General features: G+C 57.1%; 50 protein-coding genes, 1 tRNA gene and 2 pseudogenes (1 of these 53 running past the window's edge). 32 read left to right on the forward strand and 21 right to left on the reverse strand.

The window, feature by feature from the left end; all coding sequences use genetic code 11:
- Positions 1-178 precede the first annotated feature (178 nt).
- From trpC to AOA61_RS09035, 13 genes are all read right to left on the reverse strand, one after another.
- Entirely contained in the window at positions 179-1,015 is an 837-nt protein-coding gene (gene trpC / locus AOA61_RS08975; RefSeq protein ID WP_095185035.1) for an indole-3-glycerol phosphate synthase TrpC, read from the reverse strand.
- Positions 1,012-2,061, reverse strand: a complete 1,050-nt coding sequence (trpD, locus tag AOA61_RS08980) for an anthranilate phosphoribosyltransferase (RefSeq protein ID WP_032883837.1) — start codon at positions 2,059-2,061, stop codon at positions 1,012-1,014. Before trpD ends, trpC begins: the two co-directional genes overlap by 4 nt.
- A 9-nt stretch (positions 2,062-2,070) precedes the next feature.
- Positions 2,071-2,664 (reverse strand): aminodeoxychorismate/anthranilate synthase component II, encoded by a 594-nt coding sequence (locus AOA61_RS08985; protein ID WP_024077700.1) that lies wholly within the window; start codon positions 2,662-2,664, stop codon positions 2,071-2,073.
- A gap of 9 nt (positions 2,665-2,673) precedes the next feature.
- A complete protein-coding gene (gene trpE / locus AOA61_RS08990) occupies positions 2,674-4,155 on the reverse strand; it encodes an anthranilate synthase component I (RefSeq protein WP_099601620.1) in 1,482 nt (493 codons plus the stop codon).
- Positions 4,156-4,225: 70 nt separating this feature from the next.
- Positions 4,226-5,044 carry a phosphoglycolate phosphatase gene (locus tag AOA61_RS08995; RefSeq protein ID WP_099601621.1) on the reverse strand — a complete coding sequence of 273 codons (819 nt, stop codon included), beginning with the start codon at positions 5,042-5,044 and terminating at the stop codon, positions 4,226-4,228.
- Positions 5,041-5,715 carry a ribulose-phosphate 3-epimerase gene (rpe, locus tag AOA61_RS09000; RefSeq protein ID WP_032883842.1) on the reverse strand — a complete coding sequence of 225 codons (675 nt, stop codon included), beginning with the start codon at positions 5,713-5,715 and terminating at the stop codon, positions 5,041-5,043. The genes AOA61_RS08995 and rpe overlap by 4 nt, the downstream gene beginning before the upstream one ends.
- An 84-nt stretch (positions 5,716-5,799) precedes the next feature.
- Positions 5,800-6,948, reverse strand: coding sequence for an iron-containing alcohol dehydrogenase (locus AOA61_RS09005; RefSeq protein WP_032883843.1), 1,149 nt, complete (start codon positions 6,946-6,948; stop codon positions 5,800-5,802).
- Positions 6,949-7,088: 140 nt separating this feature from the next.
- Positions 7,089-7,913: an ABC transporter permease gene (locus AOA61_RS09010; protein ID WP_017739612.1), complete on the reverse strand. Its 825-nt coding sequence runs from the start codon at positions 7,911-7,913 to the stop codon at positions 7,089-7,091.
- Positions 7,914-7,925: 12 nt separating this feature from the next.
- Positions 7,926-9,173 carry an ABC transporter permease gene (locus AOA61_RS09015; protein WP_032883844.1) on the reverse strand — a complete coding sequence of 416 codons (1,248 nt, stop codon included), beginning with the start codon at positions 9,171-9,173 and terminating at the stop codon, positions 7,926-7,928.
- A gap of 214 nt (positions 9,174-9,387) precedes the next feature.
- Positions 9,388-10,428, reverse strand: a complete 1,041-nt coding sequence (locus AOA61_RS09020) for an ABC transporter substrate-binding protein (protein ID WP_032883845.1) — start codon at positions 10,426-10,428, stop codon at positions 9,388-9,390.
- A 43-nt stretch (positions 10,429-10,471) separates the two neighbouring features.
- Positions 10,472-11,584, reverse strand: coding sequence for an ABC transporter ATP-binding protein (locus AOA61_RS09025; RefSeq protein ID WP_032883846.1), 1,113 nt, complete (start codon positions 11,582-11,584; stop codon positions 10,472-10,474).
- Between the two features lie 214 nt (positions 11,585-11,798).
- Positions 11,799-12,428: a response regulator transcription factor gene (locus tag AOA61_RS09030; protein ID WP_032883847.1), complete on the reverse strand. Its 630-nt coding sequence runs from the start codon at positions 12,426-12,428 to the stop codon at positions 11,799-11,801.
- Positions 12,429-12,446: 18 nt separating this feature from the next.
- Positions 12,447-14,441 (reverse strand): transporter substrate-binding domain-containing protein, encoded by a 1,995-nt coding sequence (locus AOA61_RS09035; RefSeq protein WP_099601622.1) that lies wholly within the window; start codon positions 14,439-14,441, stop codon positions 12,447-12,449.
- Positions 14,442-14,518: 77 nt separating this feature from the next.
- On the opposite strand from AOA61_RS09035, the gene AOA61_RS09040 reads away from it, so the two are divergent.
- Positions 14,519-15,493, forward strand: coding sequence for an alpha/beta hydrolase family protein (locus AOA61_RS09040; protein WP_032883849.1), 975 nt, complete (start codon positions 14,519-14,521; stop codon positions 15,491-15,493).
- A 78-nt stretch (positions 15,494-15,571) separates the two neighbouring features.
- On the opposite strand, the gene AOA61_RS09045 is transcribed toward AOA61_RS09040, so the two are convergent.
- The 3 genes from AOA61_RS09045 to AOA61_RS09055 are packed head-to-tail and all read right to left on the reverse strand — an operon-like array spanning position 15,572 to position 18,037.
- Entirely contained in the window at positions 15,572-16,339 is a 768-nt protein-coding gene (locus tag AOA61_RS09045) for a TerB family tellurite resistance protein (RefSeq protein WP_032883850.1), read from the reverse strand.
- Position 16,340: 1 nt separating this feature from the next.
- A complete protein-coding gene (gene murU, locus AOA61_RS09050) occupies positions 16,341-17,015 on the reverse strand; it encodes an N-acetylmuramate alpha-1-phosphate uridylyltransferase MurU (RefSeq protein WP_099601623.1) in 675 nt (224 codons plus the stop codon).
- Positions 17,012-18,037, reverse strand: coding sequence for an aminoglycoside phosphotransferase family protein (locus AOA61_RS09055; RefSeq protein ID WP_032883852.1), 1,026 nt, complete (start codon positions 18,035-18,037; stop codon positions 17,012-17,014). The genes murU and AOA61_RS09055 overlap by 4 nt, the downstream gene beginning before the upstream one ends.
- A gap of 130 nt (positions 18,038-18,167) precedes the next feature.
- Between AOA61_RS09055 and AOA61_RS09060 the strand changes: the two genes are divergently transcribed.
- The 11 genes from AOA61_RS09060 to AOA61_RS09110 all read left to right on the forward strand — a co-directional run bounded on the left by AOA61_RS09060 (position 18,168) and on the right by AOA61_RS09110 (position 32,241).
- Positions 18,168-20,981 carry an LPS-assembly protein LptD gene (locus AOA61_RS09060; protein ID WP_099601624.1) on the forward strand — a complete coding sequence of 938 codons (2,814 nt, stop codon included), beginning with the start codon at positions 18,168-18,170 and terminating at the stop codon, positions 20,979-20,981.
- Positions 20,956-22,296 (forward strand): peptidylprolyl isomerase, encoded by a 1,341-nt coding sequence (locus AOA61_RS09065; protein ID WP_032883854.1) that lies wholly within the window; start codon positions 20,956-20,958, stop codon positions 22,294-22,296. Before AOA61_RS09060 ends, AOA61_RS09065 begins: the two co-directional genes overlap by 26 nt.
- Positions 22,293-23,282 (forward strand): 4-hydroxythreonine-4-phosphate dehydrogenase PdxA, encoded by a 990-nt coding sequence (pdxA, locus tag AOA61_RS09070; protein ID WP_099601625.1) that lies wholly within the window; start codon positions 22,293-22,295, stop codon positions 23,280-23,282. The genes AOA61_RS09065 and pdxA overlap by 4 nt, the downstream gene beginning before the upstream one ends.
- Entirely contained in the window at positions 23,279-24,091 is an 813-nt protein-coding gene (gene rsmA / locus AOA61_RS09075; RefSeq protein ID WP_095185041.1) for a 16S rRNA (adenine(1518)-N(6)/adenine(1519)-N(6))-dimethyltransferase RsmA, read from the forward strand. Before pdxA ends, rsmA begins: the two co-directional genes overlap by 4 nt.
- A 103-nt stretch (positions 24,092-24,194) precedes the next feature.
- Positions 24,195-24,575, forward strand: coding sequence for a Co2+/Mg2+ efflux protein ApaG (apaG, locus tag AOA61_RS09080; RefSeq protein WP_032883857.1), 381 nt, complete (start codon positions 24,195-24,197; stop codon positions 24,573-24,575).
- The gene (locus AOA61_RS09085) at positions 24,575-25,426 is read left to right on the forward strand and encodes a symmetrical bis(5'-nucleosyl)-tetraphosphatase (RefSeq protein ID WP_099601626.1); all 852 of its coding nucleotides are present in this window, start codon (positions 24,575-24,577) and stop codon (positions 25,424-25,426) included. The genes apaG and AOA61_RS09085 overlap by 1 nt, the downstream gene beginning before the upstream one ends.
- A 32-nt stretch (positions 25,427-25,458) precedes the next feature.
- Positions 25,459-25,788, forward strand: coding sequence for a thiosulfate sulfurtransferase GlpE (gene glpE, locus AOA61_RS09090; RefSeq protein WP_032883859.1), 330 nt, complete (start codon positions 25,459-25,461; stop codon positions 25,786-25,788).
- 284 nt (positions 25,789-26,072) lie between these two features.
- The gene (locus AOA61_RS09095; protein ID WP_003194732.1) at positions 26,073-27,995 is read left to right on the forward strand and encodes a PrkA family serine protein kinase; all 1,923 of its coding nucleotides are present in this window, start codon (positions 26,073-26,075) and stop codon (positions 27,993-27,995) included.
- Between the two features lie 113 nt (positions 27,996-28,108).
- Positions 28,109-29,380 carry a YeaH/YhbH family protein gene (locus tag AOA61_RS09100; RefSeq protein ID WP_016977872.1) on the forward strand — a complete coding sequence of 424 codons (1,272 nt, stop codon included), beginning with the start codon at positions 28,109-28,111 and terminating at the stop codon, positions 29,378-29,380.
- Positions 29,377-30,942 (forward strand): SpoVR family protein, encoded by a 1,566-nt coding sequence (locus AOA61_RS09105; protein WP_032883861.1) that lies wholly within the window; start codon positions 29,377-29,379, stop codon positions 30,940-30,942. The genes AOA61_RS09100 and AOA61_RS09105 overlap by 4 nt, the downstream gene beginning before the upstream one ends.
- Before the next feature lie 63 nt (positions 30,943-31,005).
- Positions 31,006-32,241 carry a multifunctional CCA addition/repair protein gene (locus AOA61_RS09110; protein WP_099601627.1) on the forward strand — a complete coding sequence of 412 codons (1,236 nt, stop codon included), beginning with the start codon at positions 31,006-31,008 and terminating at the stop codon, positions 32,239-32,241.
- Here the strand turns inward: AOA61_RS09110 and folK are convergent.
- Together folK and folB are read right to left on the reverse strand one after the other, a co-directional pair.
- Positions 32,230-32,754 (reverse strand): 2-amino-4-hydroxy-6-hydroxymethyldihydropteridine diphosphokinase, encoded by a 525-nt coding sequence (gene folK, locus AOA61_RS09115; protein WP_095185045.1) that lies wholly within the window; start codon positions 32,752-32,754, stop codon positions 32,230-32,232. The two genes, AOA61_RS09110 and folK, sit on opposite strands and share 12 nt — an antisense overlap.
- Positions 32,745-33,098: a dihydroneopterin aldolase gene (gene folB / locus AOA61_RS09120; RefSeq protein WP_099601628.1), complete on the reverse strand. Its 354-nt coding sequence runs from the start codon at positions 33,096-33,098 to the stop codon at positions 32,745-32,747. The genes folK and folB overlap by 10 nt, the downstream gene beginning before the upstream one ends.
- Before the next feature lie 72 nt (positions 33,099-33,170).
- Between folB and plsY the strand changes: the two genes are divergently transcribed.
- The gene (gene plsY / locus AOA61_RS09125; RefSeq protein ID WP_032883869.1) at positions 33,171-33,740 is read left to right on the forward strand and encodes a glycerol-3-phosphate 1-O-acyltransferase PlsY; all 570 of its coding nucleotides are present in this window, start codon (positions 33,171-33,173) and stop codon (positions 33,738-33,740) included.
- Positions 33,741-33,783: 43 nt separating this feature from the next.
- Here plsY and tsaD read toward each other — a convergent pair whose 3' ends face one another.
- Positions 33,784-34,809, reverse strand: coding sequence for a tRNA (adenosine(37)-N6)-threonylcarbamoyltransferase complex transferase subunit TsaD (gene tsaD, locus AOA61_RS09130; RefSeq protein WP_032883871.1), 1,026 nt, complete (start codon positions 34,807-34,809; stop codon positions 33,784-33,786).
- Between the two features lie 202 nt (positions 34,810-35,011).
- Here tsaD and rpsU point away from each other — a divergent pair, with 202 nt between their 5' ends.
- The 16 genes from rpsU to AOA61_RS30875 all read left to right on the forward strand — a co-directional run bounded on the left by rpsU (position 35,012) and on the right by AOA61_RS30875 (position 54,745).
- Positions 35,012-35,227: a 30S ribosomal protein S21 gene (gene rpsU / locus AOA61_RS09135; protein ID WP_002551877.1), complete on the forward strand. Its 216-nt coding sequence runs from the start codon at positions 35,012-35,014 to the stop codon at positions 35,225-35,227.
- Positions 35,228-35,670: 443 nt separating this feature from the next.
- Positions 35,671-37,638 (forward strand): DNA primase, encoded by a 1,968-nt coding sequence (dnaG, locus tag AOA61_RS09140; protein WP_032883872.1) that lies wholly within the window; start codon positions 35,671-35,673, stop codon positions 37,636-37,638.
- 67 nt (positions 37,639-37,705) lie between these two features.
- Entirely contained in the window at positions 37,706-39,556 is a 1,851-nt protein-coding gene (gene rpoD, locus AOA61_RS09145) for an RNA polymerase sigma factor RpoD (RefSeq protein ID WP_032883873.1), read from the forward strand.
- Between the two features lie 123 nt (positions 39,557-39,679).
- Positions 39,680-43,423 carry a bifunctional diguanylate cyclase/phosphodiesterase gene (locus AOA61_RS09150; protein WP_099601629.1) on the forward strand — a complete coding sequence of 1,248 codons (3,744 nt, stop codon included), beginning with the start codon at positions 39,680-39,682 and terminating at the stop codon, positions 43,421-43,423.
- 15 nt (positions 43,424-43,438) lie between these two features.
- A tRNA-Ile gene (locus tag AOA61_RS09155) sits at positions 43,439-43,515 on the forward strand.
- A gap of 125 nt (positions 43,516-43,640) precedes the next feature.
- Complete coding sequence (locus AOA61_RS09160; protein WP_099601630.1) at positions 43,641-44,696, forward strand: site-specific integrase; 1,056 nt, start codon at positions 43,641-43,643, stop codon at positions 44,694-44,696.
- Between the two features lie 267 nt (positions 44,697-44,963).
- Positions 44,964-45,206, forward strand: a complete 243-nt coding sequence (locus AOA61_RS32185; RefSeq protein ID WP_032883876.1) for a hypothetical protein — start codon at positions 44,964-44,966, stop codon at positions 45,204-45,206.
- Positions 45,203-45,976, forward strand: a complete 774-nt coding sequence (locus AOA61_RS09170; protein WP_099601631.1) for a helix-turn-helix domain-containing protein — start codon at positions 45,203-45,205, stop codon at positions 45,974-45,976. Before AOA61_RS32185 ends, AOA61_RS09170 begins: the two co-directional genes overlap by 4 nt.
- A gap of 45 nt (positions 45,977-46,021) precedes the next feature.
- The gene (locus tag AOA61_RS09175; RefSeq protein ID WP_032883877.1) at positions 46,022-46,276 is read left to right on the forward strand and encodes a hypothetical protein; all 255 of its coding nucleotides are present in this window, start codon (positions 46,022-46,024) and stop codon (positions 46,274-46,276) included.
- A gap of 152 nt (positions 46,277-46,428) precedes the next feature.
- Positions 46,429-46,911 carry a hypothetical protein gene (locus AOA61_RS09180; RefSeq protein ID WP_178075192.1) on the forward strand — a complete coding sequence of 161 codons (483 nt, stop codon included), beginning with the start codon at positions 46,429-46,431 and terminating at the stop codon, positions 46,909-46,911.
- The gene (locus tag AOA61_RS09185; RefSeq protein ID WP_099601632.1) at positions 46,908-47,180 is read left to right on the forward strand and encodes an EexN family lipoprotein; all 273 of its coding nucleotides are present in this window, start codon (positions 46,908-46,910) and stop codon (positions 47,178-47,180) included. The genes AOA61_RS09180 and AOA61_RS09185 overlap by 4 nt, the downstream gene beginning before the upstream one ends.
- 2 nt (positions 47,181-47,182) lie before the next feature.
- Positions 47,183-48,259 carry a type IV secretion system protein gene (locus AOA61_RS09190; RefSeq protein ID WP_099601633.1) on the forward strand — a complete coding sequence of 359 codons (1,077 nt, stop codon included), beginning with the start codon at positions 47,183-47,185 and terminating at the stop codon, positions 48,257-48,259.
- Positions 48,260-48,981: 722 nt separating this feature from the next.
- Positions 48,982-49,272: an antitoxin VbhA family protein gene (locus AOA61_RS09195; RefSeq protein ID WP_099601634.1), complete on the forward strand. Its 291-nt coding sequence runs from the start codon at positions 48,982-48,984 to the stop codon at positions 49,270-49,272.
- Between the two features lie 501 nt (positions 49,273-49,773).
- On the forward strand, positions 49,774-52,416 hold the full coding sequence (locus AOA61_RS09200) for a protein kinase family protein (RefSeq protein WP_099601635.1): 2,643 nt from the start codon (positions 49,774-49,776) through the stop codon (positions 52,414-52,416).
- A complete protein-coding gene (locus AOA61_RS30870; RefSeq protein ID WP_143521201.1) occupies positions 52,413-53,561 on the forward strand; it encodes a hypothetical protein in 1,149 nt (382 codons plus the stop codon). The genes AOA61_RS09200 and AOA61_RS30870 overlap by 4 nt, the downstream gene beginning before the upstream one ends.
- Entirely contained in the window at positions 53,558-54,745 is a 1,188-nt protein-coding gene (locus tag AOA61_RS30875) for a hypothetical protein (RefSeq protein ID WP_143521202.1), read from the forward strand. The genes AOA61_RS30870 and AOA61_RS30875 overlap by 4 nt, the downstream gene beginning before the upstream one ends.
- A gap of 2 nt (positions 54,746-54,747) precedes the next feature.
- On the opposite strand, the gene AOA61_RS09205 is transcribed toward AOA61_RS30875, so the two are convergent.
- Complete coding sequence (locus AOA61_RS09205) at positions 54,748-55,980, reverse strand: Druantia anti-phage system protein DruA (RefSeq protein ID WP_256583365.1); 1,233 nt, start codon at positions 55,978-55,980, stop codon at positions 54,748-54,750.
- 328 nt (positions 55,981-56,308) lie between these two features.
- A pseudogene (locus tag AOA61_RS32190) lies at positions 56,309-56,608 on the reverse strand (VOC family protein); the annotation flags it as partial.
- A gap of 8 nt (positions 56,609-56,616) precedes the next feature.
- Here AOA61_RS32190 and AOA61_RS32195 point away from each other — a divergent pair.
- From AOA61_RS32195 to AOA61_RS09225, 3 genes and pseudogenes are all read left to right on the forward strand, one after another.
- Positions 56,617-56,769: pseudogene (locus AOA61_RS32195) on the forward strand (LysR family transcriptional regulator); the annotation flags it as partial.
- 36 nt (positions 56,770-56,805) lie between these two features.
- The gene (locus AOA61_RS09220) at positions 56,806-57,252 is read left to right on the forward strand and encodes an Lrp/AsnC family transcriptional regulator (RefSeq protein ID WP_032883895.1); all 447 of its coding nucleotides are present in this window, start codon (positions 56,806-56,808) and stop codon (positions 57,250-57,252) included.
- Between the two features lie 146 nt (positions 57,253-57,398).
- Positions 57,399-57,671 carry the 5' portion of an NAD(P)/FAD-dependent oxidoreductase gene (locus AOA61_RS09225; RefSeq protein WP_032883896.1) on the forward strand. 1,419 nt of this gene lie beyond the right edge of the window, so only the first 273 of its 1,692 coding nucleotides appear in the window; the start codon lies at positions 57,399-57,401; its stop codon lies beyond the right edge, outside the window.

The following is a 57,671-nucleotide window of genomic DNA, read 5'->3' on the forward strand; positions in this document are numbered from 1 at the left end:
TTTACTGGCTGAGTCATCTAACACCTACCTATCGGCATAACCACAGGACCCAATGTGGGAGGGGGCTTGCTCCCGATGGCATTCTGTCAGTTGATGAACAAGTCAACTGACACTCCGCTATCGGGAGCAAGCCCCCTCCCACATTTGACTGCATTTCAAATATTGACCGAGGGTCAAATCAATCGAGAGTTGAACCGCTGACCGCCACGCCACGCTCCGGGAAGAACAGACGCTGCAGTTCCGCCCCCGGGTTCTCGGCGCGCATGAAGGTCTCGCCCACCAGGAACGAGTACACATTGCTGATTTCCATCAGCTCCACGTCGGCGCGGTTAACAATGCCGCTCTCAGTGATCACCAGGCGGTCGCGTGGAATACGCGGCAGCAGGTCGAGAGTGTTTTCCAGGCTGACTTCAAAGGTGTGCAGGTTACGGTTGTTGACCCCCACCAGCGGTGTGTCGAGGGTTTTGAGTGCGCGCTCCAGCTCATCGCCGTCGTGCACTTCCACCAGCACGTCCAGGCCGACGCTTTTGGCCACGGCCGCCAACTCGGCCATCTTCACGTCATCCAGAGCGGAGACGATCAGCAGAACGCAGTCGGCGCCCAAGGCACGGGCTTCTACGATCTGGTACGGATCGACCATGAAATCCTTGCGGATCACCGGTAACTTGCACGCCGCACGGGCCTGCTGCAGGAACAGGTCGGAACCCTGGAAATAATCGATATCAGTCAATACGGACAGGCATGTCGCCCCGCCCTTTTCGTAGCTGACCGCGATTTCCGCTGGCACAAAGTGCTCGCGGATAACACCCTTGCTCGGCGAAGCCTTCTTGATCTCCGCGATCACCGCCGGATGCTTGAGCTTGGCCTGGGCGATCAGCGCATTGGCAAATCCACGAGGTGCGTCAGCGGCTTTCGCTTGGGCTTCCAGCTCGGCCAGGCTCACACGGGCACGGCGTTCGGCGACTTCTTCAGCCTTGCGGGCCAGGATCTTTTCCAGAACGGTCGGAACACTCATCCTTCATTCTCCATCTTGAATACAGCGGTGAATGCTCCCAGCTCTTCGAGCTTTTCACGAGCCAGACCGGTGTGCAGCGCATCGTGGGCCAATTCGACACCTTCCTTAAGACTATAGGCATGGTCGGCAGCGTAAAGTGCCGCGCCAGCATTCAGAACAATCATTTCCGCAGCTTTTTGACCGTTCTCAGTCTTACGCCGCCCCAGAGCATCGCGAATCAACTCCAGGGACGCCGCCGGGCTTTCTACCGCCAAGCCATGCAGGCTCTGGCTCTTCATGCCCAGGTCTTCTGGCTCGACCCAATACTCGGTGATCTGGTCATTCTTCAGCTCCGCCACAAAGGTCGGCGCGGCCAGGCTGAATTCATCCAGGCCATCTTTGGAATGCACCACCAGCACATGCTTGCTGCCCAGGCGTTGCAGCACTTCAGCCAACGGTTTGCACAACGCCTGACTGAATACGCCCACCACCTGGTGCTTTACACCGGCCGGATTCGTAAGCGGGCCGAGCATGTTGAACAGCGTACGCAGGCCAAGGTCTTTGCGCGGACCGGCGGCGTGCTTCATTGCACCATGATGGGACTGGGCAAACATAAAGCCGATGCCGACGTTGTCGATGCAGCGCGCCACTTGTACCGGTGTCAGGTTCAAGTAGATACCGGCCGCTTCCAGCAGGTCGGCACTGCCGCTCTTACCGGACACCGCACGGTTACCGTGCTTGGCCACGGTGCAGCCCGCCGCCGCGACCACAAAGGATGAAGCCGTCGACACGTTGAAAATATTCGCACCGTCGCCGCCGGTGCCAACCACATCGACCACACCGTCGAGGGTTTTAAGCTCGACCTTGTCGGCCAACTCACGCATCACCGAAACCGCGCCGACGATCTCGTCGATGCTCTCGCTCTTCATGCGCATTGCCATCATAAACGCGCCGATCTGCGCGTCAGTGCATTGGCCGGTCATGATCTCGCGCATCACATCGCTCATTTCAGCGGTGCTCAGGTCCAGATGGCCGACGATACGGCTCAGGGCAGTCTTGATATCCATGGAAAGTCCTTAGCGCGTGCCGCCGCTCTGCTTGAGAAAGTTGGCGAACAGCTCGTAGCCCTGCTCGGTCAGGATCGACTCGGGGTGAAATTGCACCCCTTCGATGTTCAGTGTCTTGTGACGCAGGCCCATGATCTCGTCGACCGAGCCGTCTTCCAGCTGTGTCCAGGCAGTCAGCTCCAGACATTCCGGCAGGGTTTCGCGCTTGACCACCAGCGAGTGGTAGCGAGTCACAGTCACCGGGTTGTTGAGTGCCTGGAATACGCCCAAGTCCTTATGGAACACCGGACTGGTCTTGCCGTGCATCACTTGGCGCGCACGCACCACGTCACCACCAAAGGCCTGGCCAATGGATTGGTGGCCCAGGCATACACCCAGGATTGGCAGCTTGCCGGCGAAGTACTTGATGGCTTCGAGAGAAATACCCGCCTCGGTCGGCGTGCACGGGCCCGGCGAAACCACGATGCGCTCGGGATTCAGCGCGGCGATCTCGGCCACGGTCAGCTCGTCGTTGCGCACCACCTTGACCTCGGCACCGAGTTCGCCCAGGTACTGCACAACGTTGTAGGTAAAGGAATCGTAGTTATCAATCATCAGCAACATGGGGAAACCTCAGGAATTGGGGGTCTGTTCAGCCAGCGCAACAGCGCGGAACATCGCGCGGCGCTTGTTCAGGGTTTCTTCCCATTCGAGGGCCGGTACCGAGTCGGCGACGATCCCGCCACCGGCCTGCACATGCAGCTCCCCGTCCTTGATCACTGCCGTGCGGATCGCAATAGCGGTGTCCATGTTGCCGTTCCAGGCGAAATACCCCACGGCGCCGCCGTAGACACCACGCTTGACCGGTTCCAACTCGTCGATGATTTCCATCGCGCGAATCTTCGGCGCGCCCGACAACGTGCCCGCCGGCAGAATCGCCCGCAGTGCGTCCATCGCCGTCAACCCGGCTTTCAGTTCACCGGTGACGTTGGACACGATGTGCATCACGTTGGAATAACGCTCGATGACCATCTTCTCGGTCAGCTTCACCGAGCCAATTTCCGAAACACGCCCGGTGTCGTTACGGCCCAGATCGATCAGCATCAAGTGCTCGGCGATTTCCTTATCGTCGCTGAGCAGGTCTTCTTCCAGCGCCAGATCCGCTTCTTCAGTCGCGCCACGCGGACGAGTGCCGGCGATCGGGCGCACGGTGATCAGGTTATCCTCGACACGCACCAGCACTTCCGGCGAGCTACCCACTACGTGGAAGTCACCAAAGTTGAAGAAGTACATGTACGGCGTCGGGTTGAAGCAGCGCAGCGCCCGGTACAGGTCGATAGGCGCGGCCTTGAAGTCGATGGACATACGTTGCGACGGCACCACCTGCATGCAGTCACCGGCGAGGATGTATTCCTTGATCGTATCGACGGCGCGCTCGTAGTCATCCTGGGTAAAGCTGGAGCGGAACACCGGATCGCTCGCCGGTGGACGGCTGAGGTCCAGGCCGCGACGCGGGGTGATCGGCTGGCGCAGTTTTTCCAGAAGGGCTTCCAGGCTGGCCAGCCCCTGTTCGAAGGCGTCAGCTTGGGATGGGTCAGCGAGCACAATCGCGTGCATCTTGCCGGCGAGGTTGTCGAAAACCACCACCGCGTCAGACACCATCAGCAGAATATCCGGCACGCCCAGCGGGTCCGGGTTCGAGCATTTGCCCAGGCGTTTTTCCACGTAACGCACGCAGTCGTAGCCGAAGTAACCCACCAGCCCGCCGTTAAAACGCGGCAGACCCGCAATGGTCGGCACGTTGTAGCGCGCCTTGAAGGCTTCGACGAAGGCAAGCGGGTCTTCAACGTCATGGCTTTCGATCTCGACGCCATCATGGGTAATGCTCACATGATGGTCGTGTACCCGCAGCACCGTGCGGCATGGCAGACCGATGATCGAGTAACGGCCCCACTTCTCGCCGCCCTGTACCGACTCCAGCAGATAGGAGTTGGGCTCGTCGGCCAGTTTCAGGTAGATCGACAGTGGCGTGTCGAAGTCGGCCAGTGTTTCGCAGGCCAGGGGGATACGGTTATAGCCGGCAGCGGCCAAACGCAGGAATTCTTCGCGGATCATGATGTGCCTCGTGGCGTGAGGGTCTAACAGTCAGGTATGCAAACGTGCCGCAGGGCGCGGCCAGGATCAGTCAGGCGCGCCAACGCCAGCGGGCCAGGGCCTTGATGACTTTCATCCAGAGTTTGCGAGTGACCACCACGATGGAATTTCCAGAAGGGGACTTATCGATGTCGGGCAACGTTATCTCAGCGCCCGCTCCCAAGCAACCGGGGATTAGCAGTCGCAGGTCATCAATGACCAGCGCCGGCGACTCTTCGGCAATCGGCCGGCCATGGTTATAACCGTAGCTTAGGGCTACACACTGAACACCCGCGGCTTTTGCCGCCTGCACATCACTGCGCGAGTCGCCGACAAACAGCGACTGGGACGCCGGGATATTGGCCATTTTCATCACGAAAAACAGCGCCGCCGGGTCGGGTTTCTTCTGTGGCAAGGTATCGCCACCGATGATCCAGCGGAAATACCGGCCGATTTTCATCTGGTCCAACAGCGGCGCTACGAAGCGCTCCGGCTTGTTGGTGATCAGGGCCATTTCCACGCCCTGTTTGTGCAGCCATTTGAGGGTGTCGCGCACGCCGGGGTAAACCACGGTCAGTTCGTGGCCGTCCTCATAAGCAGCATTGAATAACTCCAGCGCGTGCTCGGCTTCCACGTCATCGACGCCTTCAGCGTCGATATGGTTAGCCAGGGCCCGGCGCACCAGCATCTGCACACCATTGCCAACCCATTCGCGTACAGACTCGATCCCCGCCGGCTTGCGTCCCAGCTTGAGCAGCATTTGGTCCACCGCCGCCGCCAGGTCTGGCACCGAGTCGATCAGCGTACCGTCCAGATCGAACATCACCAACCGTGGCAGTTTGCCGGGAAACAGCTGCTCAAAGCCGCTCATGGACGTGCCAGCGCCAGTTCGGCACGCATCTTGTCGATGACTTCCTGGTAGTTCGGCGCGTTGAAGATCGCCGAACCGGCCACGAACGTATCGGCGCCGGCCGCTGCGATTTCACGGATATTGTTGACGTTGACCCCACCGTCGATTTCCAGGCGGATATCACGACCGGACGCATCGATCAGCGCGCGGGCTTCGCGCAGCTTGTCGAGGGTGCCGGGGATGAACTTCTGCCCGCCGAAACCTGGGTTGACGCTCATCAGCAACACCATGTCGACCTTGTCCATCACGTACTTGAGCACGTCCAACGGGGTAGCCGGGTTGAACACCAGGCCCGCCTTGCAGCCGCCTTCGCGGATCAGTTGCAAGGTACGGTCAACGTGCAGCGAGGCTTCCGGGTGGAAGGTGATGTAGGTTGCACCGGCTTCGATGAAGTCGCCGATGATGCGGTCTACCGGGCTCACCATCAGGTGCGCATCGATCGGCGCGGTAACGCCGTATTTGCGCAACGCTGCGCAGACCATCGGACCGATGGTCAGGTTGGGCACGTAGTGGTTGTCCATGACATCGAAGTGCACGAAGTCGGCACCAGCGGCCAACACGTTGTCCACTTCCTCACCCAGGCGGGCAAAATCGGCGGAGAGAATCGATGGAGCAATGACGAAGGGCTGCATGACGCACCTTTTTTGAGCTAAATCACGATGGCGCGCATTGTATACCTCATGCTTTGCTGCGCGCACCGTGACCTGGCTCAATGGCTAGTAAGCGGCCCGGTAGATTTTCTCGATATCCGCCACGCTGAGCTTGCGCGGGTTGTTACGCATCAACCGTTCGATACCTGCCGCTTCGGCGGCCATGGTGGGAATTGCGCCTTCGGGAATCCCGAAACTGTGAAGCCCTTCCGGGATCTCCACTGCGGCGCAGAGTCGCGTCATCGCCTCGACCGCCTGGTCGGCCGCGTCATTGGCACTTAACCCAGTGATATTCACGCCCATGGCCTGGGCAATGTCCTGCATCCGCTCGACACACGCCAGCTTGTTCCAGTGCATCACATAGGGCAGTAACAGCGCATTACTCACGCCATGGGCGATATTGAAACGCCCGCCCAGTGGATAAGCCAACGCGTGCACCGCACCCACCCCGGCATTCCCGAACGCCATGCCGGCCATCAGGCTGGCGGTGGCCATGTCGTCGCGGGCCTGGAGGTTGGCGGGGTTGGCGTAGGCCTTGGGCAGCGCCTTGGCGATCAGCTTGATTGCGCCGATGGCCAAGGCGTCCGTGATCGGAGAGGCATTCAGCGACAGGTAGGACTCAATGGCATGCACCAGTGCATCGACACCACTGGCGGCGGTGACACTGCGTGGGCAGGTCAGGGTCATTTGCGGGCTGATCAGCGCCACATCCGGCAAAAGGTAGTCGCTGACGATGCCTTTTTTCAGCTGTGCGGCCTTGTCGGAGAGGATCGCCACATTGGTCACCTCCGAGCCGGTGCCGGCCGTAGTCGGGATGGCGATCAGCGGCGGGCCCTTGCGCGGTACCTGGTCGACACCAAACAAGTCGGCCAGGGCGCCATGGTAACCGGCGTAGGCGGCCACACTTTTAGCGATGTCGATGGCACTGCCGCCGCCCAGCCCAATCAGGCCGTCGTGCCCGCCGTCGCGGTAGGCCTGCATGCAGTCTTCGACGATGGCGATTTCCGGGTCGGGCAGCACGCGATCAAAAATTTCGTAGGGGCGTTCACCCAGGTGTTCAAGCGCCAGCGCCACGGTGCCGGATTTGACCAGCACGGCGTCGGTCACGATCAGCGGGTTATCCACATCCAGGCGCGTGAGTTCAAAGGCCAGTTGTTCGATGGCGCCAGCGCCGGTCAGCAATTTGTGGGCGATCTTGAATGAGGAAGTACTCATGTGCGCGGCCTCTTATTAGTCGATGGGCTGGCACAAGAGTAGCTGACCGAAACAGGTTGTCTTTCATTCAGCAGCTGAATGGTCACAGAACCCATATGGGAGGAGGCTTGCCCCCTCCCACATGGGTTCTGTGCTGGGCTTTAGACTTGGGCAGTACGCAGTTTCTCGCTACGGCCGCGCAGCCATTCCAGGGTCAGCAACAGCAACACCGAGAAGGCAATCAGCAACGTCGCCGCCGCCGCAATAGTGGGGCTGAGGTTTTCGCGGATGCCGCTGAACATCTGCCGTGGCAGGGTCGCTTGTTCAGGGCCGGCGAGGAACAGCGTCACCACCACCTCGTCGAACGAGGTCGCGAACGCAAACAGCGCCCCGGAGATCACCCCCGGCGCAATCAACGGCAAGGTCACCCGACGAAACGCAGTCAGTGGCGAAGCCCCCAGGCTGGCCGCTGCACGCACCAGATTGTGGTTAAAACCCTGCAACGTCGCCGACACCGTGATGATCACAAAAGGGACACCCAACACCGCGTGCACCACGATCAGCGAGAAAAAGCTGTTACCCAAACCCAGCGGCGCAAAAAACAGGTAGCTGGCCACGCCGATGATCACCACCGGTACCACCATCGGCGAAATCACCAGCGCCATGACCAGTGCTTTGCCGGGGAAATTGCCACGGGTCAGGCCAATCGCCGCCAGCGTACCAAACACCATGGCCAGCACCGTGGCCGCCGGGGCGACGATGATGCTGTTCTTCAGCGCTCGCATCCATTCGGCCGAAGCGAAGAAGTCCTGGTACCAGTGCAGCGAGAAGCCCTGCAACGGGTACACCAGAAAACTGCCGCTGTTGAACGACAGCGGGATGATCACCAGCACGGGCAAGATCAGGAACAGCAGAATCAAGCCGCAGAGGATCCGCAAGCTGTAGAACCAAACCCGCTCAACGGGCGACATATAAGGGCTCAGCATCGCAAGGTCTCCTCAGCTCAGGCGCAGGCGGCTGGCGCCGACCAAACGGTTGTAGATCAGGTACAGCACCACGGTCGCCAGCAGCAGTAAGCCGCCCAACGCCGTCGCCATGCCCCAGTTGATGCTGGTGTTGGTGTAGAAGGCCACGAAGTAGCTGACCATCTGGTCGTTCGGGCTGCCCAACAGTGCCGGGGTGATGTAGTAACCAATCGCCAGGATGAACACCAACAGGCAACCAGCGCCAACGCCGGCGTAGGTCTGCGGGAAGTACACGCGCCAAAAACTGGCGAACGGGTGGCAGCCCAGGGAAATCGCCGCACGCATGTAGGTCGGCGAGATGCCTTTCATCACGCTGTAGATCGGCAGAATCATGAACGGCAGCAGGATGTGCACCATGGAGATGTAGACACCGGTGCGGTTGAACACCAACTCCAGGGGCTTATCGATCAGGCCCATGCCCATCAGCGCACTGTTGATCAGACCGCCGGATTGCAACAGCACGATCCACGCTGCCACTCGCACCAGGATCGAGGTCCAAAACGGCAGCAGCACGAGAATCATCAGCAGGTTGCTTTTACGCGCCGGCAGATTGGCCAGCAGATACGCCAGGGGATAGGCCAACAACAGGCAGATCACGGTGATCACCAGGCCCATCCAGAAGGTACGGGCAAAGATATCCAGATAGATCGCCTGATCCGGGGTGGCCGGGGCCACTTCGCCGAGGTCGTCGATGCGGTGATCGACGGCCGCCAGCAGGTAGAACGGTGTCAGGCTGCTGGTATTACGCCGGATCGCTTGCCAGTACGCCGGGTCGCCCCAGCGTTCGTCGAGGGTTTCCAGCGCTTCTTTATAGGAGGCAGGCGCTTCGGTGAACGGCAGCGCCCGCGCGGTTTTGGTCAGCAGGCTGCGATAGCCGGCCAGCTCCATGTTCAAGCGTTTGGACAGATCGCCCAGGGTCTGGTTTTTGCGCGCCTCACCCAGGTCTTCACTGAGAGCCTGATACACCGGTTCACCCGGCAGACCACGGCCGTCCCAGGCAGTCACCGCCACCACGGTACGCGGCAGGCCGCCCACCACTTCCGGATTACCGACGCTCTTGAACAAAAGCGCGACGATCGGTACCAGAAACACCAGCAGCAAAAACAGCACCAGCGGTGCAATCAAGGCCTGGGCCTTCCAGCGATTGACCCGCTCGGCACGCGCCAGGCGCTGCTTGAGGGTGGGGCTGTTGACCTCGTTCGAGGGAACGGCGATGGCCATGGCTAACTCCGAAAATCTGAAAGTGACGACAAACCTGTGCCTGGGCTCAGACGCTGTGGTGAGTGGGCATGCCCCGCGCTGGGCGGCGAAGCGGGCCCTCTGACAGTCACCGCGTTCTTTCAGACAGAACACGGCGCCTGGTTTGGGACTGCTTCGCAGTCCAGCGCGGGGCAGGCCCGCTCACCACAAAAGCCCCTTGAACACAGCAGGCGGGTTACTTGGCAGCCCAAGAATTGAAGCGCTGCTCAAGCTGCTCGCCGTTGTCCGCCCAGAAGCTCACGTCGATCTGCACCTGGTTGGCGATGTTCTCTGGCGTAGTCGGCATGTCCTTGAGGATGTCCTTGGCCAGCAACGGTACGGCTTGGGTGTTGGCCGGGCCGTAGGCGATGTTTTCCGAGTAGGTCTTCTGCTGCTGCGGTGCGACCGAGAAGGCGATGAATTTCTTCGCTGCTTCTGCGCGATCCTTGGCCAGGCCTTTTGGAATCGCCCATGCATCGAAGTCGTAGATGCCGCCGTTCCACACCACTTTCAGGTTGCTTTCTTTCTGCACGGCAGCGATTCGGCCGTTGTAAGCCGAGCTCATCACCACGTCACCCGATGCGAGGTACTGCGGCGGTTGTGCGCCAGCTTCCCACCATTGGATCGACGGCTTGAGTTCGTCGAGTTTCTTGAACGCACGGTCTTGGCCATCTTTGCCGGCCAGCACTTTGTACACGTCCTTCGGCGCTACGCCGTCGGCCATCAAGGCGAATTCCAGGGTGTACTTGGCGCCTTTGCGCAGGCCGCGCTTGCCCGGGAATTTCTTGGTGTCCCAGAAATCCGCCCAGCTGGTTGGCGCGGAAGCCAGTTTGTCGGCGTTGTACGCCAACACAGTCGACCATACGAAGAAACCCACGCCGCATGGCTGGATCGCACCCTTCACGTAGTTGGCGCTGTCGCCGAACAGTTTCGGGTCCAGCGGTTCGAACATGTCTTCGTCACAACCGCGGGACAGTTCCGGCGATTCCACTTCTACCAGGTCCCAGGACACGCTTTTGGTGTCGACCATGGCTTTGACCTTGGCCATCTCACCGTTGTACTCACCGGCGACGATCTTGCCGTTGCCCGCGCTTTCCCACGGTGCATAGAAGGCCTTGACCTGTGCAGCCTTGTTCGCGCCACCAAAGGACACGACGGTCAGGTCCGGGCCGGCCATGGCCTGTGTCGCGCCCATCAAGCTCAAGGCCAGGACGGAATACTTCAGGGATCTCAACATTGTTGTTCTCTCCACGTGCAGGGTTGGTGAAGCCATGGGGCGATCAATTCGCCTCTAGAAGTGGGTCGAGTGCGCGAACGTGCTCGACTTGCCAGCCAATCGGTACCACGTCGCCGACCGCCAGTGCTGGGTCCAGCTCGGCAATCGGTTGTTTCACAAAAAAATCGGTCTTGCCGCAGACTTCCAGGCGCACACGCACGTGGTCGCCCAGGTAGATAAATTCGGCCACCCGCCCGGAGAAGCGGTTGATGCAGCTTTCGCTGGAGCCATTGAGGCTGACCCGTTCCGGACGCACCGATAGCGTTACAGGGCCACCGATCTGGCCGACATTGATCGCCAGTGCTTCAACCTTCTCGCCCCGCGCCAGCTCGACCACGCAGCGGTCTCCGGTGTGGCTGTGCAAGCGGCCGTTGAGGCGGTTGTTCTCGCCAATAAAGTTAGCGACGAAGGTGTTCTTCGGTTCTTCATACAGCGTGCGCGGCGGGGCGATCTGCTGGATCTCGCCCTGATGGAACACCGCCACGCGGTCGGACATGGTCAGGGCTTCACCCTGGTCATGGGTCACGTACACCACTGTCACGCCGAGACGTTGGTGCAGGTGCTTGATCTCCATCTGCATGTGTTCGCGCAATTGCTTGTCGAGAGCGCCGAGCGGTTCGTCCATCAGTACCAGTTGCGGTTCGAACACCAACGCGCGGGCCAGGGCCACACGCTGTTGCTGGCCGCCGGACAGTTGCGCCGGGTAGCGCTGGGCGAACGCGTCGAGCTGGACCATGCTCAGTACGCGCTTGACCCGCTCACTGACATCGGTCTTGCTCAAACCGCGCACGGACAAGGGAAACGCCAGGTTCTCGGCCACGGTCATGTGCGGGAACAGCGCGTAGTTCTGGAACACCATGCCAATGTCGCGCTTGTGCGGCGGCACGTTGTTGATGGAGCGCCCGGCCAGCTGGATTTCACCGGCAGTCGGCGTCTCAAACCCGGCGAGCATCATCAGGCTGGTGGTCTTGCCCGAACCGGAAGGCCCGAGCAAGGTGAGGAACTCGCCCTTGCGAATTTCCAGGTTGAGGTCTTTGACGATCAGGTTCTCGCCGTCGTAGCTCTTCTGCACGCCACGAAAGCTGACCAGCACATCATTTGAATCCACCTCGCTCATACCCGCACCTTTGTGTTTTGGACTGCTGTGGCACAAGCGTAGTCCAGGCGCGAGGCCCCGGAAATCGGGGGCCAGGAGAGAATTGCATCAGCAGGATGGAAGCTTGGGGGTAGGGATTGCCCTACACGGATGGCGGGGATGGAACAGTGCTGCAGTGCGAAGCGCCGGGAATGGCGTCAGCGGGGTTTGAAGCAGGTCGCAAACAGGCATGTCATCACAACAGCTTGTGTTCCATGGCGTACTTCACCAGCTCAGCCAGGGAGGTGATATTGAGCTTTTGCATCAATCGCGCCTTGTGAGTGCTGATGGTCTTGCTGCTCAGCGCCAGTTGCTGGGCGATGTCATTGACGTTGGCGCCCTGCGCCAAGCGTTCGAACACCGAGAACTCCCGTTCCGACAGCAACGAATGCAATGGCCGGGCGTCGGTCAGACCGACTTCAAACACCATACGGTCGGCTAGGTCCGGGTCTATATAACGCCCGCCGGCCGCGACTTTGCGGATCGCCGTCAGCAACAACGCCGGGTCGCTGTCCTTGGTGGCGTAACCGGCGGCACCGACCTTCAGGGCACGGGCTGCCATTTGCGCTTCGTCGTGCATCGACAGCACCAGGATCGCCGGCGGGTTGCTCAACGCACGGATGCGCGCAATCGCTTCCAGGCCGTTGACGCCGGGCATCGAGATGTCCAGCAACACTACCTCGCACGGCACGTGGCGCAACGTCTCCAGCAACTGCTCGCCATTGCTAGCCTCCCCCACCACCAGCAGGTCTTTGGCCAGGCCGATCAGTTGTTTGATGCCTTCACGAACGATGGTGTGGTCTTCGGCTACCAGTACACGGATCACAGGGACTTCCTCTTGGCGTTATGCATCCAGCGGCACCGTCACACTCAGGGTGGTGCCCTCCCCCAACTCGCTGTGCAGGCTCAATTGCCCGCCCATGATCAGCACCCGCTCGCGCATACCGACCAGGCCAAACGATACCGCACGCCCTTCAGGCTGGACGAAACCTACGCCGTCGTCGCTGATGGTCAACCGCAAATCCGAGCCTTCTATGGCCAGCGTCAGCTCCACAGTATGCGCCTGGGCATGGCGCATCACGTTGGTCAGCGCCTCCTGCAGGATACGAAACAGGCCAATGGCCTTGGCGTCGCTCAGGGTCGGCAGGTTATCCGGCACCTGAACCAGACAGGGAATCTGCGTGCGCGCTTCAAAACGACGGGCTTGCCATTCAACGGCGGAGGCAATGCCAGCATCGAGAATCGGTGGGCGCAGCGCCGTCGCGACGTCCCGCACCAGTTGGAACAGTTGAGCAATCAGGCGCTTCATGCTGTTCAAGCGCTCGTGCAGGCCAGGATCCAGTTGCGCATAAGCCAGCTCGCACATGGACGTTTCCAACTTGAGCACGGTGAGCATCTGACCGAGTTCGTCATGTACTTCCCGGGCGATGCGGGCTTTTTCTTCCTCGCGCACGGTTTCCAGGTGGGCCGACAGTTCGCGTAGTTGCGCTTCGCTTTGCATCAACGCGGCCAGCGTGCGGCGCAACTCGGTGACGTCGTTCAGGTAAACCACCAAGTACTCAGCCTCGGCAAACCGCAAAAAGCTCAACGACACGTTGGCCGGCAGGATGCTGCCGTCGGCGCGCAAACAATCGGTGGCGAAGTTCTGTGGTCCCTCTTCGCTGGCCCGTGCGCGCTTCCACAAATTGAGCCAGCGGTCCATGTCCAGGGTCGGGTCGAGGTCAACCAGCGGCCGCTCGATCAGTGCGCCAGGAGCATAACCGAGCATGCTTTCGGCGGCGTGGTTGGCGTAGCGCACATGGCTGTCCCAGTTGACCCACAGGATGCCGACGGTGCTTTGGTCGATGGAAAACTGTGTCAACCGCAGCGCTTCGGCACCGGCAGCGCGGGCGGCGCTTTCTTCACGGGCGGCCAGCAGGCCATGCTCCAACGCACGTTGCTGGCGGCGCTGCCAGAACACGGTCGCCAAACTGGCGAGCAGCAGCAGGCTCAGTAACAGGCTGAGGTTCTGCCACAACCCAGGCGACTCCGATAACCGTGGGTATTTGGGTTGCAGCCAGCGGCTATGCAGTTGGTCAAGGTCTCGGGCGGGGATAGCGCCCAAGGCACTTTCCATGATGCCCGCCAGTTCGGGCCAATCGCGCCGTGTGGCCACCCGCAACAATTGCGGCAGACCGATGTCCCCCACCACCGCCAAACCGGCGAACTCGGCCTCGCCGGATAATCGGCTTAATTGCGCTTCATCTACCACGGCATAACGCGCTTGCTGGCTGACCAACAACTGCAAGGCCTGGCGTTCAATGGGCACACCTTGCAGGTTGAGGTTGGGATAAGTGCTGCGCAGGTAATCGGCCACGGCGCTGGGCATGCGCACGGCGACGCGGGATTGATCGTCCAGTTTTTCCAGCTCAACCGCGCCGCCGCCCTCGCGGATGCCAACGATATGCTGGGGCACACGCATATATGGGTCGCTGAATAACCACAGGCGCAAACCGGCTGGGGTTTGTTGCAGGCCGGGGGCAATGTCCACTTCGTCGTCGCGGACGGCGGCTTCCAGTTGCTCCTGGTTGGGGAAATTGCGCCAGGTCAGCTCGACATTCAGCGCCTTGGCCAGCCACTGCATCAACTCCACATTGGCCCCGGACAAGCGCTGCAAGCGACGGTCGTATTGCGCGTAAGGCAACTGCAGCACTACGCCCACCCGCAACTCCGGGTGCTGGGCCAGCCATTCGCGCTGCTGCGCATTGAGCTGCGCCTGCGGGGCGGCAGGCGTAGGGGAGGCGTTCGCCATCAAGGCGACGCACAAACAGCCGATAACCAGCAGACAGCGAAAACCCATGATCCACGTCTCACATCACTGACAAAAACTGACCAACCCATTAGGCTGCTGGAATCTCTTCTGGCCGGAAATCTACGATGCCCTATCGAAACCGTTCGGCACTGCCAGCATTGTGCCTGTCGCTGCTGTTTACCAGTGCCTTTTCTGTACAGGCCGCCGACGCCCCCGCGCCGGCCGACGAAAAACCCGTCGAGCGCCAGCCTCTGCTTGAGCGCAGCCAGGAAGACGCCACCGCGCTGGAGCGCACCATCCCTCAGCAGGAACAGCAACAATTGCAGGCTGGCAGCGACTCATTCCTCGCCCTGTGGAAACCGGCCAACAGCGCCGAACCCGAAGGTGTGGTGATTATCGTACCGGGCAGCGGTGAAAGTGCTGACTGGCCGCAAGCAATCGGCCCGTTGCGGCGCAAATTTCCCGACGCCAATTGGGGCAGCCTCAGCCTGTCATTGCCGGATGTGAGCGTAGATACCCTGCCGCCGCGCGTTATGGAAGCACCCAAAGCCACTGTCGACACCAGCAGCAAAGAAGCGAGCACCGCCGACAAACCGATCGAACAAGCCGCCAGCGCCGAAGCCGAGGGCACCGATCCGTCAGTGGTGCCGGGCGCCGACGAGCAGGACAAGACCGACGCCTCGCGCATCTTCGACCGCATCGACGCTGCCGTGGCCTTCGCCCAGACCCAGAACGCACGCAGTGTGGTGCTGCTGGGTCATGGCACAGGCGCCTGGTGGGCCGCGCGTTATCTCACCGAGAAACAACCGTCCCAGGTGCAGAAATTTGTGATGGTCGCGGCGCAGACGCCTAACGGACGCCATCCGGACGTGCAGCAACTGGCGCCCGGCCTGAAACTCCCGACTGCCGATGTCTTCTATCAAGACAACGCGCTGGCACGCAAAAACGCTCAGGCCCGTGCCCAGGCTGCCAAGCGATTGAAGAATGATGGCTATAAGCAGGTGTCATTGAAAACCGTGCCCGGCAATAGCGCAGCCGAGCAGGAGCAGTTGTATCGCAGGATTCGCGGGTGGTTGAGCCCGCAGGCCAGCGCCGACTGAAGAACAGCACAAAAACAATGTGGGAGGGGCTTGCTCCTCTCCCACATCGGAATGTGGTTATCCGTGAAAGAGCGGCATCTAGCGAAAATCCCGACGCTCGCGAATCAACGAGTAAGCATTGTGTAATTCACGGGTTCGCTCGGTCGCCTCACGCACTTGCGCGAGACTGGCGCCACTGCCGGCCACCTTGTCCGGATGGTGACGGCTCAGCAGGCGGCGATAGGCACGTTTGATGACCGACGGCTCGGTGGTAGCGGTGACGCCGAGCAGTCGCAACGCTTCCTGGTAGGTCGTGCCTCGATTGACCAACGGCTTGCGCTCAGGCGTGTAGTCCGCCGCCAAGGCCTGAAGCTGCTGCGGCGTCCAGCCCAACCACTTGCCCCACAGGTTGATCAAGTCGCGCTCGGCATCATCCGCCTTGCCGTCCGCCCAGACCATCCGCCAACAGGCGCGCAACACACCCTCCGCCGCATGAGGCTGGGCCTTGAGCACGCGCAGATAACTGCGCATACGGTCGGAGCCCGATTTACCGCGATTGAACGCCGCAATCGCGCGGCGCTGGGCGGACTCGGTCATGTCCAGCGAGCGCATCTCCTGACGCGCCTGCTGGATATGCCCGTCCACCACGCGCCCGTTGCTTTTGGCCAGGCGCCCGAGCAATACAAACAACAACTCATCATTGCGCAGCACCGGGCGGCCGCCCATGCGCTCGCGCAACTGAGCCCAACTGCGCAATTGCATTCGGCGGTCCAACGCCTGCCCCAACAATGCACCCAACAAGGCCCCCGGAATACTGGCAATGGCAAAGCCAGCCCCGGCGCCGATCAGCGTCCCTGGCCACAACATGCTACTGCCCCGCTGTCAGCAGGGTTTCGACTTGCGCCAAGCGCTCCAGCGTGCCGACATCAATCCAGCGTCCCGCCATGTGTTCCCCCGTTACCTGACCCTTGGCCATCGCCGCACGCAGCAGCGGCGCCAGCTTGAAGGCACCGGCACTGCAACCCGCGAACAACTGGGGGTCGAGCACTGAAATGCCACTGAAGGTCAGGTTATCGGCACCGGGCGTCGCATCATGAAGCAGACCCTCATCAAGGAAGAAATCACCGCCCGAGGGATGATGCGCTGGGTTGTCGACCATCACTAGGTGAGCCAGGCCGCTGAGCGGTTGCTTGAGTTGGGTAAAGTCGTAGTCAGTCCAGATATCGCCATTGACCACCAGAAAAGGCTCGTCCCCCAGCAACGGCAACGCCCGGAAAATCCCACCGCCGGTTTCCAGCGGTTCGCCCTCCGGGGAGTAACGGATGCGTACGCCAAACTGCGCACCATCGCCTAAATAGCTCTCGATCTGCTGGCCGAGCCAGGCGTGGTTGATCACGATATCGGTGAAGCCGGCCTTGGCCAGCGCCTCCAGGTGGTATTCGATCAGACGCTTGCCGCCGGCCTGCACCAGCGGCTTGGGCGTGTGCAAGGTAAGCGGACGCATCCGCTCACCTTTGCCGGCGGCCAGGATCATGGCCTTCATACGCTGGCCTCAGCGGGCTGGCGCAGACTGGTCAGCAGCTCAGCCAATTCGCTCAACTCCGGGCGATCGGCGAGCACTGCTTCTATATAAGCAAAGAAGCGCGGCACGTCGGCCAGGTAGCGCGGCTTGCCGTCGCGATGGCAAATACGCGCGAAGATGCCAATGACCTTGAGGTGGCGCTGCACACCCATCAGGTCGCTGGCACGCAGGAAGTCATCAAAATCGGGTTGCACCGGGATGCCCGCTTGGCCCGCACGTTCCCAATAACCGCGCTGCCAATCGCGTACGCGCGCCTGGGGCCAACTGAGGAAAGCGTCCTTGAACAGGCAGGTAATGTCATAAGTGACCGGGCCGTAGACCGCGTCCTGGAAATCCAGCACGCCGGGGTTCGGCTCGCTGATCATCAAGTTGCGCGGCATATAGTCGCGATGCACCAGCACTTTCGGCTGCGCCAAGGCGCTGTCGATCAGCCGGTCGCTGACACGCTGCCAGAGGGCTTGTTGTTCTGCATCCAACTCGACACCCAAATGGCGCCGTACGTACCACTCGGGAAAGAGTTCCAGCTCGCGGCGCAACAAGGCAACGTCATAACTGGGCAGTGGTGCGTCCATCGGCAACTGCTGGAATGCCAGCAAGGCGTCGATGGCGTCGGCAAACAGCTGATCGGCGTTTTGTTCGTCAATCACGTCCAAGTAGGTTTTTCTGCCCAGGTCATTGAGCAAAAGAAAGCCGCGCGACAGATCTTCTGCATAAATTTTTGGAACATTTATGCCCGACTTCGCCAGTAAATGGGCGATATCGACGAAGGGTTTGCAGTTTTCCTGGGGGGGTGGAGCGTCCATCACCACGAAAGTCCGGCCGCCACCCTCCCAACGGAAGTAACGCCTGAAACTCGCGTCGCTGCTGGCCGCAGTCAGTGTGGCCGGGGGTACGGAGCCCCAGTCTTGAGCGTTGAAAAGGATCGGCAACTGCTCATCCAGCCAGACTTCCAGCTGTTGTAAACGTAGATCTTGCTCAGGCATTACAAGGGTCTCCGACGGCGCTAGCCGTCAAGCGGGTCATGCTTTATTATCACGCATCTTTTTCAGACCATCGAGAGGCGTGCGGCCCAAACCGCGGGCAGATGGCACGCAGGAAGCCCGGACTAATAAGATGGCATTGAAATCCCCCGCGTTTCGTAGAAAATTTCCGTTGCTGGTAACCGGCAGTCTGCTGGCCATGCAACCCTTCGCCACCTCATTCGTGGTCGCCGCGGAACAGTATGACTGCTCAGTCTCTGCTTCGGGTGCCTGGGATTGCGCGCCGAAAACCGCCGCAGCCCCATTGCCACCGCGCCCGGTGCATGACGGCGCTGCCGTCAGCTCGGCCAACAGCACGGCGCAGGCCGAAGCTGGTGGCACTGCCGCGGCCGAACCCAAGACCGCACTGGTCACAGAATCCAAGGGCCGTGGCCTGCGCTCACGCAGCGCCGACTACAGCCACTTGGACTGGGTACCTCGCGAAAAGTTGACCGCAGCCCAGTTGGCCGAAACCGGTCCTTATTGCGGCGGTGCGTACATCGAGCCGACTCGTCCTGGCATGAACGACAAGACGAACAAGAGCGATGCGCCCACCTTCATCGGTGCCAAGGCCTCTCGTTACGAGCAGGAACAACAAGTCGCGACCCTGGCGGGTGACGTCGTCATGCGCCAGGGCAGCATGCAGCTTGAAGCCGAAGAAGCCAGCCTTTACCAGGCCGAAAGCCGCGGCGAGCTGAACGGCAACGTACGACTGCGTGACAACGGTGCACTGATCGTCGGCGACCACGCCCAGGTTCAGTTGGACACCGGCGCGGCCCAGATCGACAACGCCGAATACGTGCTGCACAAGTCGCGTATCCGCGGTAACGCGCTGTACGCCAAGCGCGCCGAAAACGCGATCATCCGTCTCAAGGACGGTACGTACACCACCTGCGAGCCGGACAGCAACGCCTGGCAGCTTCGAGGCAACAACATCACGTTGAACCCAGCCACCGGTTTCGGTACGGCCACCAACGCGACGTTGCGGATCAAGAACATCCCGATCCTGTACACCCCTTACATCTATTTCCCGATCGACGACCGTCGTCAGTCCGGCTTCCTGCCGCCGAGCTTCAGCACCGGCAGCGAAACCGGCTTCACCCTGGTTACGCCGTACTACTTCAACCTGGCGCCGAACTACGACGCCACGTTGTACCCGCAATACATGACCAAGCGCGGCATGATGATGGAGGGCGAATTCCGCTACCTCACCAAGTCCAGCGAAGGCCAGTTCGGCGGCGCGTACCTCAACGACGACAACGACGAACGCAAACTGCAGACCGATTACGAAAAAACCCGCTACATGCTCAATTGGCAGCATAAAGGCGGGTTGGATTCGCGTGTACTGACCCAGGTCGACTACACCAAAATCAGCGACCCTTATTACTTCCAGGACCTCAAGTCCTATCAGGAAGGTGTCGAGAGCCGGGACTACGTCAACCAGCAGGGCTCCGTGAGTTATCGCGGCGACTCCTACCAGGCGCGCTTGAATGTCCAGGCTTACCAGCTGGCTACGATCTCCCAGATCACACCGTATGACCGACTGCCACAGATCACCTTCAATGGTCAGCTGCCATACCACCCAGGTGGTTTGAACTTCAGCTACGAAACCGAAGCAGTTCGGTTTGAACGCAGCCTGGAAAGCGGCAACTTTATCAATGAAAACGGTGATTCCGAGCGTCGCCTGGACACTTACGTCAACGGTCTGACCCGTGCAAACGGTACTCGCCTGAACGTAGCGCCAGCCGTTTCATACCCGATGAACTGGACCTACGGCTTTGTGACGCCGAAGCTCAAGTACGTCTACACCAAGTACGATCTTGACCTGGACAACAAAGGCAAGAACGACATCATCGCTGCACAAGCTGCAGCCGCGACAGCTGGCACCCAATATGCCGGCGGCACGTTCAAAAGCTCTCAGGATCGCGCAATTCCTGTAGCCAGCGTCGACAGCGGCCTGTACTTCGATCGCAATACCAACTGGTTCGGCAAAGACTATCGCCAGACCCTTGAACCGCGCGCGTTCTACCTGTACGTGCCGAACAAGGACCAGGCCGATATTCCGGTGTTCGACACCAGCGAGTACTCGTTCAGCTACGCGTCATTGTTCCGCGACAACCGCTTCAGCGGCTCCGACCGTATCGGCGACGAAAACAAGCTGTCTCTTGGCTTGACCAGCCGCTGGATCGAAGAAAACGGCTTCGAGCGTCAACGCGTGTCCGTGGGCCAAGCTGTGTACTTCAAGGATCGTGAAGTTCAACTGCCGGGTATCCTGGCCGCCGACCGTGCCGATGCACAGTCCGACGTGTCCCCGGTTGCCCTGGACTACGAGTTCCGCTTCAACCGCGACTGGCGCGCCACGGCCGACTACAACTGGGACACCGAAGAGCACAGCCCTCGCTCCGGCAGCGCGATGCTTCACTACCAGCCGGAAGACAACCCGAACAAGATCATCAACGTTGGTTACCGCTATCGTAACGACCAGGTTGTCTACAACCAGTTGACCGGTAAGTGGCAGTTCGGTGGCGACTACGGTCAGCCAGGCGACCCGAACTACGTGAAGGATTACTACAAAATCCAACAACACGACTTCTCGATGATGTGGCCGATCATTCCTCAGTGGAACCTGATCACCCGCTGGCAGTATGACTACGCACGCAACCGTACCCTGGAAGCCTTTGGTGGTTTCGAGTACGACAACTGCTGCTGGAAACTGCGCGTCATCAACCGTTACTGGGTTTCCAACGACGAATACAGCCAGATCGCCCCGCTGAACGAAAAGGGTGACCACGGGCTCTTCCTGCAGATCGTCCTCAAAGGACTCGGCGGCCTGACCGGCGCCAAGGTAGAGAGCTTCCTCGACAAAGGCATTGAAGGTTATCGTGAACGTGAAGACCAAGCTTTCTGATTGTCTGCGCCCGCTAGTGCTGGGCGCACTGTTCCTGGGGACCGCATCGGCACACGCTGCGGTTCAACAGCTGGATAAGGTAGTGGCCATCGTCGATAACGACGTGATCATGCAGAGCCAACTGGACCAGCGGGTCAAGGAAGTTCAGCAAACCATCGCCAAGCGTGGCGGTGGTGTACCGCCTACCAGCGTCCTGGACCAACAGGTACTGGAACGCTTGATCGTCGAAAACCTGCAACTGCAGATCGGTGATCGTTCCGGTATTCGTATTTCGGACGAAGAGCTGAACCAGGCCGTCGGCACCATCGCTCAACGCAATAACATGAGCATCGACCAGTTCCGCTCAGCCCTGGCCCGCGACGGTCTTTCGTACGAAGACGCCCGCGACCAGATCCGCCGCGAGATGATCATCAGCCGTGTGCGTCAGCGTCGCGTTGCCGAGCGAGTGCAGGTGTCCGAGCAGGAAGTGAAGAACTTCCTGGCCTCCGACCTGGGCAAGATGCAGCTTTCCGAAGAACTGCACCTGGCCAATATCCTGATCCCGACCCCGGACAGTGCCAACTCCGAGCAACTGAATGCGGCGGCGGCGAAAACCCAAGCTATCTATGATCGCCTGAAAGGTGGTGCTGACTTTGCTCAGATGGCCATTGCCCAGTCCGGCAGCGACAACGCCCTTGAAGGCGGCGATATGGGCTGGCGTAAAGCCGCTCAGCTGCCACCTCCGTTCGACCGTGAACTGAGTGCCATGGAAGTGGGCGGTATCACCCAGCCAGCCCGCACCCCAGGTGGCTTCATTATCCTGAAGTTGCTGGAACGTCGCGGTGGCGAGACCTCGCTGAAAGACGAGGTTCATGTTCGTCATATCCTGGTCAAACCAAGCGAAATCCGTACCGAGGCGCAAACCAAGGAGCTGGCCCAGAAGATCTATGACCGCATCGAAAGCGGTGAAGACTTCGCCACCTTGGCCAAGAGCTTCTCGGAAGACCCAGGTTCAGCCCTCAACGGCGGCGACCTGAATTGGATCGATCCGAAAGCGCTGGTGCCCGAGTTCCAACAGGTAATGGCCGATACTCCGCAAGGCGTACTGTCCAAGCCGTTCAAGACCCAATATGGCTGGCATGTACTGGAAGTCCTTGGCCGCCGCGCCACTGACAACACCAGCCAGGCCCGCGAGCAACAAGCGCTGAACGTACTGCGTAACCGCAAGTACGACGAAGAGCTGCAAACCTGGCTGCGTCAGATCCGTGACGAAGCCTACGTGGAAAACAAGCTGCCAGGCGCCGAGCAAACAGGCACCGACCAGGCAGCACAGTGAAAACCCAGCGTTTCGCGGTAACACCCGGCGAGCCGGCCGGCATTGGTCCAGACCTTTGCCTGCTGCTCGCCTCGCAGCCTCAGCCATACCCTCTGATTGCCATTACCAGCCGCGACCTGCTCCTTGAGCGGGCCGCGCAACTGGGTGTGGCTATCAACTTGGTGGACGTGGCGCCGGGCAACTGGCCTGATCTGCCGGCGCCCGCGGGCAGCCTCTATGTGTGGGACACCCCGCTGCAGGCCAAGGTGGTTGCAGGGCAACTGGACAAGGCCAATGCGGCGTTTGTGCTCGAAACCCTGACTCGTGCGGGGCAAGGCTGCATCGACGGTGATTTCGCCGGCATGATCACCGCACCGGTCCACAAGGGCGTGATCAACGAATCCGGCATCGCCTTTTCCGGCCACACCGAATTCCTCGCCGAACTGACACACACTGAACAAGTCGTGATGATGTTGGCGACACGCGGCCTGCGTGTCGCCCTGGTGACTACGCACCTGCCGCTGCGTGACGTCGCAGACGCCATCACCGCCGAACGCGTGGAGCGCGTCACGCGCATCCTGCACGCCGACCTGCAGCAAAAATTCGGCATCGCTCAACCGCGTATCCTGGTCTGTGGGCTCAACCCCCATGCAGGTGAAGGCGGGCACTTGGGCCATGAAGAAATCGACATCATCGAACCAACCCTGGAGCGTCTGCGCCAAGAAGGCATGGACCTGCGTGGCCCACTGCCAGCGGACACTCTGTTTACCCCCAAATATCTGGAGCACTGCGACGCAGTGTTGGCGATGTACCATGACCAGGGGCTGCCGGTGCTGAAATACAAAGGCTTCGGCGCCGCCGTCAACGTGACACTGGGCCTGCCGATCATCCGCACCTCCGTCGACCATGGCACTGCCCTGGACTTGGCGGGCAGCGGCAAGATCGATACCGGCAGCCTGCACGTGGCCCTGGAAACCGCCTATCAGATGGCCGAGACCCGTATATGACTGAGCATTACCAACACCGGGCGCGCAAGCGCTTCGGGCAAAACTTCCTGCACGACGCTGGCGTGATCGACCGCATACTGCGCTCCATCCATGCCAAGCCCGAAGACCGCCTGCTGGAAATCGGCCCAGGCCAGGGCGCATTGACCCAAGGCCTGCTGGCCAGCGGTGGCCAGCTGGACGTGGTTGAACTGGACAAGGATCTGATCCCTATCCTCAACCAGCAGTTCGCCGGAAAATCCAACTTCAACCTGCACCAGGGCGATGCACTGAAGTTCGACTTCAACTCCCTCAACGCCGCGCCCAACAGCCTGCGCGTGGTCGGTAACCTGCCGTACAACATCTCCACACCGCTGATTTTCCACCTGCTGAACAACGCCGGGATCATCCGCGACATGCACTTCATGCTGCAGAAAGAAGTGGTGGAACGCCTGGCCGCAGGCCCAGGTGGTGGTGATTGGGGCCGTCTGTCGATCATGGTTCAGTACCACTGCCGCGTTGAACACCTGTTCAACGTGGGTCCGGGTGCATTCAACCCGCCGCCAAAGGTCGACTCGGCCATTGTTCGCCTGGTACCGCATGCCGTTCTGCCCCACCCGGCCAAGGACCACAAGTTGCTGGAACGTGTCGTGCGCGAAGCGTTCAACCAACGCCGCAAGACCCTTCGCAACACGCTCAAGGCCCTATTGAGCCAAGCTGAAATCGAAGCCGCCGGCGTCGACGGTAGCCTGCGTCCCGAGCAACTGGACCTGGCCGCGTTCGTGCGCCTGGCAGACCAGCTTGCCATCCAGCCTGCTCCAGCAGTCGACTGAAGCACCCAGCCATGGCCAGACACATGTCTGGCCTAGTGCCCACCTCTTGGCCTAGACTGATCCGCATCTGCTGTCCTCCGCTTTTGCTTTTAAGGCCTCTTGCATGTCCGATCCTCGCTACCAGATCGACGTCAGCGTCGTGACCCGCTTCCTGGCGGACCAATCGCAACCTGAACAGAACCGCTTTGCCTTTGCCTACACCATCACGGTGAAGAACAACGGGCAGGTGCCGGCCAAGTTGCTATCACGCCATTGGGTAATCACCGACGGTGACGGCCAAGTGGAAGAAGTGCGCGGCGCAGGCGTGGTTGGCCAGCAACCGCTGATCGACATTGGCGCCAGCCACACCTACAGCAGCGGCACGGTGATGACCTCCAAGGTCGGCACCATGCAAGGCTCGTATCAGATGAAAGCCACCGATGGCCAACTGTTCGACGCCATCATCAAGCCATTTCGCCTTGCCGTACCGGGAGCCCTGCACTGATGGCGACCTACGCAGTCGGCGACCTGCAAGGCTGCCTGGAGCCGCTCAAGTGCCTGCTTGAGCGCGTGGCCTTCGACCCGGCCAATGATCGGCTTTGGCTGGTCGGTGATCTGGTCAATCGCGGCCCCGAGTCCCTGGAAACCCTGCGCTACTTATATAGCCTGCGTGATTCCCTGGTGTGCGTGCTGGGCAACCATGACCTGCACTTGTTGGCGGCCGGCAATAATATCGAGCGCCTGAAAAAGGGCGACACCCTGCGGGAAATTCTCGAAGCGCCCGACCGAGCCGAGTTGCTCGATTGGCTGCGCCGGCAAAAGATCGTGCATTACGACGAAGGCCGCAACATGGCCCTCGTGCATGCGGGTATCCCGCCGCAATGGACGCTGAAGAAAGCCCTTAAGTGCGCAGCCGAAGTCGAAAGTGCCTTGGCCGATGACAGCCTGTACACCACCTACTTGGACGGCATGTACGGCAACGAACCGGTGAAGTGGGATAACGACCTGACGGGCGTCGCCCGCCTGCGGGTGATCACCAACTACTTCACGCGCATGCGCTTCTGTACCGCCGAGGGCAAGCTGGACCTCAAGAGCAAAGAAGGTGCCGACACCGCCCTGCCCGGCTACAAGCCGTGGTTTGCCCATAAGGAACGCAAGACCCGTGATACGAAGATCATCTTCGGCCACTGGGCCGCCCTGGAAGGCAAGTGCAACGAACCCGGCGTATTCGCCCTCGACACCGGTTGCGTGTGGGGCGGCGCCATGACCCTGATGAACATCGACACTGGCGAGCGCCACAGCTGCCAGTGTGAATCTCCCCTTCCCATTACACTGCCGGCTGCCGCCAAGCGCTAGACGCTAAGCGCCGCCAAGACAAGGAGCCCGCCATGAGCGAATTCAAACGTATCCCTCCCGAACAAGCCCAAGCCCTGCGCGAGCAAGGCGCGGTGGTGGTTGATATCCGCGACCAGCCTACTTACTCGGCAGCCCATATCACCGGCGCCCAGCATCTGGATAACGTTAACATCGCCGACTTCATCCGCGCCGCCGACCTCGACGCGCCACTGATCGTGGCCTGCTACCACGGCAACTCCAGCCAGAGCGCCGCCGCCTACCTGATCAGCCAAGGCTTCTCCGACGTCTACAGCCTGGACGGTGGTTTTGAGCTGTGGCGTACGACCTATCCTGCAGAAATTTCTTCGGGCGATTCGCAATAAATATTTTCAAACCCCGCTACCCCGCGTGACGCTTGGGCTCGCGCCGTTTCTGACGAACGGCGCAGGCAAACTAATTGCGTATCACGCCTTGACCTCCCAGATTCCGAACTATCCTTAAGCGCAGGCCATCCGAATCAGGGGAGAGCCGGTACACCGGCGTGCGGGTCATCGGTAGCGTTTAGGGTGTTCTGGGGGGAAAACGGCCATTGGCGATCGTCAATGACTGCCAGCATCGACTGATAGATCCGGCGTCGGCTCCACGTATCGAGCGAGGTGACGACGTCATGAGTATCTTTAGCCACTTCCAACAACGCTTCGCGTCCACACAGCAGGAAGAACTCACGCTGCAAGAGTATCTTGAGCTGTGCAAGCAGGACCGCAGCACCTACGCATCTGCCGCCGAGCGCCTGCTATTGGCGATTGGTGAGCCGGAGCTGGTGGAAACCGCCAATAATTCGCGCCTGTCGCGGATATTCTCCAACAAGGTGATCCGCCGCTACCCGGCCTTTGAAGACTTCCACGGAATGGAAGAATGCATTGATCAGATCGTCTCCTACTTCCGCCATGCCGCCCAAGGCCTGGAAGAGAAGAAACAGATCCTCTATCTGCTCGGCCCTGTCGGCGGCGGTAAATCGTCCCTGGCCGAAAAGCTCAAACAGCTGATCGAGAAAGTGCCCTTCTACGCGATCAAGGGCTCGCCGGTCTTCGAGTCGCCACTGGGCCTGTTCAACGCCACGGAAGATGGCGCGATCCTCGAAGAAGACTTCGGCATCCCACGCCGCTACCTCAACACCATCATGTCGCCCTGGGCCACCAAGCGCCTGGCCGAGTTTGGCGGTGACATCAGCCAGTTCCGCGTGGTGAAACTCTACCCCTCGATCCTCAACCAGATCGGCGTTGCCAAGACCGAGCCGGGCGATGAGAACAACCAGGATATTTCGGCGCTGGTGGGCAAGGTCGATATCCGCAAACTCGAAGAATTCCCGCAAAACGACGCCGACGCCTACAGCTACTCGGGCGCACTGTGCCGGGCCAACCAAGGCCTGATGGAATTCGTGGAAATGTTCAAGGCACCGATCAAGGTGCTGCACCCACTGCTTACCGCGACCCAGGAAGGTAACTACAACAGCACCGAAGGCTTGGGCGCGATTCCGTTCACCGGGATCCTGCTGGCCCACTCCAACGAATCGGAATGGCACACCTTCCGTAACAACAAGAACAACGAAGCCTTCATCGACCGGATCTACATCGTCAAGGTGCCTTATTGCCTGCGAGTCAGCGATGAGATCAAGATCTACGACAAGCTACTGTTCAACAGCTCCCTGGCGAAGGCCCATTGCGCACCCGACACCCTGAAGATGCTCGCCCAGTTCACCGTGCTGTCGCGCCTCAAGGAGCCGGAGAACTCGAACATCTACTCGAAGATGCGCGTTTACGACGGTGAAAACCTCAAGGACACCGACCCTAAAGCCAAGTCAATCCAGGAATACCGCGACACGGCAGGCGTGGATGAAGGCATGAACGGCCTATCGACGCGCTTTGCGTTCAAGATCCTGTCCAAAGTCTTCAACTTCGACCCGCACGAGATCGCCGCCAACCCGGTGCACCTGCTCTATGTGCTGGAGCAGCAGATCGAACAGGAACAGTTCCAGGCGGAAACCCGTGAACGCTACCTGCGCTTCCTCAAGGAGTACCTAGCGCCGCGCTACATCGAGTTTATTGGCAAGGAAATCCAGACCGCGTACCTGGAGTCCTACAGCGAGTACGGCCAGAACATTTTCGACCGCTATGTGCTGTATGCGGACTTCTGGATCCAGGACCAGGAATACCGCGACCCGGAAACCGGCGAGATCCTCAACCGCGTAGCCCTCAACGAGGAATTGGAAAAGATCGAGAAACCCGCTGGCATCAGCAATCCGAAGGATTTCCGCAACGAGATCGTCAACTTCGTACTGCGTGCCCGTGCCAACAACAACGGCAAGAACCCTACCTGGCTCAGCTACGAGAAGCTGCGGGTGGTCATCGAGAAGAAAATGTTCTCCAACACCGAGGATCTGCTACCGGTCATCAGCTTCAATGCCAAGGCCAGCAAGGAGGACCAGCAAAAACACAACGACTTCGTCACACGAATGGTCGAGCGTGGCTACACCGACAAACAGGTACGACTGCTCTCCGAGTGGTATCTGCGGGTTCGCAAATCGCAGTAAGGCAGCGATAGGCGTGCACTGCCAGGTCATGGGCCTGGCAGTTGACCGCTTGTCTCTAAGCTTCCAGCTCGCCGCTTGAAGCTTGTAACGTGAAGCTGCCCGGAGGGCTCCTCATGAGCTATGTGATCGACCGACGCCTCAATGGCAAGAACAAGAGCACGGTAAACCGCCAGCGTTTCCTGCGGCGTTACCGTGACCACATCAAAAAGGCCGTCGAAGAGGCCGTCAGCCGCCGCTCCATCACCGACATGGAGCATGGTGAGCAAATCAGCATTCCCGGACGGGATATCGACGAACCGGTCCTGCACCATGGCCGCGGCGGCAAACAGACCGTCGTGCACCCTGGTAACAAGGAGTTCACCACCGGCGAACATATCCAGCGACCTCAAGGCGGTGGTGGTGGCAAAGGTCCAGGCAAAGCCGGCAATTCTGGCGAAGGCATGGACGAGTTTGTGTTCCAGATTACCCAGGAGGAATTCCTCGAGTTCATGTTCGAGGACTTGGAATTGCCCAACCTCGTCAAACGAAACCTGACCGGTACCGACACCTTCAAGACTGTGCGGGCAGGTATCAGTAACGAGGGCAACCCGTCACGGATCAATATCATCCGTACCCTGCGCTCGGCCCATGCACGGCGTATCGCCCTGTCGGGCAGCAGCCGCGCCAAATTGAAAGAGGCCAAGGAAGAGTTGGCGCGCTTGAAGCGCGAAGAACCGGATAACTTCGGCGATATCCAGGAAATCGAGGCGGAAATCGAGAAACTCAGTGCGCGCATCCATCGTGTGCCGTTCCTCGACACCTTCGACTTGAAATACAACCTGCTCGTCAAACAACCGAACCCCAGTTCCAAGGCGGTGATGTTTTGCCTGATGGACGTTTCCGGCTCCATGACCCAGGCCACCAAGGACATCGCCAAACGGTTCTTCATCCTGCTCTACCTGTTCCTGAAGCGAAACTACGACAAGATCGACGTAGTGTTCATCCGCCATCACACCAGCGCCCGGGAAGTCGACGAAGAAGAGTTCTTCTACTCGCGGGAAACCGGCGGCACCATCGTGTCCAGCGCCCTGAAGCTGATGCAGGAGATCATGGCCGAGCGCTACCCGGCCAACGAATGGAATATCTACGCCGCTCAAGCCTCTGACGGCGACAACTGGAATGATGATTCGCCCATCTGCCGCGACATTCTGATCAACCAGATCATGCCGTTCGTGCAGTACTACACTTACGTTGAAATTACCCCCCGTGAGCACCAGGCCCTGTGGTTCGAATATGAGCGCATCGGCGAAGCTTTTGCCGACACGTTCGCCCAGCAGCAACTGGTCTCGGCCGGCGATATCTATCCGGTCTTCCGTGAACTCTTCCAGCGCAGGTTAGTGACATGACCGCCAAAAAAGAGACTAAGCGCCAACCCATTTCCACCGGCTCCGAGTGGACCTTTGAGCTGATCCAGGCCTATGACAAGGAAATCAGTCGGATCGCGGCGGGTTATGCCCTGGACACATACCCCAACCAGATCGAAGTGATCACCGCTGAGCAGATGATGGATGCCTACGCGTCTGTTGGTATGCCGCTGGGTTATCACCATTGGTCCTACGGTAAACACTTCCTCAGCACCGAGAAGTCCTACACCCGCGGCCAGATGGGGCTGGCCTACGAGATCGTGATTAACTCCGACCCATGCATCGCCTACTTGATGGAAGAAAACACCATCTGCATGCAGGCATTGGTGGTGGCCCACGCTTGCTATGGGCATAACAGCTTTTTCAAAGGCAACTACCTGTTCCGCACCTGGACCGATGCGAGTTCGATCATCGATTACCTGGTGTTCGCCAAGCAGTACATCATGCAGTGTGAGGAGCGCCACGGGATCGACGCAGTGGAGGACTTGCTCGACTCTTGTCATGCCCTGATGAACTACGGGGTCGACCGCTACAAGCGCCCGTACCCGATTTCCGCCGAGGAAGAACGCCTGCGTCAGAAGGAGCGTGAAGAGCACCTGCAGAAGCAAATCAACGACCTGTGGCGCACTATTCCTAAACGCGCCGACAAAAACAGCGACAAGGACAATGCGCGCTTCCCCGCCGAACCTCAGGAAAACATCCTATATTTCCTGGAAAAACACGCCCCACTGCTGGAACCATGGCAACGGGAAATCGTGCGCATCGTGCGCAAGATCGCCCAGTACTTTTATCCACAGCGCCAAACCCAAGTGATGAACGAAGGCTGGGCGACGTTCTGGCACTACACGCTTATGAACGACCTGTACGACGAGGGTTTGGTCACCGACGGCTTCATGATGGAGTTCCTCACCTCCCACACCAGTGTGGTATTTCAGCCTGGCTTCGACAGCCCGTATTACAGCGGCATCAACCCTTACGCTCTGGGTTTTGCCATGTACCGCGACATCCGGCGCATGTGCGAACACCCGACCGAAGAGGACCGCCGCTGGTTTCCGGAAATCGCCGGCAGCGACTGGCTGTCCACCATCAAGTTCGCCATGAGCAGCTTCAAGGACGAGAGTTTTATCCTGCAGTACCTGTCACCCCAGGTGATCCGCGACCTCAAACTGTTCAGCATCCTCGATGACGACCTCAAGGACGATTTGGTGGTGCCGGCCATCCACGATGAGCCCGGCTACCGCATCATCCGTGAAACCTTGGCCGCGCAGTACAACCTGGGCAACCGGGAGCCCAACGTACAGATCTACAGCATTGATGTCCGCGGAGACCGCTCGCTGACCTTGCGTCACCAGCAACATGACCGCAAACCCCTGGGCGAATCCACCGAGGAAGTACTCAAGCATCTGCACCGACTGTGGGGTTTTGACATCCATCTGGAAACCCTGCAAGGCGATCAGGTGATGAAAACTCACCATGTTCCACCGCGCAGTGATCACAACGATAACGACTATGGTCGCCTGGACATGGCCGTCGTTCACCTCTGAAACAGCAAAGCCTCCATTGGTCAGGCACAGGCGGTATCCTGTGCCGCTAATGGAGGCTTTTTCATGAAAATCTACAAAGTCGGCGGCGCCGTGCGTGACCGCCTGCTGGGCATCAAGGTCACTGATATCGACCGCGTCGTTGTCGGTGCGACCACCGAGGAGATGCTGGCGAAGGGCTTCAAGCCGGTAGGCGCTGACTTCCCGGTGTTCCTGGACCCGAAGAACGGCGACGAATATGCTTTGGCCCGCACTGAGCGCAAGAGCGGCCGGGGCTATGGCGGTTTTGTCTTTCACGCCAGCCCCGAGGTCACGCTGGAAGAAGACCTGATCCGTCGCGACCTGACCATCAACGCAATGGCTGAAGACGATGACGGCAACCTGACCGACCCCTACAACGGCCAGCGTGACCTAGAAGCCCGCGTTCTACGCCATGTTTCCCCCGCTTTCGCCGAAGATCCCCTGCGAGTTCTGCGCGTCGCACGTTTTGCTGCTCGCTATGCACATCTTGGTTTTACAGTGGCACCGCAGACTCTGGAACTGATGCGTCAACTCAGCGAGTCAGGCGAATTGGAAGCCCTGACGCCGGAGCGCAGCTGGAAGGAAATCTCCCGAGCGCTGATGGAAGATCAGCCTCAGGTGTTTATTCAGGTCCTGCGCGACTGCGACGCACTGAAAACCTTGATGCCGGAAGTGAATGCACTCTTCGGCGTCCCCCAACCCGAGGCCCACCACCCCGAGATAGACACTGGCGTGCATACCTTGAGCGTGCTGGAGCAGGCCGCCTTGCACAAACAGCCACTGACCGTGCGCTGGGCCTGCCTGCTGCATGACCTGGGCAAGGGTCTAACGCCTGTGGATAAGTTGCCGCAGCATATCGCCCATGAGCATCGGGGCTTGAAGCTGATCAAGGCAGTCAATGAACGTTTCAAAGTGCCAAGGGATTGCCAGGAGCTGGCGCTGCTGGTGGGTCAATATCACACCCACGGCCATCGAGCGCTGGAGCTGAAAGCCTCGACGCTGCTGGAGTTACTGCAAAGTTTTGACGTATATCGCCGACCGCAGCGCTTTGAGGAGTTTGTGGTCGCCTGTGAAATGGATGCCCGGGGCCGCAAGGGCTTCGAGCAACGCAGTTATCCACAGGCAGATTATTTGCGCGGTGCGGCGCAGACAGCACGCGAGGTGGCGGTGGCGCCATTGGTGGAGAAGGGTTTCAAAGGCCCTGAGCTGGGCGAAGCCTTGAAGCGCGAACGGCTCAAGGCGTTGCAGGCCTACAAGGAACAACGCGCCCTATCGAATTAGAAGCGCATTCGGCGTCAGGTGCTGGCCCTGCCACTCAAAGGCGACAGGCGCCAGCAACTGATCGATCTGCGCATCCCGCCACAGATCAGCCATCGTTTTACCCACCTCAGGATGCACGCGGTCCGGCGCCATCAACGACAGCGGCCACAAAACAAAGGCGTTTTTCAGAATTTCCGCACGGGGCAGAATCAAACCGTCGAAATCCCCCACCAACTCGCCGTACAGCAGCACATCGATGTCCAATGGCAGGCCTTTGCGGTCCGGCGCGTAGCGGCCGTTTTCAGCTTCGATGGTCTTAAGACGGCGGTCCAATTCTGTCAACGACAGGTCGGTATAGGCCGACACCACCAGATTGAAGAACGGCCCGCTTTTGATGCCCACCGGCTGGCTTTCGAACACCGCCGAGCAGCGCATATCCGTCAGAAAGCTCGCTAACGCGTCGAGCCCGGCGCACAGATGGAGCTCGCGCTCGATATTGCTACCGAGGCCAAGGTAAACCTGAGTTAGCGACATCCGCGCTCAATCTCCACGCCCACACCTTTGGCGGCCGGTACTGCGCCGGGCTTGGTCAGTTTGAGGTGCAGCCAGGGAATCTGGAACTCACTCATCAACACTTGGGCCAAGCGCTCAGCAAAGGTTTCCACCAGTTGGTACTGGGACTGTTCGGCAAACGCCTGGATACGCGCCGAAACGCTGGCGTAATCCAGCGCCAAGGCCAGGTCGTCACCTGCGGCGGCCGGGCGGTTATCCCACGCGAAGCTCAGGTCCAGACGCAGGCATTGGCGGATCCCGCGCTCCCAGTCGTAGGCCCCGATCACGGTGTCGACTTCCAGGCCTTCGATAAACACTCTGTCCAAGCTCTTCTCCGCAGCACGACAAGGGCGCGATGCCCCGTTAGAATCAGGGCGTCCTCGCCCGGAATAGTTAGCATGTTTTGGTCACTGGCGATTCTCGCCTACCTGCTCGGCTCGCTGTCCTTCGCCATTTTGCTCAGCCGCCTGACGGGAAACCCCGACCCGCGAATGAGTGGTTCCGGCAATGCTGGCGCCACCAACATGTTGCGCCTGGCCGGCAAGAAGCTCGCCGTGCTGACGCTGCTGGGCGATCTGTGCAAGGGCTTGCTGCCCGTGCTGATCGCCAGCACCGCCGGCCTTACCCTGCAACAGCAGGCCTGGGTGGGCGTGTGCGCCGTCCTGGGCCATCTGTTTCCACTGTATTTCCGATTTCGCGGCGGCAAAGGTGTCGCCACGGCGGCCGGTATGCTGCTGGGGATCTACCCACCGGCGGCACTACTGGCCGTGCTTGCCTGGCTGCTGACGTTCTACCTGACCCGAACCAGCTCACTGGCGGCACTGATCGCCACGCCGCTCACCCTGCCATTGCTGGCCTGGCAGGAACCGGCGGCGCTGCTGCCGATGAGCGTGCTGACATTGCTGATCGTCTGGCGCCATCGGGGCAATTTACGCGACCTGTTTGCCGGGCGCGAACGGCATTTTTAAATCCCCCAGATGAGCCTGGCTCACGTCGCGCCCAAATAACGGCCTACAACGGCGGCAGCTGCTCCATCGGCCAACGTGCCTGCACGCTGATCGCCAGGCTTTCGTGCTGCCCCGCCAGCAGACGCTGGCAACCGGCATAGGCGATCATGGCGCCATTGTCGGTGCAAAACTCAGGGCGCGCGTAGAACACATCACCCTTCATATCACCGAGCATTTTTTCCAATGAACTGCGCAGCGCCTTGTTGGCGCTGACGCCGCCAGCGATCACCAGACGCTTCATGCCAGCCTGTTTCAGAGCACGCTTGCACTTGATGGTCAAAGTCTCCACCACGGCCTGCTGGAACGCCAGAGCGATGTCGCAACGGGCTTGCTCACTGTCGTCCCCGGCGCTGACGCTGTGCTGCCAGGTATTCAGTGCGGAGGTTTTCAACCCGCTGAAGCTGAACATCAAACCGGGGCGATCGCACATCGGACGCGGGAATGTGTAGCGACCAGCAACGCCCTTTTCGGCGAGACGGGCGATTTCCGGTCCGCCGGGGTAATTGAGGCCCATCATCTTCGCAGTCTTGTCGAAAGCTTCGCCGGCGGCGTCGTCCAGCGACTCGCCCAAAAGCGTGTATTGACCGATTCCGTCGACCTGAACCAGCTGCGTATGCCCCCCCGAAACCAACAAAGCGACGAACGGGAACTGCGGCGGGTTTTCTTCCAGCATCGGCGCTAGTAAATGGCCTTCCATATGGTGCACACCCAGGGCTGGAATACCCCAGGCGAAAGCCAGCGCCTGTGCGCAAGAGGCCCCAACCAGAAGGGCTCCGACCAATCCAGGGCCCGCCGTGTAGGCAATCGCGTCGATCTCGGTCGGCACACAACCGGCCTCGTCCAGCACCTGGCGAATCAAGGGCAGCATGCGCTTGACGTGATCACGGCTGGCCAGCTCCGGCACCACGCCGCCATAAGCGCGGTGCAGGTCGATCTGACTGAACAGTGCATCGGCCAAAAGCCCGCGTTCACTGTCGTAAAGTGCGACACCGGTTTCGTCGCAGGAGGTTTCAAGTCCCAGTACTAGCATGGGTTTGCGCCTTGTAGAGGCTAAATTCGAAGGCGCGCATAATAGTCGCCACTCCCCCTCCCGACTAGCGGTTTTCGATCAGAGGCTTTGCATTCCGGTCAATGAGGGGTTAACATCCGCAACCCTTAAAAACCGACGACCTCAGCCGCGAATTTTTTGCGACGAGAACGTTGATCCCGGTAATGAAAGAAGGTAGCTCTGGATGCCAGCCGTCAAAGTTAAAGAGAACGAACCCTTCGACGTAGCTCTGCGTCGTTTCAAGCGCTCCTGCGAAAAAGCCGGTGTACTGGCCGAAGTTCGTAGCCGCGAATTTTACGAGAAGCCAACTTCTGAGCGTAAGCGTAAAGCAGCAGCCGCTGTTAAGCGTCACGCCAAGAAAGTTCAGCGCGAGCAGCGCCGCGCCGTTCGTCTGTACTAATACACAGACGTTCGTAGCAAGCTTCTGCCAAGCCCGGCCCTACAGCCGGGCTATTGGCATTTGCAGATATCGCTTGATGCTTCATCGTCGAAGCCGCACATGCGACTGAGACAACTGCTTCACACGTCAGGACTGGCTCTTTTGCCAGCGGTGCACGTCTCTTCTGACGAGCCTAACAAGGCTACTGACGAGCACACTTATTCTGTAAACAGGCGATCAACGGTCGGCTGTGCCCATCGATGAGCTTCCGAGGCCGCCAGCGGCCAAGACCGGAGCCAGGGGCAACATTTCTTCGCCGAAGACTGATAGAAATTAACGTCAGTGAATGCTCGGCAGATACACTTCCATACAGCCCAAGCAGACGATTGATGGTCGAGCCACTCGACCCAAGCGCTTGAGCACTTCACGGGCCCTCATTTACACGCAGTGATGACGAGAACGCCATGGCCGGGCTAATTCCCCAGAGCTTTATTGACGACCTTCTGAACCGCACCGACATCGTCGATGTTGTCAGCTCGCGCGTGCAATTGAAGAAAGCCGGCAAGAATTACACCGCCTGCTGCCCGTTCCACAAAGAAAAAACCCCGTCGTTCAGCGTCAGCCCAGACAAGCAGTTCTATTACTGCTTTGGCTGCGGCGCAGGCGGTAACGCCCTCGGCTTCTTGATGGACCACGACAACCTGGACTTCCCCCAGGCAATCGAGGACCTGGCGAAAGCCGCCGGCATGGAAGTCCCCCGCGAAGAAAGTGGCCGCCCGCACAAACCACGGCAACCCACCGATTCGCCGCTATACCCGCTGCTCACTGCCGCCGCCGACTTTTACCGGCAGGCACTGAAGAGCCATCCTCAGCGCAAGGCAGCAGTCGATTACCTCAAGGGCCGCGGCCTTACCGGTGAAATCGCTCGCGACTTCGGTCTCGGCTTCGCGCCACCCGGCTGGGACAACCTGTACAAACATTTGAGCAGCGACACTCTGCAGCAAAAAGCCATGATCGACGCAGGCCTCCTGGTGGAAAACGCCGAGACCGGCAAGCGCTACGACCGCTTCCGCGACCGCGTGATGTTCCCTATCCGTGACAGCCGCGGCCGTATCATCGCCTTCGGTGGCCGCGTACTGGGCGACGACAAACCCAAGTACCTGAACTCCCCGGAAACCCCGGTATTCCACAAAGGCCAGGAACTCTACGGCCTGTTCGAAGCGCGCAAGAACAATCGCAACCTCGATGAAATCATCGTGGTTGAAGGCTATATGGACGTGATCGCCCTCGCCCAGCAAGGCTTGCGCAACGCCGTCGCCACCCTTGGCACCGCCACCAGCGAAGAACATCTGAAGCGCCTGTTTCGCGTCGTGCCCAGCGTGCTGTTCTGCTTCGACGGCGACCAGGCTGGCCGCAACGCCGCTTGGCGCGCACTCGAAGCCACGCTGTCGAGCCTGCAGGATGGGCGCCGCGCGCGCTTCCTGTTCTTGCCCGAGGGAGAAGACCCGGACACCCTGGTGCGCTCCGAAGGCACTGACGCATTCCGTGCACGCATCAACCAACATGCGCAGCCGCTGGCCGATTATTTTTTCCAGCAACTGACTGAGGAAGCCGATCCGCGCTCCCTTGAAGGCAAGGCCCATATGGCCACCCTCGCAGCGCCGCTGATCGACAAGGTGCCTGGCGCCAACCTGCGCACCCTGATGCGCCAACGTCTACTGGAAATTACCGGGCTAAGCGGCGAAGCCGTCAGTCAGCTGGTGCACAGTGCACCGCAGGATGCTCCGCCCGCCTACGACCCGGGCATGGATTACGACGCCATGCCGGACTATGCCGACTTCCAGCCGCAGGAGGCCTACGCGCCCCAGCAGGAATGGACGCCGAAGAAGCCCGGTGCCGGCGGCAAGAAATGGGACAAGAAACCGTGGAGCAAGAACGGCAAGCGTGGCGATCGCGATGAGGCCTACGCCCCACGCACGCCAGTTGCCGTAGAAGCGCCCACGCTGATCGCCCTGCGCACGCTCATTCACCACCCGCAACTGGCGGGCAAGGTCGAAAGTGCCGACCATTTTGCCAATGCGAGCAATACCTACGCTCAGGTGCTGATCGCGCTGATCGAAGCCGTGCAGAAAAATCCTAAGCTAAACTCAATTCAGCTGATGGCACGCTGGCACGGCACAGAACAAGGGCGCTTGTTGAAAGCACTTGCGGAAAAGGAGTGGCTAATTGACGGCGATAACCTTGAACAACAGTTTTTAGACACCATTACTAGGTTATCTGCGGGTCAGCATACGCAAACCCTCGATGAACTCATCAAGAGAGCAAGACAGCCAGGATTATCGGCTGAAGAGCAAATTCAGATAGCAAAACAGATGCGCGACCTCTTAAAACAGAATGTTTCCGCATCAAACCCGACCTCAGCTGGCGTGTGAGGTCATAGCTCGGGTATAATCCTCGGCTTGTTTTTTGCCCGCCAAGACCTTCAGTGGATAGGGTGTTATGTCCGGAAAAGCGCAACAGCAGTCTCGTATCAAAGAGTTGATCACCCTTGGTCGTGAGCAGAAGTATCTGACTTACGCAGAGGTCAACGACCACCTGCCTGAGGATATTTCAGATCCTGAGCAGGTGGAAGACATCATCCGCATGATTAATGACATGGGGATCCCCGTACACGAGAGTGCTCCGGATGCGGACGCCCTTATGTTGGCCGACGCCGATACCGACGAGGCAGCCGCTGAAGAAGCCGCTGCTGCGTTGGCCGCGGTGGAGACCGACATCGGTCGCACGACTGACCCTGTGCGCATGTATATGCGTGAAATGGGTACCGTCGAGTTGCTGACACGCGAAGGCGAGATCGAAATCGCCAAGCGTATCGAAGAGGGCATCCGTGAAGTGATGGGCGCAATCGCGCACTTCCCTGGCACGGTTGACCACATTCTCTCCGAGTACACTCGCGTCACCACCGAAGGTGGCCGCCTGTCCGACGTCCTGAGCGGTTATATCGACCCGGACGACGGTATTGCGCCGCCTGCTGCCGAAGTACCGCCGCCTGTCGATGCGAAAGCCGCAAAAGCGGACGACGACTCCGATGACGACGAGGCTGAAGCCAGCACCGACGACGAAGAAGAAGTCGAAAGCGGTCCAGACCCGATCATCGCCGCCCAGCGTTTCGGTGCGGTTTCCGATCAAATGGAAGTCACCCGCAAGGCCCTGAAAAAGCACGGTCGCTCCAACAAGCTGGCAATTGCCGAGCTGCTGGCGCTGGCTGAGCTGTTCATGCCAATCAAGCTGGTTCCGAAGCAATTCGAAGGCCTGGTTGAACGCGTTCGCAGCGCCCTTGAGCGTCTGCGCGCACAAGAGCGTGCGATTATGCAGCTCTGTGTTCGTGATGCTCGCATGCCGCGTACTGACTTCCTGCGCCAGTTCCCGGGCAACGAAGTTGACGAAAGCTGGAGCGACGCTCTGGCCAAAGGCAAGGCGAAGTATGCTGAAGCCATTGGTCGCCTGCAGCCGGATATCATCCGCTGCCAGCAGAAGCTGACTGCACTTGAGACCGAAACCGGTCTGACGATTGCCGAGATCAAGGACATCAACCGTCGCATGTCGATCGGTGAGGCTAAAGCCCGCCGCGCGAAGAAAGAGATGGTAGAAGCGAACTTGCGTCTGGTGATCTCCATCGCCAAGAAGTACACCAACCGTGGCCTGCAATTCCTCGATCTGATCCAGGAAGGCAACATCGGCTTGATGAAGGCTGTGGACAAGTTCGAATACCGTCGCGGCTACAAGTTCTCGACTTATGCCACCTGGTGGATCCGTCAAGCGATCACTCGCTCGATCGCCGACCAGGCCCGCACCATTCGTATTCCGGTGCACATGATCGAGACGATCAACAAGCTCAACCGTATTTCCCGGCAGATGTTGCAGGAAATGGGTCGCGAACCGACCCCGGAAGAGCTGGGCGAACGCATGGAAATGCCTGAGGATAAAATCCGTAAGGTATTGAAGATCGCTAAAGAGCCGATCTCCATGGAAACCCCGATCGGTGATGACGAAGACTCCCACCTGGGTGACTTCATCGAAGACTCGACTATGCAGTCGCCAATCGATGTCGCCACTGTTGAGAGCTTGAAAGAAGCGACTCGCGACGTACTGTCCGGCCTCACTGCCCGTGAAGCCAAGGTACTGCGCATGCGTTTCGGCATCGACATGAATACCGACCACACCCTTGAGGAAGTCGGTAAGCAGTTTGACGTGACCCGTGAACGGATCCGTCAGATCGAAGCCAAGGCGCTGCGCAAGTTGCGCCACCCGACGCGAAGCGAGCATCTGCGCTCCTTCCTCGACGAGTGATACCAGAACCCCCGGCCCATGCCGGGGGTTTTGTTTTGCATAGATAAAATCCTGTACTGCCCCACTCCCCCCGCAATGCCCGTCTACACTCGACACATTCCCCCGTGCCATAACGAGACCGTTATGCCCAGATTGCCGACCGTGATACTGCTGTCGCTGCTGAACTGGACCGCAACGGCTGGCGCGTTGACTCTTACTGATGATGAGCGTGGCTGGCTGGCGGACCATCAGGAGCTGAGACTGGGAGTGGACCCCTCGTGGCCACCCTTCGAATACCGTGATGAAAATGGTCGATACCAAGGCTTATCGGCGGATTACGTGCGCCTGATCCAGGATCGCCTGGGCGTCAGGGTCAAGATAATCGAGCCGCCGAGCTGGGGTGCCGTATTGGAGATGGCTCGAAGCAATCAGCTCGACCTTATCCCCAGCATCATGTCGACACCGGAGCGCCAGAATTATCTGGCCTTCACCCGGCCTTACATCGATTTTCCGATGGTGATTCTTGCCCACGAAGGCGGGGCACGGCCGCGTAATCTCAAGGACCTTTACGGATTGAAGGTTGCCGTGGTGGAAAACTACGCCCCTCACGAGTTGCTGCGCACCCACCATCCTGACCTCAACCTGGTCGCGATGCCCAACGTCAGTTCCACGCTGCAGGCCTTGGCGACCGGCGAAGTCGATACCGTGGTCAGCGACCTGGCGTCCAGCGTCTGGAGCCTGCGCGAACTAAAACTCGATGGTCTATACGTCAGCGGCGATACACCTTACCGCTATCAATTGGCGATGGGAGTGCCACGGGACGACAAAATACTGGTGGGCATCCTGGATAAAGTCCTGGCCGACCTCAGCCCCGATGAAACCAATGCCATCCAACAGCACTGGGTAGGCAACTTCACGGATAACCGCACGTTCTGGCGCGACCTGCTGATGTACGGCCTGCCCGCCGTGCTGCTGCTAATCGCCGTATTGGCCGTCGTGATTCGGATCAATCGCCGGCTGAGTTCGGAAATTTCCCGCCGCGTCGCGCTTGAACAAGAATTACGCAGCAGCGAGTACCACTATCGCGGCCTGGTAGAAAGCTTGTCCGCTATTGCCTGGGAGGCCAGCATCACCGATTTCACCTACAGTTACGTGTCGCCCCACGCCGAGGACCTGCTCGGTTACCCACGAGCCCATTGGCTGATTCCGGGCTTCTGGCGCAACATCATTCACCCCGCCGACCTGATCCGCACCGAAGCCTATTGCTATCGCGAAACCCGCGCCAACCGCGACCACAGCATTGATTACCGAGTGATCACCGCCGACGGCCGCTGTTTGTGGGTACGCGATATTGTCAGCCTGATCGAACACGGCCATGAGCCGGTGCTGCGCGGCTTGATGATTGATATCAGCGAGGCCAAGCGCACCGAGGAGGCGCTGCAGCTGTCCGAGCAGAAGTTTGCCTCGGTCTTCCAGCAATGCCCGGACATCCTGGTGATCGCGCGGCTTTCCGATGGCTGTCTGCTGGAGGTCAATAAAGCGTTCGAAGATCAAATCGGCCTGACCGCAGAGGAAGTGATCGGCAGAACCGGCACGGAACTGGAAATATGGGGCATCGCGGGCATCGGTCCGGAGTTGTTGCAACGCGTCCAGACAACCAGTATTCGCAACCTTGAAATGCCGTTTTTGCGCAGCAACGGCCAAGCCTTCACCGGGCTTATCTCCGCGGAGCCCTTCCAGCTCGACGCGATTGAAGCCATCGTGGTAGTGGTGCGCGATATCACCCAACTCAAGGAAACCCAGCAACTGCTGCAAACCTCCGAAGAGAAGTTCGCCAAAGCCTTCCATGCTTCGCCCGACGGCTTGCTGCTGAGCCGCCAACGCGACGGCCTGCTGATTGAAGTCAACGAAGGTTTCAGCCGCCTGACCGGTTACACCAGCGCCACCTCTCTCGACCAATCAACCCTGGAACTGGGCATCTGGGTCGATCTCAACGAACGCAAACACATGCTGGAACTGATGCAGCGAGATGGCTTTGTGCGTGATTTCATCTGCCACATACGCCGTAGCGACGGTGAAATTCGGATGTGTGAAGTGTCCAGTCGCCCGCTGCCGATCGCCGGGGAAGACTGCATGCTGACCATCGCCCGCGACATCACCGAACGTCAATTGATGCAGGAAAAACTGCAACAGGCCGCGACGGTATTCGAGAGTACCGCCGAAGGCGTGTTGATCACCGACACCCGGCAGAACATCAGCGCCGTCAACCGCGCCTTCAGCGAAATCACTGGCTACAGCGAAGCCGAAGCCCTCGGCCAAACACCCCGCCTCCTCGCCTCTGGCCTGCATGACAGCGCGTTTTACGCCGCGATGTGGCACCAATTGACGGCCCAAGGTCATTGGCAGGGCGAGATTTCCAACCGTCGAAAGAACGGCGAACTGTACCCCAGTTGGCTGACCATCAGCGCCGTGCGCAACCGGGATCAATTGATCACTCACTTTGTGGCGGTGTTTGCAGACATCTCCAGCCTCAAACTGGCCCAGGCGCGCCTCGATTATCAGGCGCACCACGATCCACTGACCGGGCTGCCCAACCGCACTCTATTTGAAAACCGGTTGCAGGCAGCCCTAAACGGCCATCAAGAGACTGGCAAACAGGGCGCGGTGTTGTTCCTCGACCTGGACCGCTTCAAACACATCAACGACAGCCTCGGCCATCCGATCGGCGATCTGCTGCTCAAAGACATTGCCGTGCGCCTCAAGGACCAACTGCGAGACATCGACACCGTAGCGCGCCTGGGCGGCGATGAATTCATCATCCTGCTACCCGGCCTGCAACACGCCAATGACGCCGAGCAATTGGCCAATAAGTTACTGACCTGCTTCACCCCGCCATTCCAGGCTGGCGAGCACGAGTTCTTCATCAGCGCCAGCATCGGCACCAGCCTTTACCCGCAGGACGGTACGGATGTCGCCACCTTGGTCAAGAATGCCGACGCTGCGATGTATCGATCCAAAGCCAAGGGACGTAACCGGGTCGAAAGCTACACCCGCGACCTGACGGCTCAGGCCAACGAGCGTGTGGCACTGGAGCATGAACTGCGGCGAGCCATCGAACGTAAAGAGCTGAGCCTGTATTACCAGCCGAAACTGAGCCTGGTAACACAAGAACTGATCGGTGCCGAAGCCCTGATCCGCTGGCATCACCCCACCTTTGGCGACGTACCGCCAGAACACTTTATTGCCCTGGCCGAAGAGAACGGCACGATCCTGCAAATTGGCGATTGGGTCTTGGAACAGGCCTGCCGACAACTGCATGCGTGGCAGGGCACCTACGAAGATTTCGGCCCGCTGTCGGTCAACCTCGCCGGTGCGCAGCTACGCCATCCCGGCTTGCTGAGTCGAATAGAACAACTGTTGCGCGACTACCACCTCGACCCAGGTCACCTGCAACTGGAGATCACTGAAAACTTCATCATGAGCCAGGCCGAAGAAGCACTTGAGGTGCTGCACCAACTCAAACAACTGGGCGTACAGCTGGCAATTGATGACTTCGGCACTGGCTACTCGTCCCTCAGCTACCTTAAACGGCTTCCGCTGGATTTCCTGAAGATCGACCAATCCTTCGTCCGCGGCCTGCCGGACGACCCCCACGACGCCGCCATCGTGCGCGCTATCATCGCCCTGGGCCACAGCATGCAATTCACCATCATCGCCGAAGGCGTGGAGAACCCCGCGCAGCAAGCCTTCCTGGCCGCTGAGGGCTGCGAACAGATGCAAGGCTACATCGTCAGCTTGCCACTGCCGCCGGAGCTTTTTGTCGCTACCTTCCTTCGTATGAGCATTGAGGATTTTTCGGATAGCACACAGAAGAAACCATCGTTATAATCCGCGACCTGTTAAGGGCCTATAGCTCAGTTGGTCAGAGCAGAGGACTCATAATCCTTTGGTCCACGGTTCAAGTCCGTGTGGGCCCACCAACTCCAAAGCCGCGCATTGCGCGGCTTTCGCGTTTCTGGCTGGTCCACCACAGATACAGTCCTATGGTCCAAGGGTACAATTTAGGTACAGTGCTGGTTCGCCAGCCGCCTAGGAGCCCCCTCTCATGGCTACTCTCGTCAAAACCCCTTCCGGCACCTGGAAGGCACTCATTCGTAAAAATGGCTGGCCCACTGTCGCCAAAACCTTCCGCACAAAACGTGATGCGGAGGACTGGTCGAGGCGTACCGAAGAAGAAATGGTGCGTGGCGTGTACATCCGGCGTAGCGGCTCGGAGAAAATGACGCTAGAGGCTGCACTCAAGCGCTATCTGAGCGACATAACCCCCACCAAGAAGCCCACCACTCAGCGTGGTGAAACCTCGAAAGCCAAGAAGCTGATCGAGCACTTGGGCAAATACTCCATGGCTGCCCTCTCCGCTGAAATCATCGCCGGCTATCGCGACAAGCGCCTGAACGAACCGAGCCGCGGCGGGACCATCAGCAACAACACTGTTCGCCTCGAGCTCGCCCTATTGAGCCACCTTTACACGGTAGCGATTCAGGAGTGGGGTTTGGGTTTGACGTTCAACCCAGTGCTGAACATTCGAAAGCCGAGCCCGGGGGATGGTCGGGACCGAAGATTATCGCCGGAGGAAGAACGCCTTCTGCTCGCGGCCGTAAATCGACACAGCAACCCTATGTTGGGCTGGATTGTTTGCATTGCCCTGGAAACGGGTATGCGCTCGTCAGAGATCTCATCCCTACGTCGACCTCAAGTCGATTTGGCAAAGCGCGTCATACGTCTCTCAGACACAAAGAACGACGGCTCGCGCACTGTGCCTCTCAGCAAGCGTGCCACCGAAGTATTCAAAGCCGCGATGGATAACCCGGTGCGACCAATCGACTGCAACCTGGTGTTTTTCGGCGAGCCTGGAAAAGACGGGAAACGTCGGCCGTATACCTTCACCAAAATTTGGGGTCAGCTGAAGAAGAAGCTAGGTCTACCTGACTTCAGGTTTCACGACTTGCGCCATGAGGCAGTGAGCAGGCTTGTCGAAGGCGGGTTATCTGATCAAGAGGTTTCGGCCATTAGTGGTCACAAGTCGATGCAGATGCTCAAGCGATATACCCACCTTCGTGCTGAAGACCTAGTTGAGAAGCTGGACAAAATCTCAAGATAACAGTAACCCTTGAAGCTAAAGCATCCAAAAAAAACACAAATATTTATATTAATTTCAATAATTTTCTAAACAACGATACGAGCCCTTGAATTACAAGGGCTTAGCCAAAACCAAGAAAACCAACATATATAACCTTGGTAGCAATATGGCGACAGTACGACTACCAAAGTAATACTTCTTGGTCGATCTGTGTCACCACTTAGTTTGACACCAGTAAATCATCGCGTAAAACTTCGCTCAACTTCTCACACCATGGCGAACTTACACATGACAACTGAAGAGTATCTACTGAACCGTTTTGGCCCTTTGATGAGCATCCCGGACATTGCCATTCTACTAGGGCGTTCGCCTGATGGAGTAAGGGTTTCTCTATATTCAGACACCGACATTTCCCGAAAACTGAAGCCGGCAATGATTCGGATCGGCCGCCGCGTATATTTTAGGACAATGCAAATCAATGACGCATTGAATCTGGACATCGAGGTAAGCCCTAAGAGCAGCTTGCAATGAGCCACAAGTTTTATAATTTAGTATGGGCCCATGGCTTTGACTCACCTACCGAAAAGCTCGTGATGCTCGAAATAGCTAGTCATGCTGACGACAATGGAAAGGGCTGGCCGAAAGTGAAGACTATCGCCGGTTGCTGCGGAATATCGGCGCGGCAAGTACAACGTATAATTAAAAAGTTTGAGCAGACCGGTCGGTTAACTATTGAAAATGCATACCGACCAGACGGCGGGCAGACTTCAAACAGATATTTCATAACCCTCCCACCGGTGAAATCACTGCGCCCCGGTGACAGGGCTGTCATAGGGGGGGTGTCAACAAAGTCACCCCCTCCCCAGACACCATCATGTCACACCGGGGATGACACAGCAGTGACACCCCAAGAACTACCAACAGAACAAAAAAAAGGAATACAAAAACTAACTGAGACTGGCCTCCGATACCCGGCGAAATTAGAAGCCAGTGATCGCATGTGGATCAGCAATATTTTGCAAGATGTACCTAGCCCGGATGCTCAGCAGCTTTTGGACGAACTGGCAGCCGCACTGAAAGCAGGGAGGATCAGAGGCCGAGCCTCAAAATGGTTTAACGGTCTTATTCTAAACTATAGAAAGGGACTTTTCTGTCCAATGGCGCGGCCGAGCAAACCAAATCCTTTGTTTAACGAAACACCAGTTGAAACCCACGCCAAACCAAATGCCCGTAACAAGGAGGCACGTAACCAAGCATTGGAAAGCATGAAAAAATTCACTTCCAGCAAACTTGTACGCTAGCAACTCCACAGAAAACTATTTACAAAACTGAAAGGAAGCTTCTCAATGCCATTACATTTCAAGCAACTTGAAAGCTATTGCGACAGCTTAGACAGAACAGGCGATATCCAAGTAATTTTAAAAGCTCACTATAAGCATGGCTTTGCACTGAGCGTATCAGATGGGACCATTGGCCATACTGTAACGGACGACGAGAATCGACCTTTCTTCTTCAGGACCGTCGAAATGGCCTTAGACGAACTTGCCAACATCCCCTATTTATCCGATCAAATCATGGTTGACCGAAAATCTTGGTCTTAGCCATACCCCACCAGAGCACAAGCAACGCACACACGACTTAGCAATCCAATACCGATATTCAAATTTCGCTTACATCAGAAAAACGAAGAAAACAACTCGACCAAAGCGCCGTATACACAGCCTACGTGTCCAAGTAACTACTGGAGGTAACAATGATTTCATATGCATACTTACCAATGCTTGTTCTGAGCACATTCCTAATTATCTCCATCCGCAGATTTTGGATATGCACTGCCCGTATGGGTTTAATGCTGGAGCTCTCACGGCGCGCACCAACACTACTCCATCGGGACATCATGGCTGCGGTCCTCGCGCTGGTGCCCCTCGCGATGGCATTTATCGACTGGTTTGGCATCACTCTTCCCCGCCAATCAGCTCCAATTCCTCCCCTGCTCGGCGCTTTCATGGCAGCCGGCAGCCTTGGAGCATCACTTACCATTTTGAACAACTCCCTTCACCGGCTTGCAGGTAACTGGGCAGGCACCAAGGAAAGCGTGCTGCGCACCCTGGCAGCGATGCAAATCATTGATGCAACTGAGCTAGCCTTTTCTATGCACGCCGACAAAATCAACATCGCAAAACAAGAGAGCGCTGGACGGCCCCCAATCGTTATCCAATCCAAGGAAGAAAAATGAAATCCCACCTTACTATCCCTGCGTTTCTGATGATCGTCATCGCGTCTCTTTCAGGCTGCGGCAGAGATGAGCCCGTGCAGACGGTTGATTGGTACAAAGCAAACTCGCTTGAACGACTGAAGGCTTTGGAAAGGTGTAACGCCAATCCGGGCGAGCTTACTCTGACACCGAACTGCGTCAACGCGAAAACCGCCGCAAACGCATTAGTGCTTGAGAACCGGGAGTACAAGCAGCGAGAACCCACGAATTTCTCTTCTCAGGGAAAATAGACATGGCGACCAAAACAGGAATATTTGAATGGATCGGAGGGTCTATGGATCAAACCCTCCATACGTTCATCAGCATTACTTCGAGCCGAGTGATTGAGGATTTCACGCTCACCGTGACGATAGGCGGGACGCTATATTTGACGATGGTCGGCTACATGATGATCACCGGAACAATTGAGCAGTCAGCCTCTCACTTTCTCAAAACCTGCGGAAAGTTCCTGCTTATCAGCGGCCTGGCCATGAACGCCGACACTTACATGTCATGGGTAGTAGAGGCATTGAGGGGGCTTGAAACAGGAGTAACGGCCGCCTTCACAGCGACAAGTGATCCCTCAACCTCGGACTCGGTTTTCCAGGTCATCGACAAGGCAATGTCGGACGGCTGGCAGATCGGTGCAGATATGTTGTCGAAAATGGGACAACGCCACTCCTATGAAATCGGGATGATTATTTGGGATGCCCTGAACGCCCTCGTCGTCTACACCGCTACGCTGCTCATCGCGGTTCCAGCAGGTGCCATGATTGTTGTAGCAAAAGGAATGCTTTCGGTGATGCTCGGAATCGGGCCAGTCTTCATCATGATGCTGCTGTTCGGACAGTTCACGTCCAAATGGTTCGATAGCTGGTTTGCCCAGGTCATCACGTACATCATGCAGACGGCACTGGTTAGTACGGTTCTTAGCTTTGGGATCAAATACTTTTCCTCGATAACTGCCAGCATATTGGCGAACCCAGGCGACTACCCAATCGCTACGTTCCTGGAGCTATTAGTTACTACCATCGTCGTGCTTTACATGATGTATCAAGCTCATGGCGTTGCAGGAGGCCTTGCAGGAGGTATATCGAGTGCGGCACTGACCTTGCGCGGAATCGCAAACGGCGCCATGGCACCAATCACAAAGGGCCTCAACAGACAGTCAACGCGCCGTGACATGCAGTCGGGCCAGATGGTCACAGCTGGAAGACTGAACCACCTCGCGGCTGGGAACACAGCCTGGAATCCAGCGTACCGACAGCACGTCATGCAGAACATGGGCAAAAATTGGGGAAGTGCAACTGGGGGCAAAGTAAATCAGTAGCCACTGACCCACGGCTGATCAGACCTCGCTTCGGCGAGGTCTTTTTCTGAGCACTTTCAAAAAGCGTATGACGGGTCAAGGGGTTGGTGCGGCCCGCAGGAGCGAAGCGACGAGGACCCGGCCCCTTGACGCGGCAGAAGCGACCAACGCTCAAGTCATGGGCGCAGGGGATCAAGGCCGTAGGCCTCCCCTGCACCCTTGACGACAGAGGGCGACTCGCTCCCTTCCTGCTCGCGGGAAGGGCGGGGGGATGGGCAATTCTCAAACACGTTAACCGATTGTAAATAAACGATTAATAACAAAAACAAGACAGTTTCAGCGCGCCTCTGATTCATGTTCAGTCATAAGGCGCATTGAACCCGCCCCGGACACACAACCCACTGAAAACGAATGCAAAACGATTACGAAAACTCCGCGCGTTGCTTGGGCAACCCCTTCGGTTGCATCCCGTGTCCGAACTTGCCGGACTGGCTGCGGGGGCAGGTACGGCGGGCAGAGCCCTTGACCTCCCCCTTGCCATAGGCTCAGTGCTTACTGTGGCATCAAGGGTCCGGCTACGCCCGGCATCCTCACCCGTTCGGTGCTCGCCTTCGGCTCCGCTCCGCATGCGGCTTGCGGTGCCGCCCTTGACACCACATCCAGCAAAAACCTTGCTACTTTGGCAGCACCTCATACATAGCGCTAACGCGTTCCCACGTTCAGCCAAACAGCGAGAAATCCGCATGACCTCAAACAACCAAGAGCCAACGCAGCACCAAGGAAACACCAAATTTGAAGCCGTTGATACGAAGGAACCAGAGCATCAGATTTCTGAGGCAGAGCAGAGCGAGCGTAAGAAAGCTGTCGCATTTGCCACCGCATCCATCGGCCTTTCTGGATTCGAAACCTCAGAAGAAATGAAACACCTTGGTCAGCGTTACATCACCGGCGAAATTGACCTGAACGATTTTGTGATGCTCTCGCAGAAGATGCGTCCTGACAGCGACGATTCTAAGCCATCAGGAACGCAGTGAGCTTTGCAAAAAGCTTGTTCATGAACAAGAACTGAAGCGAGTGGAGATCTAGTGCAGGATAGGCTTTCACCGGAAAGCTGTATTACACAACGTATTCACTGCGAATCATCATTGACGCCAATCGTGTTGGGCTTGCTAGCAAACCTCAATTCAGCGTAGAAAACACGTGCTACCAAGCCGCTAAAAACCTCATTCCGAAACATCGATGGCCGCTCATACGATCAAAACAGCACTAGGCTCCTTTGCCGTCCACGTCTCCTGAATAAAAACAATCCCCTACCTTGAGATCCAGTCCCTCCAAGGCAACCAAAAACTGTCATCTATGCACGAAGACGGCGCGATGCGCTCGCAGACTGGTACCTCCTTGTAGGTGATAGGCCACTCTGTCGGCCATCCCAATTTTGTGCTATCAAGATAGTAGCACGGCGTAAAAAACCGTAATCTACCTGAGTCTGGGCCAGGGATTAGCCATGGTCGGCACTTGAATTTTGAGGAAAAGCAGTGGAAGCGCACAAGGGACCTGTAATCGACTCCTCACTACTCGAGTGGATAGCAAAAGGTGGTCCGTTCCCCCCAACTTTTGATCTAATTACCAGTGCAAACGGTTCGACCACCACATACGAGATAGCTGACCGGGACGAGAACGGTTTGATACCGAATTTGGTAGATCGCACTGGAAAAAAGGGTTTTGTACTTCGCGTAGTTGATCAAGTTACAAAACGTGAGTTAGCCGCAAAGTTTTGTATTCCCGCTGATTATCAAGATAAATCACCCAGCCTAGAGGTAGAGCTTGCTTCTAAGCTAAAAGGCGGAGGTGATTTTATCCACCTTTTGGCAGGAGTCGGAAGGGCAGCCCCATTTTCCACTCAGCCTGATACCGCTGACAAACGTAATTGGATATGTTTTCTAAGCGACTGGTTAGATGGAACTACGCTTAAAGACCACTTAGAAAAAAACCCTGATAAAATAACGTCAATGCTAGTGGCAAAAGTAGCGGAAACACTCATATCCGCAGTACTATTTCTAGAAATCAAAGGATACAAACATGATGATTTGCATCTAGCAAACATTATGCTCGTGGACACAGACCCTGCTCGCCTGGCCATCGATCCAACTCTGCCTCCGACATCCGTAAAAATAATTGACTTAGGAAGCGTAAAGGCACTAGACAAAGACACTAAAAAAGCCGACGACGACTGGTCATCGATAGCTAAGTGCCTTGCGCAGCTCCACAATCATCTTCATAAAAATCGAGCCATTGCTTCTCGTCACACCAAGTTTTTAATGTGCTTGCGCGAACTGATCGAGGCATTTGCCGATGATGACCCTGGACGGCACTTTCCTGAGCCATCAATGTATGTAGCTAAGATCAAAGATGCAGCTAGTACACTGACAATGTTTCCAAGACCCACTGCCAAGTTCCATCCCTTCGAGGCTATTAGCGCTGAACACCTGGCAAGCGACGAGTTATTGTTACAGCTCTTTGTCGACCATCTTCCTTGGATTAGCTTATTACAAAATCCAGAACCGTCAGTATTGATTGGTCCACGAGGCTGTGGCAAATCCATGGTTTTCCGCCACCTCAGTATCAGGACACACGTTTCAAACTTAGATAGCAACCCCAGCATCTTAGACACCCTAGGATTCTTTGGCGTATATATTGGATGTGCTAGTGACCTCCAAAATGATCTTCTTTGGCTCTCACGCGAGAAAGAACGCCCAAAACGTTTGAGCGAAGAAATTACAACATATTTCAATCTTGTGCTCGCTCGTGAACTTTTCAGATCATTAGCAATGTGCGCGTCTAACCAGTCAATGACCAGTGCTCTTCAGATGACTGAAGATTCCAGGATCAAGTTATCAAATTTTGTTACCGATCAAATTGGAGAAAGTGCTGAAATAATAAGAGTAGTTGGCATGGACCCGTTACAGGCGGGAGCGGACATGCTCGATCGTCTCAGGCTTAAAGTTAGCAGAGATTTATTGGACGAAAATAAATCTAGCATTAAACTTGCGCCAACCTTCATACGCGAGATTTGTAGGCATGCGCGGTCGTTGATTCCAGGCCTTAAAACTTGGAGGATCGCCTTTCTATTAGACGACTATACTTCTCATCGCCTCTCGCCAGAAATCCAGTCTATTTTAAATACTGTGCTTTGGCAGCGCGATGAAAGTCACGTTTTCAAGGTCTCAAGCGAGCCCTACGGCTTCATTTCAGATCATGCCGACAATGTTCGAATAGACGTCAACAGAGAGTACACCCTTATCGATGCGGGTGAGCTCTCCATACCTGCAGAACGTGAAGGAGAACGCAGAACCTTCATATCCAACCTCTTGGACAAACGTTTGGAAGCAGCAGAATATGCTGGTACCACTGCCACTTTGATTGGCAATAGTGAATTCAAGCATGACAACGAACTTGCTGAGGCTATTCGGTCAACTAAAGGATCGAGAGCTGGGCAGCGTAGTTTTTATTATGGAATTCATGTGCTGTCAAATGCCTGGAGCGGTGACGTTTCCACTATTCTTCATATGACGCGGGAAATGTTTGCACGCGCCGACGTAGACAGTAAGAGCACAACGCTAATTCCCGGACATGTCCAGCATAAAGCAATAACTAAAGTTTCTACCGCTTTGAGAGAGCGTGTAAGCGCTTTCCATCCTTTCGGAGCGGAGATGAGTGGGATACTTTTCAGCTACGGTGAGCTTGCGAAAAAGCTACTTGTTGAAGCACCCTCGCGCTCCAATAAAAGCGGAGCCACTATTGTACAAAGGCGATACCGTATTGAGATGAGCCTACCTTTTGGTGTTGATCTAGATAGCGAGCTTAGAAAGCTCACAAACGGTGAAACTTTAGTAGCACTGAAACGCGAGCTCGTCAGGCGTGCCATTTTTATTGAGCTTCCACCCAGTCGTGGTAAAGAGTCTGCCAGCACTCAAACGATTCGGTGGCAGTTGCGTTCGTCATTACTGCCAAGTTTCGGCACATCCCTGATACGAAAAGACTATATCGATATAAAGCATATTGACGACTTCGCAGAGCTATTAACAAACCCGACAACCTTCGCTACTAAGGTATACGCTAGATATTCCCGCACGCCTGACTCATTGTTCGGCGACCTGTTTTCGGATGAAGAAGAATGAGCGCTCGCAAAAAATTCCTAGTAAAGCCGATATTAGCATCAAACGTAATATCGACATTGCCCGTAATAAAAAAAATCGACAACAGATCATTTTCACTGGATCTCTTTATCGGTACTTGCGGATTTGAAGAAAGGGTATTAGCCACGCCTAGAGCGCTTCAAGAGAATGCCTCCACAGCAAGCAAGGTAATTCTTGGCACTTACAAAACAAACCCAGAAGACAACTCCAAACGTCAAACCGAACTCATTCCTTTGCTTAAATCGATAAGCGACGATATAGCTTTTTTTGAGGCCGAATCTCCCGAGGATATCTACCGAACCATTGCAAGCTCTTTATCTCACTTACCAAAAACACAAAAAATCAATATCGGGTTAGATATTAGTGGCGGATCTGCAACTTTTATAACATCTGCACTTCTATCATTGGCGCGACTAGAGCGTGAGCTGAAGTTACAAATTTTTTATACCACCGCTGCTACGTATCACTCTCCGTGCGAAAAAAGCAGAACCGAACCGGTATCACTATGGAGCGACACGGATCTTAGGGAGCGTGGTGTACTAGATGTATCGGCTAACGAGTTGGCACCTGGAATTCAGCATGATCACTTCCCTAACTACGCCATAGCCCTACCCTCAATGTTCCCGGCTAGGCTCCAGCGAAGTCTTAGCTTTCTGGGAATAGGAACCTTAGGTGGAGTAGAAAAAAACGTCTTTTGGATTTTGCCCAAGACAGATAATGCGGAACATTCGTGGCGGCAGTCTCAAGTAAAATTATCTCTAACAGAAATGATATACGGCGCTCCGGAACAAGGCGAGCCCCAACGCTCACTCCCTAGTGGCCAATACGAATATTGCGATGTTTTAAGCTATACGGAGTGCCTACGTATAATATTAGATCAAAGCCAAAAAAACCCAAATACCAACATATCGGTTATTCACGCAGGTACCAAAATCCAAGCAATTGGTACAGCTCTAGCCATCGCGGCCCGACCTGAAATAGCCCTTATCAAAGCAAGACCCCAAACATTCTCAGCCGATAACTATTCGCGAGGAATTGGCGAGACATTCACTATCTGCTTTGAGAATCTGCACGAATCATGTAACTCGCTGACTGAAATCGGACAGTTCGAGGTTGAAAACAATTGAACGCCATTTACACAAGCACTAACGCTAACAGAACGACTCCAGCTTTCAGCGCCGAAGAGAACATAATACTTTGCATAACATCCCTTCACCACCGCAGATATATTGAGGATATTATTCACGTTATTGGTTTGCCAATCGGCTCACATGTCAGACTTCGATATCGCAAACCTTATGTAGCTCAAGCATACTGGGACATGCTCAACTCAGGCTCTATATCGAAAAGCTACAAAGCTCTAATTGCGGTTACCGGATTAAAGGAAGACGGAACCTCTACAATTATTCCGCTACGAAAGGGTTCAATTGTATCAGCTCGGTGTGATGGCGACTTGGCGATAGTAGATATTGCCATACATGAATACATTTTTACGGCGTCTCTAAAAACCACTTTCTTTCAATCGCTAAGTACTGTAGCGAAAAACTTGCCGAACGACACGAACAATCCGGGACATTCGCCAGCGCACTACCTCCAGCCGCTCTCGATGAACCCGAAAGAACTTTCTGCCAACAGCACCGTAAAGGGCTGGGAAAAAGTTGCCGCCAAGTTTTTTGAAATCGACAATGCACTTAAACCCAGAGCCTCAGAAAGTCTTGTTCCTTTTCTCTACCATATCAAAAAACTCAATGGTAAAGAAACAAAAAAACTGGAAAAGAGAGGGCAGCTTTTCATTAAAATGGGCTCAAAATTTGATATTGATATACACACAATTGCAAGACCTACAGGGCAGGCAATTCGAAATCCACTAGGAGAGATTGTCATCGATTTATCTCACACAGCAGCTAGTTTTATCAGTTCTCGGAGAGTTCGCGTGGACTCCAGCCGAGATGTAAAAACCATAGGTTTGACTACAACGCCGCTGTTTAGCAATGCTGACGGCCATCTCTCAATTCGAATGAATATCTTCAAGAACGAGGAGGCTGACGCATCAGCAGTGGATGGCTCTCCTGCTTCAAAATTAATCTCAGCATCTAAACGGACTGAGTTGACTTTGGCAAGATATGATTTTCCGCTACGCGTAGGAGGTATCCGCCCATTGCTGGCTTCCGGCCTTATAGCAGGAGCAGCAGCACTATCGGTTTATAAATTTTCAACACAGGGCGAGTTTAAAGTACAAGACGCACTCATCCCCGGGATTGTCTTTATCTTGACATTTTTCGGACTGAGTTTGGGGATAATAAAGAAATAGAGTTATCCTAGCGCAGATAGCATTATTTCTTGGGTATCTACTGACCTCCAGCGCTCATCTCGCACTGAGCGCGGAAGACACCAACGATCCCGCCAGTAATCAGTCCACAGTTGATCATCAAACTTAGCCATATCTGGTATAGCATCATCTCGACAGACTTCGATTAAATTGTGAACCAATTCAAAAATGAATACCTCTCTCTTGATACCATGAGAGAGATATTTCCGTGAAATCCCCAAATCATTTAGTGTCCGCATAATATTTTGCCACCGGACCTTGGGACCATTACCGAAACCAGCAGGAACATGGCGACCAGTACTCTTTAACCACTCAACAATTTTAGGGTACAACTGCTCCAAATGGATAGTTCCGTATCCTTTTGTGTAACCCAGTGGAGTGGCAAGAACGCGATCGGCATATTTTAAGCGATTATAAATTGAGCTGCGGCCAAATGCGCTCGCTGTGGTAATAGCCAAAAGAGGCTGAGGAACCCTCTTTTCAAGCTGAGTGGTCACTTTATTCCCGTAAAGCGCCCAGTAAGCTTGTCTTATCTTTTCAGAGTGCAAATGCCCTGCGACTAGTTTGCCTCCGAGAAGTGAGGAGTACGCAGGTGTGGCACCAATCGTAAAAGCATCCAACGTATTGTTCACAAACTCCAGCTTCTTGTCCTTTGGAGCTCCGAGATATTTATCCCTACATGCAAGATCTGCTGAGGGTGATTGCAGACCGATGATGCCGATTACTGCCTCATGGTATGTGTCCATAAGAACGAACCGCAATCTCCGCCCATAACCACGTGAATAAGGCATAGACCAATATCCACGAGCGATTTTAAAAAATCTTTCTTCTAGTGACCGCTCTTTGACAAGAATCAGCTCCGCATTTATTTTTGCGGGATCAATATTTCGTCCATGAGGAAAGTAATGTGAAAGCTTTGATAATTCACGGCGGAGACTCGCGTAGTCTACGGAGCGGTCCCATTTTTTGGCAGCCAAATGCAGCGCTCGAATTAAATCCTTATCGCCAGCTTCATTAGATTCTTGACATGAAGTCCACGCACTGTGAATGTCTTCAGACAGGAGCAACCTCATCTCCTCATCGGAGATCGTAGCAATCGGTTCGTGCCCGGCAACGCCTAGGCTGGCCAGCAGGTCCATTTGTATAGCAGATTTTGTCACTGCACGCCATACCAAATTTAGGTCAAAACCTAATGATAATGTCAAATCGCAGCGCATTATGTCAATCATTATTGACAGCCGCCGATCTAGTTTGGTTTACCTAGGCACGTTTTGAGGTACGCTAGCAGTACACTCATTAGATTTTGGTACTTTCGCTAAAGTACGTCAGGCTACTAGTTTCCTGTAACAGGACCTCATGTAACTTACTTTTGATTAACCGTTACTTCTCTAACGATGCTGTCTACTCATATAACTCATAATCCTTTGGTCCACGGTTCAAGTCCGTGTGGGCCCACCAACTCAAAAGCCGCGCATTGCGCGGCTTTTGTGTGTCTGAAGACCCACTCTCAGTATCCGGACTGTCCACACAACGTCCGCCGCCCCACTTCGCAAACAACGGCCCAATATCTCTGGAAGCTTTGAACTCAAGTGCATTAACGCACGGGTCACACAGGAACAATGTCGCCTGCCCTCCTACTTGGCCCTTGAACCGAATATGCGACTCAAGCGCAAACGTCGTACCTCGCGCCTGCAAGCGTTCCGCCAGTACGTGCCAATCTTCACAGCCCAATACCACGCCGAAATACGGCACGGGGACATCGTGGACGTCGACGGCATTGGTGTGGGCCGCGTCCTGGAAGGCGGTTTTCGGATGTCCGGGGATGACCAATGGGTGGCCGAAGAAACTACTGACTGTGGCTGGAGCGCTCGCCCCAAGTAAGAATAATCCCGCTGGGCAACCTGATGTTTTACCGAGAGGTCATCCTACTGAGTCGCTATAGCCAACGGCACTTACCAGTGCCACAACTGTTTGCCCGCTGCCTGCTGGACGATTCAAGCCTGTAACATGCGTTTCCATTGCAGCCCGTCACGGAGCCTCCCTTGCCTGTCCTCGATGAAATCGATCGCCAACTGATCGCCGCTTTGCAGATCAACGCCCGCGAAAGCGTAGCCATGCTTGCCCGGCAGCTGGGCATCGCGCGCACCACGGTGACCTCCCGCCTGGCGCGCCTGGAGAAAACCCAAGTGATCACCGGTTATGGCGTGCGCTTGGGCCAACGGGTGGCGGACGGTGGTTTGCAGGCCTACGTGGGCATCACTGTGCAACCTCGCTCAGGCAAAGAAGTGTTGCGCAGGCTGAGTGCCATGGCTCAGGTGCAACAGTTGTGCGCGGTGAGCGGCGAGTTTGATTACGTGGCTTGGCTACGGACGGATTCGCCGGAGCAACTGGATCAGTTACTGGACCAGATCGGCAGTGTCGATGGTGTAGAGAAAACCACCACCTCGATCATCCTCAGTAACAAATTGGATCGCGGACAACCAATCTGACCAGCAATCTCGTCACTTCGACTGAAAACAATTCATTCCGACGACACATTGCCTCTTATTAACGAGCGCAACGCTCCCTAAACTGGCTGCCATCTTTTCCTATACTCAGCGGGTCGTGCCCCGCCGGGTATCCAGCCAGGTCAGCCATGAATACGTCGAACAAAAACAGTCGCCACCCTGCAGACGGTAAAAAGCCCATCACCATCTTCGGCCCGGATTTTCCGTTTGCCTTTGATGACTGGATCGAGCACCCCGCAGGCTTGGGCAGCATCCCCGCCGCCAACCATGGTGCAGAAGTAGCCATCATCGGCGCAGGTATCGCCGGGCTGGTTGCCGCCTATGAGCTGATGAAGCTGGGCCTCAAACCCGTGGTGTACGAAGCCTCGAAAATGGGTGGCCGTTTGCGCTCCCAGGCTTTC

It is taken from the genome of Pseudomonas sp. 2995-1 (assembly GCF_002742505.1).
In the GTDB taxonomy this organism is placed as follows: Bacteria; Pseudomonadota; Gammaproteobacteria; order Pseudomonadales; family Pseudomonadaceae; genus Aquipseudomonas; species Aquipseudomonas sivasensis.

Coding starts and splice junctions, on each gene's coding strand:
- AOA61_RS09160 (WP_099601630.1), top strand. CDS start 43,641: ATGGCTACTCTCGTCAAAACCCCTTCCGGCACCTGGAAGGCACTCATT.
- AOA61_RS09045 (WP_032883850.1), bottom strand. CDS start 16,339: ATGTTGTGGCCAGGGACGCTGATCGGCGCCGGGGCTGGCTTTGCCATT.
- rsmA (WP_095185041.1), top strand. CDS start 23,279: ATGACTGAGCATTACCAACACCGGGCGCGCAAGCGCTTCGGGCAAAAC.
- AOA61_RS09175 (WP_032883877.1), top strand. CDS start 46,022: ATGCCATTACATTTCAAGCAACTTGAAAGCTATTGCGACAGCTTAGAC.
- glpE (WP_032883859.1), top strand. CDS start 25,459: ATGAGCGAATTCAAACGTATCCCTCCCGAACAAGCCCAAGCCCTGCGC.
- AOA61_RS09150 (WP_099601629.1), top strand. CDS start 39,680: ATGCCCAGATTGCCGACCGTGATACTGCTGTCGCTGCTGAACTGGACC.
- AOA61_RS09205 (WP_256583365.1), bottom strand. CDS start 55,980: ATGCGCTGCGATTTGACATTATCATTAGGTTTTGACCTAAATTTGGTA.
- AOA61_RS09100 (WP_016977872.1), top strand. CDS start 28,109: ATGAGCTATGTGATCGACCGACGCCTCAATGGCAAGAACAAGAGCACG.
- AOA61_RS09015 (WP_032883844.1), bottom strand. CDS start 9,173: ATGGCCATCGCCGTTCCCTCGAACGAGGTCAACAGCCCCACCCTCAAG.
- AOA61_RS09190 (WP_099601633.1), top strand. CDS start 47,183: ATGGCGACCAAAACAGGAATATTTGAATGGATCGGAGGGTCTATGGAT.
- AOA61_RS09085 (WP_099601626.1), top strand. CDS start 24,575: ATGGCGACCTACGCAGTCGGCGACCTGCAAGGCTGCCTGGAGCCGCTC.
- AOA61_RS09025 (WP_032883846.1), bottom strand. CDS start 11,584: ATGAGCGAGGTGGATTCAAATGATGTGCTGGTCAGCTTTCGTGGCGTG.
- trpE (WP_099601620.1), bottom strand. CDS start 4,155: ATGATCCGCGAAGAATTCCTGCGTTTGGCCGCTGCCGGCTATAACCGT.
- AOA61_RS32185 (WP_032883876.1), top strand. CDS start 44,964: ATGACAACTGAAGAGTATCTACTGAACCGTTTTGGCCCTTTGATGAGC.
- AOA61_RS09105 (WP_032883861.1), top strand. CDS start 29,377: ATGACCGCCAAAAAAGAGACTAAGCGCCAACCCATTTCCACCGGCTCC.
- AOA61_RS09040 (WP_032883849.1), top strand. CDS start 14,519: ATGCCCTATCGAAACCGTTCGGCACTGCCAGCATTGTGCCTGTCGCTG.
- AOA61_RS09180 (WP_178075192.1), top strand. CDS start 46,429: ATGATTTCATATGCATACTTACCAATGCTTGTTCTGAGCACATTCCTA.
- AOA61_RS30870 (WP_143521201.1), top strand. CDS start 52,413: ATGAGCGCTCGCAAAAAATTCCTAGTAAAGCCGATATTAGCATCAAAC.
- dnaG (WP_032883872.1), top strand. CDS start 35,671: ATGGCCGGGCTAATTCCCCAGAGCTTTATTGACGACCTTCTGAACCGC.
- trpC (WP_095185035.1), bottom strand. CDS start 1,015: ATGAGTGTTCCGACCGTTCTGGAAAAGATCCTGGCCCGCAAGGCTGAA.
- rpoD (WP_032883873.1), top strand. CDS start 37,706: ATGTCCGGAAAAGCGCAACAGCAGTCTCGTATCAAAGAGTTGATCACC.
- tsaD (WP_032883871.1), bottom strand. CDS start 34,809: ATGCTAGTACTGGGACTTGAAACCTCCTGCGACGAAACCGGTGTCGCA.
- AOA61_RS09010 (WP_017739612.1), bottom strand. CDS start 7,913: ATGCTGAGCCCTTATATGTCGCCCGTTGAGCGGGTTTGGTTCTACAGC.
- AOA61_RS08985 (WP_024077700.1), bottom strand. CDS start 2,664: ATGTTGCTGATGATTGATAACTACGATTCCTTTACCTACAACGTTGTG.
- AOA61_RS09005 (WP_032883843.1), bottom strand. CDS start 6,948: ATGAGTACTTCCTCATTCAAGATCGCCCACAAATTGCTGACCGGCGCT.
- AOA61_RS09195 (WP_099601634.1), top strand. CDS start 48,982: ATGACCTCAAACAACCAAGAGCCAACGCAGCACCAAGGAAACACCAAA.
- trpD (WP_032883837.1), bottom strand. CDS start 2,061: ATGGATATCAAGACTGCCCTGAGCCGTATCGTCGGCCATCTGGACCTG.
- AOA61_RS09055 (WP_032883852.1), bottom strand. CDS start 18,037: ATGCCTGAGCAAGATCTACGTTTACAACAGCTGGAAGTCTGGCTGGAT.
- AOA61_RS09110 (WP_099601627.1), top strand. CDS start 31,006: ATGAAAATCTACAAAGTCGGCGGCGCCGTGCGTGACCGCCTGCTGGGC.
- folK (WP_095185045.1), bottom strand. CDS start 32,754: ATGTCGCTAACTCAGGTTTACCTTGGCCTCGGTAGCAATATCGAGCGC.
- apaG (WP_032883857.1), top strand. CDS start 24,195: ATGTCCGATCCTCGCTACCAGATCGACGTCAGCGTCGTGACCCGCTTC.
- AOA61_RS08995 (WP_099601621.1), bottom strand. CDS start 5,044: ATGAGCGGCTTTGAGCAGCTGTTTCCCGGCAAACTGCCACGGTTGGTG.
- AOA61_RS09185 (WP_099601632.1), top strand. CDS start 46,908: ATGAAATCCCACCTTACTATCCCTGCGTTTCTGATGATCGTCATCGCG.
- murU (WP_099601623.1), bottom strand. CDS start 17,015: ATGAAGGCCATGATCCTGGCCGCCGGCAAAGGTGAGCGGATGCGTCCG.
- AOA61_RS09170 (WP_099601631.1), top strand. CDS start 45,203: ATGAGCCACAAGTTTTATAATTTAGTATGGGCCCATGGCTTTGACTCA.
- rpe (WP_032883842.1), bottom strand. CDS start 5,715: ATGCAGCCCTTCGTCATTGCTCCATCGATTCTCTCCGCCGATTTTGCC.
- AOA61_RS09020 (WP_032883845.1), bottom strand. CDS start 10,428: ATGTTGAGATCCCTGAAGTATTCCGTCCTGGCCTTGAGCTTGATGGGC.
- plsY (WP_032883869.1), top strand. CDS start 33,171: ATGTTTTGGTCACTGGCGATTCTCGCCTACCTGCTCGGCTCGCTGTCC.
- rpsU (WP_002551877.1), top strand. CDS start 35,012: ATGCCAGCCGTCAAAGTTAAAGAGAACGAACCCTTCGACGTAGCTCTG.
- AOA61_RS09035 (WP_099601622.1), bottom strand. CDS start 14,441: ATGGGTTTTCGCTGTCTGCTGGTTATCGGCTGTTTGTGCGTCGCCTTG.
- AOA61_RS09060 (WP_099601624.1), top strand. CDS start 18,168: ATGGCATTGAAATCCCCCGCGTTTCGTAGAAAATTTCCGTTGCTGGTA.
- AOA61_RS09095 (WP_003194732.1), top strand. CDS start 26,073: ATGAGTATCTTTAGCCACTTCCAACAACGCTTCGCGTCCACACAGCAG.